The sequence below is a fragment of the Turicibacter sp. KK003 genome, assembly GCF_037014675.1.
GTDB lineage: Bacteria > Bacillota_I > Bacilli_A > MOL361 > Turicibacteraceae > Turicibacter > Turicibacter faecis.
Genome location: NZ_CP142738.1, coordinates 1,895,687 through 1,953,357, shown reverse-complemented (window position 1 = coordinate 1,953,357; position 57,671 = coordinate 1,895,687). Strand labels below are relative to the sequence as shown.

51 protein-coding genes and 1 pseudogene (2 of these 52 running past the window's edge) are annotated in these 57,671 nt (G+C 36.6%); 40 read left to right on the top strand and 12 right to left on the bottom strand.

The annotated features are described in order from the left end of the window. The 6 genes and pseudogenes from VXM77_RS09500 to tnpA form a co-directional block, all read left to right on the top strand. Nucleotides 1-319, top strand: the end of a protein-coding gene (locus tag VXM77_RS09500; RefSeq protein WP_161832803.1) for a carbohydrate kinase. 650 nt of this gene lie to the left of the window's left edge; the window shows 319 of its 969 coding nt (coding positions 651-969); its start codon lies off the left edge, out of view; the stop codon is at nucleotides 317-319. An 18-nt stretch (nucleotides 320-337) separates the two neighbouring features. Then, nucleotides 338-1,768 (top strand): glycoside hydrolase family 32 protein, encoded by a 1,431-nt coding sequence (locus VXM77_RS09495; protein WP_338506166.1) that lies wholly within the window; start codon nucleotides 338-340, stop codon nucleotides 1,766-1,768. Between the two features lie 488 nt (nucleotides 1,769-2,256). Beyond that, nucleotides 2,257-2,991 (top strand): Fic family protein, encoded by a 735-nt coding sequence (locus VXM77_RS09490; protein ID WP_161832805.1) that lies wholly within the window; start codon nucleotides 2,257-2,259, stop codon nucleotides 2,989-2,991. A gap of 1,147 nt (nucleotides 2,992-4,138) precedes the next feature. Further along, nucleotides 4,139-5,023, top strand: a complete 885-nt coding sequence (locus tag VXM77_RS09485) for a GIY-YIG nuclease family protein (RefSeq protein ID WP_262953785.1) — start codon at nucleotides 4,139-4,141, stop codon at nucleotides 5,021-5,023. A gap of 107 nt (nucleotides 5,024-5,130) precedes the next feature. Continuing rightward, nucleotides 5,131-5,397, top strand: a complete 267-nt coding sequence (locus VXM77_RS09480; protein ID WP_262953784.1) for a hypothetical protein — start codon at nucleotides 5,131-5,133, stop codon at nucleotides 5,395-5,397. A 163-nt stretch (nucleotides 5,398-5,560) separates the two neighbouring features. After that, nucleotides 5,561-6,003: pseudogene (tnpA, locus tag VXM77_RS09475) on the top strand (IS200/IS605 family transposase). Between the two features lie 147 nt (nucleotides 6,004-6,150). On the opposite strand, the gene VXM77_RS09470 reads toward tnpA, so the two are convergent. Continuing rightward, on the bottom strand, nucleotides 6,151-6,378 hold the full coding sequence (locus tag VXM77_RS09470; RefSeq protein WP_161832788.1) for a DUF3892 domain-containing protein: 228 nt from the start codon (nucleotides 6,376-6,378) through the stop codon (nucleotides 6,151-6,153). A 221-nt stretch (nucleotides 6,379-6,599) separates the two neighbouring features. Here VXM77_RS09470 and VXM77_RS09465 point away from each other — a divergent pair, with 221 nt between their 5' ends. From VXM77_RS09465 to VXM77_RS09440, 6 genes are all read left to right on the top strand, one after another. Further along, nucleotides 6,600-8,321, top strand: coding sequence for a phospho-sugar mutase (locus tag VXM77_RS09465; RefSeq protein WP_161832787.1), 1,722 nt, complete (start codon nucleotides 6,600-6,602; stop codon nucleotides 8,319-8,321). Nucleotides 8,322-8,467: 146 nt separating this feature from the next. Beyond that, a complete protein-coding gene (locus VXM77_RS09460) occupies nucleotides 8,468-9,031 on the top strand; it encodes a hypothetical protein (RefSeq protein ID WP_262951053.1) in 564 nt (187 codons plus the stop codon). A 734-nt stretch (nucleotides 9,032-9,765) separates the two neighbouring features. Then, complete coding sequence (locus VXM77_RS09455) at nucleotides 9,766-10,770, top strand: nucleoid-associated protein (protein ID WP_161832785.1); 1,005 nt, start codon at nucleotides 9,766-9,768, stop codon at nucleotides 10,768-10,770. 455 nt (nucleotides 10,771-11,225) lie between these two features. Continuing rightward, a complete protein-coding gene (locus VXM77_RS09450; RefSeq protein WP_161832784.1) occupies nucleotides 11,226-11,669 on the top strand; it encodes a hypothetical protein in 444 nt (147 codons plus the stop codon). Between the two features lie 221 nt (nucleotides 11,670-11,890). Continuing rightward, on the top strand, nucleotides 11,891-12,994 hold the full coding sequence (locus tag VXM77_RS09445) for a type II toxin-antitoxin system antitoxin SocA domain-containing protein (RefSeq protein ID WP_161832783.1): 1,104 nt from the start codon (nucleotides 11,891-11,893) through the stop codon (nucleotides 12,992-12,994). Nucleotides 12,995-13,222: 228 nt separating this feature from the next. Continuing rightward, nucleotides 13,223-13,435 (top strand): hypothetical protein, encoded by a 213-nt coding sequence (locus tag VXM77_RS09440; RefSeq protein WP_161832782.1) that lies wholly within the window; start codon nucleotides 13,223-13,225, stop codon nucleotides 13,433-13,435. A 109-nt stretch (nucleotides 13,436-13,544) separates the two neighbouring features. Here VXM77_RS09440 and VXM77_RS09435 read toward each other — a convergent pair whose 3' ends face one another. Then, nucleotides 13,545-15,200, bottom strand: a complete 1,656-nt coding sequence (locus VXM77_RS09435; RefSeq protein WP_161832781.1) for a polysaccharide biosynthesis protein — start codon at nucleotides 15,198-15,200, stop codon at nucleotides 13,545-13,547. 188 nt (nucleotides 15,201-15,388) lie between these two features. On the opposite strand from VXM77_RS09435, the gene VXM77_RS09430 reads away from it, so the two are divergent. Further along, complete coding sequence (locus VXM77_RS09430; RefSeq protein WP_161832780.1) at nucleotides 15,389-16,462, top strand: PAS domain-containing protein; 1,074 nt, start codon at nucleotides 15,389-15,391, stop codon at nucleotides 16,460-16,462. A 45-nt stretch (nucleotides 16,463-16,507) separates the two neighbouring features. Next, complete coding sequence (locus VXM77_RS09425) at nucleotides 16,508-17,356, top strand: PAS domain-containing protein (protein WP_161832779.1); 849 nt, start codon at nucleotides 16,508-16,510, stop codon at nucleotides 17,354-17,356. Nucleotides 17,357-17,649: 293 nt separating this feature from the next. Here VXM77_RS09425 and bsh read toward each other — a convergent pair whose 3' ends face one another. Continuing rightward, a complete protein-coding gene (gene bsh, locus VXM77_RS09420; RefSeq protein ID WP_338506163.1) occupies nucleotides 17,650-18,639 on the bottom strand; it encodes a choloylglycine hydrolase in 990 nt (329 codons plus the stop codon). A gap of 78 nt (nucleotides 18,640-18,717) precedes the next feature. Then, a complete protein-coding gene (locus tag VXM77_RS09415; RefSeq protein ID WP_338506161.1) occupies nucleotides 18,718-20,349 on the bottom strand; it encodes a potassium/proton antiporter in 1,632 nt (543 codons plus the stop codon). 213 nt (nucleotides 20,350-20,562) lie between these two features. On the opposite strand from VXM77_RS09415, the gene VXM77_RS09410 reads away from it, so the two are divergent. The 6 genes from VXM77_RS09410 (at nucleotide 20,563) to VXM77_RS09385 (ending at nucleotide 26,320) form a co-directional block, all read left to right on the top strand. Next, complete coding sequence (locus VXM77_RS09410) at nucleotides 20,563-21,606, top strand: AAA family ATPase (protein WP_338506159.1); 1,044 nt, start codon at nucleotides 20,563-20,565, stop codon at nucleotides 21,604-21,606. 18 nt (nucleotides 21,607-21,624) lie between these two features. Next, on the top strand, nucleotides 21,625-22,158 hold the full coding sequence (locus tag VXM77_RS09405; RefSeq protein WP_161831239.1) for a hypothetical protein: 534 nt from the start codon (nucleotides 21,625-21,627) through the stop codon (nucleotides 22,156-22,158). Between the two features lie 24 nt (nucleotides 22,159-22,182). Beyond that, entirely contained in the window at nucleotides 22,183-22,554 is a 372-nt protein-coding gene (locus VXM77_RS09400) for a hypothetical protein (RefSeq protein WP_161831237.1), read from the top strand. A 46-nt stretch (nucleotides 22,555-22,600) separates the two neighbouring features. Further along, on the top strand, nucleotides 22,601-23,380 hold the full coding sequence (locus VXM77_RS09395; RefSeq protein ID WP_262951061.1) for a CPBP family intramembrane glutamic endopeptidase: 780 nt from the start codon (nucleotides 22,601-22,603) through the stop codon (nucleotides 23,378-23,380). 129 nt (nucleotides 23,381-23,509) lie between these two features. Then, nucleotides 23,510-24,840, top strand: a protein-coding gene (locus tag VXM77_RS09390; protein WP_262951243.1) for an IS3 family transposase whose coding sequence is annotated in 2 segments (ribosomal slippage) — nucleotides 23,510-23,891 and nucleotides 23,891-24,840 — 1,332 coding nt in all. Because the reading frame shifts where the segments join, the coding sequence is not laid out codon by codon here. Nucleotides 24,841-25,129: 289 nt separating this feature from the next. Continuing rightward, on the top strand, nucleotides 25,130-26,320 hold the full coding sequence (locus VXM77_RS09385; RefSeq protein ID WP_161832744.1) for a transposase: 1,191 nt from the start codon (nucleotides 25,130-25,132) through the stop codon (nucleotides 26,318-26,320). A gap of 151 nt (nucleotides 26,321-26,471) precedes the next feature. Here the strand turns inward: VXM77_RS09385 and VXM77_RS09380 are convergent, their stop codons facing one another. Beyond that, nucleotides 26,472-26,828 carry a hypothetical protein gene (locus tag VXM77_RS09380; RefSeq protein WP_161831233.1) on the bottom strand — a complete coding sequence of 119 codons (357 nt, stop codon included), beginning with the start codon at nucleotides 26,826-26,828 and terminating at the stop codon, nucleotides 26,472-26,474. Between the two features lie 132 nt (nucleotides 26,829-26,960). Between VXM77_RS09380 and VXM77_RS09375 the strand changes: the two genes are divergently transcribed. The 9 genes from VXM77_RS09375 (at nucleotide 26,961) to VXM77_RS09335 (ending at nucleotide 32,471) form a co-directional block, all read left to right on the top strand. Continuing rightward, complete coding sequence (locus VXM77_RS09375; protein ID WP_161831231.1) at nucleotides 26,961-27,776, top strand: DUF3658 domain-containing protein; 816 nt, start codon at nucleotides 26,961-26,963, stop codon at nucleotides 27,774-27,776. A gap of 125 nt (nucleotides 27,777-27,901) precedes the next feature. Beyond that, a complete protein-coding gene (locus tag VXM77_RS09370; protein WP_161831229.1) occupies nucleotides 27,902-28,990 on the top strand; it encodes a helix-turn-helix transcriptional regulator in 1,089 nt (362 codons plus the stop codon). Between the two features lie 2 nt (nucleotides 28,991-28,992). Beyond that, a complete protein-coding gene (locus VXM77_RS09365; RefSeq protein WP_161831227.1) occupies nucleotides 28,993-29,310 on the top strand; it encodes a heavy metal-binding domain-containing protein in 318 nt (105 codons plus the stop codon). 31 nt (nucleotides 29,311-29,341) lie between these two features. After that, nucleotides 29,342-29,659 carry a heavy metal-binding domain-containing protein gene (locus tag VXM77_RS09360; protein WP_161831225.1) on the top strand — a complete coding sequence of 106 codons (318 nt, stop codon included), beginning with the start codon at nucleotides 29,342-29,344 and terminating at the stop codon, nucleotides 29,657-29,659. Then, complete coding sequence (locus tag VXM77_RS09355; RefSeq protein ID WP_255421463.1) at nucleotides 29,652-29,780, top strand: hypothetical protein; 129 nt, start codon at nucleotides 29,652-29,654, stop codon at nucleotides 29,778-29,780. Before VXM77_RS09360 ends, VXM77_RS09355 begins: the two co-directional genes overlap by 8 nt. Before the next feature lie 12 nt (nucleotides 29,781-29,792). Then, nucleotides 29,793-29,996 (top strand): PLD nuclease N-terminal domain-containing protein, encoded by a 204-nt coding sequence (locus VXM77_RS09350; RefSeq protein ID WP_262951065.1) that lies wholly within the window; start codon nucleotides 29,793-29,795, stop codon nucleotides 29,994-29,996. Continuing rightward, complete coding sequence (locus VXM77_RS09345) at nucleotides 29,993-30,931, top strand: ABC transporter ATP-binding protein (RefSeq protein WP_161831224.1); 939 nt, start codon at nucleotides 29,993-29,995, stop codon at nucleotides 30,929-30,931. The genes VXM77_RS09350 and VXM77_RS09345 overlap by 4 nt, the downstream gene beginning before the upstream one ends. Then, nucleotides 30,907-31,671, top strand: a complete 765-nt coding sequence (locus VXM77_RS09340) for an ABC transporter permease subunit (RefSeq protein WP_262953780.1) — start codon at nucleotides 30,907-30,909, stop codon at nucleotides 31,669-31,671. The genes VXM77_RS09345 and VXM77_RS09340 overlap by 25 nt, the downstream gene beginning before the upstream one ends. Before the next feature lie 131 nt (nucleotides 31,672-31,802). Then, the gene (locus VXM77_RS09335; protein WP_338506154.1) at nucleotides 31,803-32,471 is read left to right on the top strand and encodes a restriction endonuclease; all 669 of its coding nucleotides are present in this window, start codon (nucleotides 31,803-31,805) and stop codon (nucleotides 32,469-32,471) included. Here VXM77_RS09335 and VXM77_RS09330 read toward each other — a convergent pair. Beyond that, nucleotides 32,468-33,637 carry an AraC family transcriptional regulator gene (locus VXM77_RS09330; protein WP_338506152.1) on the bottom strand — a complete coding sequence of 390 codons (1,170 nt, stop codon included), beginning with the start codon at nucleotides 33,635-33,637 and terminating at the stop codon, nucleotides 32,468-32,470. The two genes, VXM77_RS09335 and VXM77_RS09330, sit on opposite strands and share 4 nt — an antisense overlap. 140 nt (nucleotides 33,638-33,777) lie before the next feature. Here VXM77_RS09330 and VXM77_RS09325 point away from each other — a divergent pair, with 140 nt between their 5' ends. Further along, a complete protein-coding gene (locus VXM77_RS09325) occupies nucleotides 33,778-35,124 on the top strand; it encodes an MATE family efflux transporter (RefSeq protein ID WP_161831217.1) in 1,347 nt (448 codons plus the stop codon). Between the two features lie 72 nt (nucleotides 35,125-35,196). Here the strand turns inward: VXM77_RS09325 and VXM77_RS09320 are convergent, their stop codons facing one another. Continuing rightward, on the bottom strand, nucleotides 35,197-36,489 hold the full coding sequence (locus VXM77_RS09320) for an ISL3 family transposase (protein WP_338506149.1): 1,293 nt from the start codon (nucleotides 36,487-36,489) through the stop codon (nucleotides 35,197-35,199). 1,055 nt (nucleotides 36,490-37,544) lie between these two features. On the opposite strand from VXM77_RS09320, the gene VXM77_RS09315 reads away from it, so the two are divergent. From VXM77_RS09315 to VXM77_RS09290, 6 genes are all read left to right on the top strand, one after another. Beyond that, nucleotides 37,545-39,608, top strand: coding sequence for an alpha-galactosidase (locus tag VXM77_RS09315; protein WP_338506147.1), 2,064 nt, complete (start codon nucleotides 37,545-37,547; stop codon nucleotides 39,606-39,608). A gap of 736 nt (nucleotides 39,609-40,344) precedes the next feature. Further along, entirely contained in the window at nucleotides 40,345-41,754 is a 1,410-nt protein-coding gene (melB, locus tag VXM77_RS09310) for a melibiose:sodium transporter MelB (RefSeq protein WP_161831214.1), read from the top strand. A gap of 549 nt (nucleotides 41,755-42,303) precedes the next feature. After that, nucleotides 42,304-43,464: a translation initiation factor IF-2 N-terminal domain-containing protein gene (locus VXM77_RS09305; protein WP_338506144.1), complete on the top strand. Its 1,161-nt coding sequence runs from the start codon at nucleotides 42,304-42,306 to the stop codon at nucleotides 43,462-43,464. 223 nt (nucleotides 43,465-43,687) lie between these two features. Further along, a complete protein-coding gene (locus VXM77_RS09300) occupies nucleotides 43,688-44,560 on the top strand; it encodes a methionyl aminopeptidase (RefSeq protein WP_262951076.1) in 873 nt (290 codons plus the stop codon). 187 nt (nucleotides 44,561-44,747) lie between these two features. Further along, nucleotides 44,748-47,777, top strand: a complete 3,030-nt coding sequence (locus VXM77_RS09295) for a glycoside hydrolase family 2 TIM barrel-domain containing protein (RefSeq protein ID WP_338507435.1) — start codon at nucleotides 44,748-44,750, stop codon at nucleotides 47,775-47,777. 463 nt (nucleotides 47,778-48,240) lie between these two features. Beyond that, the gene (locus VXM77_RS09290) at nucleotides 48,241-49,443 is read left to right on the top strand and encodes an MFS transporter (RefSeq protein WP_338506142.1); all 1,203 of its coding nucleotides are present in this window, start codon (nucleotides 48,241-48,243) and stop codon (nucleotides 49,441-49,443) included. A gap of 205 nt (nucleotides 49,444-49,648) precedes the next feature. On the opposite strand, the gene VXM77_RS09285 is transcribed toward VXM77_RS09290, so the two are convergent. Further along, nucleotides 49,649-50,539, bottom strand: coding sequence for an IS3 family transposase (locus VXM77_RS09285; RefSeq protein WP_161832944.1), 891 nt, complete (start codon nucleotides 50,537-50,539; stop codon nucleotides 49,649-49,651). After that, complete coding sequence (locus tag VXM77_RS09280) at nucleotides 50,494-51,027, bottom strand: helix-turn-helix domain-containing protein (protein ID WP_161832943.1); 534 nt, start codon at nucleotides 51,025-51,027, stop codon at nucleotides 50,494-50,496. Before VXM77_RS09280 ends, VXM77_RS09285 begins: the two co-directional genes overlap by 46 nt. Before the next feature lie 467 nt (nucleotides 51,028-51,494). On the opposite strand from VXM77_RS09280, the gene VXM77_RS09275 reads away from it, so the two are divergent. Beyond that, nucleotides 51,495-52,061, top strand: coding sequence for a hypothetical protein (locus tag VXM77_RS09275; RefSeq protein ID WP_161831208.1), 567 nt, complete (start codon nucleotides 51,495-51,497; stop codon nucleotides 52,059-52,061). 77 nt (nucleotides 52,062-52,138) lie between these two features. Beyond that, nucleotides 52,139-52,423, top strand: a complete 285-nt coding sequence (locus tag VXM77_RS09270) for a hypothetical protein (RefSeq protein WP_161831207.1) — start codon at nucleotides 52,139-52,141, stop codon at nucleotides 52,421-52,423. A 436-nt stretch (nucleotides 52,424-52,859) separates the two neighbouring features. Here the strand turns inward: VXM77_RS09270 and VXM77_RS09265 are convergent, their stop codons facing one another. The 3 genes from VXM77_RS09265 to VXM77_RS09255 all read right to left on the bottom strand — a co-directional run bounded on the left by VXM77_RS09265 (nucleotide 52,860) and on the right by VXM77_RS09255 (nucleotide 55,715). Next, a complete protein-coding gene (locus VXM77_RS09265; protein WP_161831205.1) occupies nucleotides 52,860-53,309 on the bottom strand; it encodes a GNAT family N-acetyltransferase in 450 nt (149 codons plus the stop codon). A gap of 142 nt (nucleotides 53,310-53,451) precedes the next feature. Continuing rightward, the gene (locus tag VXM77_RS09260) at nucleotides 53,452-54,459 is read right to left on the bottom strand and encodes an aldose epimerase family protein (RefSeq protein WP_161831203.1); all 1,008 of its coding nucleotides are present in this window, start codon (nucleotides 54,457-54,459) and stop codon (nucleotides 53,452-53,454) included. 242 nt (nucleotides 54,460-54,701) lie between these two features. Then, entirely contained in the window at nucleotides 54,702-55,715 is a 1,014-nt protein-coding gene (locus tag VXM77_RS09255; protein ID WP_161831201.1) for a LacI family DNA-binding transcriptional regulator, read from the bottom strand. A gap of 469 nt (nucleotides 55,716-56,184) precedes the next feature. Between VXM77_RS09255 and VXM77_RS09250 the strand changes: the two genes are divergently transcribed. After that, entirely contained in the window at nucleotides 56,185-56,547 is a 363-nt protein-coding gene (locus tag VXM77_RS09250; RefSeq protein WP_262951126.1) for a PH domain-containing protein, read from the top strand. Between the two features lie 366 nt (nucleotides 56,548-56,913). Next, nucleotides 56,914-57,671, top strand: the 5' portion of a protein-coding gene (locus VXM77_RS09245; protein ID WP_161831197.1) for a galactokinase. The gene runs 412 nt beyond the window's last position; the window shows 758 of its 1,170 coding nt (coding positions 1-758); its start codon is at nucleotides 56,914-56,916; the stop codon falls past the right edge of the window.

The following is a 57,671-nucleotide window of genomic DNA, read 5'->3' as shown; positions in this document are numbered from 1 at the left end:
TGGAAATGTAGAGGTTGTCATTTATACAAAAGGAACGAATGGATCAGAGTTTATCACCAAGGGCCGTACGATTCATGTTCCGTCATTTAGAGTAAAAGTTGAGGATACAACAGGAGCTGGGGATTCATATATCGGATCATTCTTATACCAGGTTGCCCAAACGGTTGATACGCTAGAGGCATTCATCCAACTTGATGAGGAGAAGGTGATGGACATGATGACATTTAGTGCAGCCACTGCCGCATTAACAGTGTCTAAAAAGGGGGCTATTGCCGCGTTGCCTACAAAAGAAGCCGTTATTGAAATGATGAGTCGATAGGTTTAGGAGGAATAGAGGATGATGACAAAACAACAGTTTGTGAACCAAATTACTTTAGAAAAAGAAAGAAAATTACCGCATATTAATCAAGATAAATGGCGTAATAAATTTCATCTGATGGCCCCTATTGGGTGGATTAACGATCCAAATGGGTTATGTTATTTTAAGGGATTATATCATGTGTTTTATCAGTATTCACCATTAGACGCTAAAGGCGGATTAAAGTTTTGGGGACATTATACATCCCCAGATATGGTAAATTGGACTGAACATGAGATAGCATTATTCCCAGATATTTCAGAAGATATCGACGGTGTTTATTCAGGATCAGCGCTTGTTTATAACGATGAAATGTATTTATTTTATACAGGAAACGTTAAATACAAAGGAGACCATGATTACGTTTTAACAGGACGGGAGCAAAATGTCATTATGGTTAAATCAACAGATGGATTTAACTTTACAGAAAAGCAGGTTTTATTAACGAACCAAGATTATCCTCAAAATATGGGATTGCATGTCCGTGACCCTAAAGTATGGGAGGAAAATGGCATTTTCTACATGGTTTTAGGGGCACGTTCAATTGATGATAAAGGGTATGTCCTTTTATATAAATCATTAAATTTAACGGAGTGGGAACTTGTTAGTGTACCGGCTGGCGGATTAGATGAGATGGGATATATGTGGGAGTGCCCAGATATGTTTAAATTAGATGGTAAAGATGTCTTTATGTTCTCACCACAGGGAATGGAGGCTAAAGGGTTAAAGTATCATAATGTTTATCAAAGTGGTTATGCGATTGGGTCATTTAATGAATCAAAGCAACAATTATCATTAGGTAAATTTGACGAATTAGATCGTGGTTTTGATTTTTATGCTCCCCAAACATTTAAAAACCATGATGGTCGTGTCATAATGTATGGATGGGCTGGTGTCCCGGATGCGATTGAACATCGTAATCCGACAGTAGAAATAGGGTGGCAACATTGTTTAACATTGCCACGACAACTGGTCTTAAAGGGGGAAAAACTTTATCAATTCCCTGTTGAAGAGTTAAAAGCGATGCGCAAAGACGAGACGGTCATTCCCAACGTTCCATTAGGTGAAAAAAGAATCTTTGAATTATTTGACACTAATACGTATGAACTGGATTTAGCCTTTAAGGAGACGACATCTTTTGAACTGGCATTTCGTGAAGATTGTAGGTTAGCGTGGAAAGAAGGGATCTTTACGTTAACTTTAGGAGAGAGTGGTTATGGGCGCGATGAGCGTTCAGTTAAAATTGAATCCATTTCAAACCTCCACATTTACTCTGATCATTCAATTTTAGAAGTGTATTTGAATGGGGGGGAAGATGTGTTTACCTCACGTATTTATAACAAAGGTGTAGATCAAACGTTAGAATTGATGGGAACGGGAGAAGTAACGTTAACTAAATGGACGTTATAAAATGTATAATCCCTTAAAAGGGTAATTTTATCTCGATTATTGGAGAGGAATGAAGCTATTAAAAGAAATAGCTTCATTCTTTTTTATATAAACGAAAACCACCTGCTATGCGGGTGGTTCTTTAATGCCTTTAGCGAGGTATTAGAAGAAAAAAACTCCTTATGTCTAAAATAGAAAAGGTTTCCCGACCACTTTCAAATTGACATACCGGTCTCCTCCATTGCCAGATCTGTGAATGAAATGAACTCTTAGATATCCTCCGACAGTAGGGTATGGGCTTTCCGATTAGTATCCAAGTCCAGATATAAATCGAATACGATAGTGACTAGACCTTTATATGATGAATGCATAGTTACACTTATGCTATAATAGTCTTAGTATTGCTATTTAAAGTGATTAAGGTTAGAAAGAGATATTAGATCATTGAAATAAACGATTTTAACAATCTACAATAAAATAAATGAATTTATAAAGAGAGGAGAGTATTTATGGTTACGTTATTAGGTGAAAAGAAACAATTGTTAGATAGTAAGCGTCCTTTAAGTAGAGAAGTTCTAATGAATTTAAAGAAATATTTTGATGTTGAATTTACCTATAATTCAAATGCTATTGAAGGAAATACATTAACGATTACTGAAACAAAAGTAATCTTAGAAGACGGTCTAACAATAGGTGGTGGTAAAAGTTTAAGAGAACATCTTGAAGTTTTAAATCATAAAGAAGCTATTGATTATGTACAAGATGTGGTTAGTAAAGAGTTTGATTTATCAGAAAGAGTTATTCGGGATCTTCATCACATCATTTTAAAGAGCATTGATAATTCAAATGCTGGTGTTTATCGGAAAGCAAACGTATTAATCAGTGGTAGTATGCATCGACCACCAGAATATTTTCTTGTAGAAGATAAAATGAAGGAATTATTGGATTGGTATCATGAAAACAAAGAAACTATGCATCCTGTAAAATTAGCAGCATTATTTCATTTTAAATATGTTTATATCCATCCTTTTTTAGATGGTAATGGAAGAAGTGCACGCTTATTAATGAATTTAATCTTGCTAAGGAATGGATATCCACTAACCATTATTAGAAATAGTGATCGTGTAGATTATATGAGTGCATTAGAAAAAGCGAGTACGACCGGTAATACGGATGATTTTGTTGAATTTATTGCAAAAGCAGTAGATAGAAGCTTTGATACTTATTTATATTTAATTGGATAAAAAGCCCAGTTGAATATCATAAAGCGTTAAATCGAATGATTAGAATCGTAAATCTAATATAATGATCATTCTAGTGAATCATAAGGAAAGAAGCTAGCCATAAATAGTGATTAGCTTCTTTTTAATTCCATGTAGCTTGATTTAATTGTAGGGAGATTTTGTTAATTGACGTTTCATTGGTGAAGATTTCGAGGAATTGGGTTATATCAAAATAGCGAGTTCCTTGTGGAGTATCTTTAGTGTTTTTGGAAATTCACACAGGGTAAATTGTTTTAGTAAAAAGAATCGGTGAAGATCACTGCCTAAGTCTTTTTTTCAGTTTCTAAAGCTTCTTTGATAATATCAATTATATTTTTTTGGTTATGGTGTTAGATGCCCCCGTAAGGTATTAATGAAATCAAGTTCCTGTGAATCATGATTAAAATAGACCACAATGATACAACTACTTTCATCAATTCCTCGCAGCTTCTTTTGCTCCATATAGACTGATATATTTGTGTAATCGGTAATTACGTGTATGAGGTGTGTAGTATAGATTATATTTAAAGGTGATTGCATCAAACTTTCATGATATGGAACTAAATTAGTGTCACAATAGAATGCTTCAAAGTCATTAATGAGATCAATCATGGCCACTTCATAAGGATTAAGAACTTCTTTGAATTTCTTACCAATATCTATAAATGTTGTAAAGGCAAACTAAATCGAAGTTTTGTTTTAACCACGATTTTAGAATTTTCTTGTTTAACAACAGCATCAGGCATAATAATGGTCCCTTTTAAGTATTGAGAAAATTTCACCGTTTAAATAATACGTTAGTATTATTTGTTACTATATTCTCTTTTTGAGATTACCTTAGAAAATAATGAATTTCAGCCATATCTATACCCTTAAGTTTATAAGGTGAATTCATCATATCAAGGTATTTGACTTTAGTCTTATAAAAAAATTTTATTATATCAATAAAAGGAAGTACTTTGTTTAAATTATTATTTAGATTAAATAGGTGAGTCATGTACTAATATAATTTTTAGTAATGCAGTGTTAAGTTTTTTTCCGTGCATTGAGGTAACTATATTAAACGAAATATTTACGGTTAGCAACATTGAGTCATAAAATTTTAAAGGTGTTAAGGGAGTGAAAATAGATGAGTATTGCTTTGCAGATTTTGTTAAATGATGGAGAAATAGATGGAAAGAAAACAGTATATGTATCTAATCGTGATATTCGTTGCGAGTATGTTCCTAGAAAGAAAGTTTCAAGTTTTTCAAGTGATGAAGTAGCCGTTTATTTATTAATCGGAACAGATGATGAACAGAGGGAATTAATTTATGTAGGTGAAACTGAGGGGGCCTCAACACGCTTATGGGATCATCACAAACAAAAACGTTTTTGGGATTGTGCCTTTTTCTTTGTTAGTAATACACAACATTTAAATAAAGCAGATGTGAAGTTTTTAGAATCTAAGATTTATCAAACGATTAAAGAAGCGGGACGTTATCAGTTAATTAATGCGAGTATACCAAAAGAAAGTCATGTTCATGCGATTCGAAAAACTGAGCTATTGGATATCTTAAAAACAATTGAATTTATTTTGGGGGGAGCATTCAATTTTTTTCCGTTCAAAAAGATTGATATTGAAGAAGCTGTGTCAAGGACCCAAGCACAAATTAATGAGCTTAAGCAACAACTAGATGAATTAGAATTGTTTTATATAACACAAAAACAAGCATCTGCTAAAGGGTATTTATTAGGTGAAGGTAAAAAGTTTGTTGTCTTAAAGGGTTCGAAGACAGCGCCAATTGAAAAGGCAGCTAATACCTTTAAAAGCTTAAGTGCTGCAAATTACCTTAAAAAATTACAAAAACAAGGAATTATTGAACAAATCAATGGACAGTATGAATTCAAAGAAACTCATGTCTTTAACAGTCCATCTGGTGCATCGGATCTTATTTATCTTGGGGCAACAAATGGATGGAAAGAATGGAAAAATGAAGCGGGAGAATGCTTAGAAAAACTACGGGAGTACTAGTAAAAAAATTCTATCCACTTGAATATTAAGTGGATAGAATTTTTTTATATAAACGAAAACCACCTGCTATGCGGATGGTTATTTAAATTTTTTAGTGAGGTTTATCCATGAAGGATAATAATAGTTTAGCGCATCCGACATGGGATGGTAGATATCATATCTTGTTTGCCCCAGAAGACAGAAGGAAGATAATCTATGGAAAATATAGATATGGAAATAGAAAGTTTTGGTGTCGAGGGTATTATGTAAATACAGTAGGGAGAAGATTCAACAATATACGTGAACAATTAAGAGGGGACTACGTAGCAGATCAGTTAAGTTTATTTGAAGAATATGATCCGTTTACCGGACAAAAGAATTTGAAGAAAAAATAAGAGATTCTTTTAGGATCAGTGTGTAAAACTGATACAAAAGGGAAACCGTTCAGAGGGCCTTTGGCCCTGGCCAGCAATAGAGGCTTTTGCCCCCATAAAAAAATCACCTTTTTTCTATAATAGAGTTGTTCAAGCTACTATTTTAGAAGAGAAGGTGATTTTTATGGCGAATCAAACAAATAGTTTATCGCACACAAAATGGATGTGCAAATACCATATTGTGTTTACTCCTAAGTATAGACGAAAAATAATATATAATCAATATAAAACAAGTATAAGAGATATTTTAAAACAACTTTGTGCCTATAAAGGAGTTGAAATTATTGAAGGGCATTTAATGCCAGATCATGTACATATGTTAGTAAGTATTCCACCTAAAATGAGTGTATCCAGTTTTATGGGATATTTGAAAGGAAAGAGTGTGCTGATGGTGTTTGATAAACATGCAAATTTGGAAATCGGCATTTTTGGGCAGAAGGATATTACGTAAATATGGTTGGCCTAAATGAGGCAACGATAAGGAAATATATTCGGGATTAGGAACAGCATGATATTGTGATGGATAAATTAAGTGTAAAAGAATATGAAGCCCTCTTTAAGGGGTAGCCAGTAGAACGAGCCCTCCTTTAGGGGTGAGCAAAGGTGGCAATGGCAATTAGCCCAAACAAAGTGAAAGCTAACGCCCCAGGACGCTAGCCGGTAATCAGGGCGTATAGCCCTGGAGAAAACTACTCGGTTGACGGGTAGTTTTTGTTAGAATGTTGGTAAATTTGAAAGATTATTTCCTTTATCACCATCGACAATTCCGCGAATATAGGTTCCTCCGCCTTTCCCTTTAAAGGTTTGGGCATTGGCGATGAGCCCTTTGGCGCAAAGTTCTTTAGCTGTTTCATAGTCATATTCTTTTCCGGTATTCGATTTAAAGGCGATAAGATCGCCATCACTATTGTGACGAACGGCAACGAATGTTTCTTTTTCCATTGTTAACAGCCTCCTTTTCATTAGATAGTGTACCCGATATGTCTAAAATAAATCAGAGAGTTAAATTAAGTTTTAACAAATAATCAAGAAAAAAATGAAATAGGTAACCGGTGTCGGATAGATTATCCTTTTGTCAGTATTTTTTGATAAGCAATTGTTATTTTTAGTTTTCTAGTGTGATATAATAGGAATTAGATTTATTGAGATATGGAGGGTATTATATGTCGTTTGAAACAAAGTACCAACAATGGTTAGAGCAAGAGGGGTTAGAATCATATTTAAAAGAGCAATTAGAAAATATGAATGAAACAGAAAAAGAAGATGCATTTTATCGTAACTTAGAGTTCGGTACTGGGGGAATGCGAGGAGTTGTTGGTCCAGGAACAAATCGCATGAATGTTTATACAATTCGTAAAGCAAATGAAGGATTTGCTCAATATTTATTAAAAAATGTTGAAAATGCTAAAGAGCGCGGAATTGTAATTGCGTATGATTGCCGTCATTTCTCACCAGAATTTGCAATGGAATCAGCGAAAGTAATGGCAACTCACGGAATTAAAGCGTATGTTTTTGAATCATTACGTCCAACACCTGAGTTATCATTTGCCGTTCGTTATTTAAATGCAGCGGGTGGAATTGTTGTCACTGCATCACATAATCCACCTGAATATAATGGATACAAAATTTATGATGAAACAGGGTGCCAATTAGTTCCTGCGGAAGCTGACCAAGTGATTGAACTTGTTGATTCGATTGAGGATGTATTCAACATCTCTGTTAAATCGGAGGAAGAATTAAAAGAGGCTGGATTGATTCAAATCATTGGATCAGAGATTGATGATGTTTATACAGAACGTGTAAAAGCATTAGAGATTAATCCAGATTGCAACAAAAAGGATTTAAAAATTGTGTTCTCACCATTACATGGAACAGCGAATATTCCAGTACGTCGCGTGTTAACGGAGTGTGGATATGAGCAATTACATGTTGTTGAAGAGCAATGTGTGGCGGATCCAAACTTTACAACTGTTAAATCGCCAAATCCTGAGGAGGCATCTGCATTTGAAATGTCAATTGCATTAGGAAAAGAGATTGATGCCGATATTTTAATTGCAACTGATCCGGATGCAGACCGAGTAGGTTTAGCTGTTAAAAATCCAGAAGGGGAATATGTTTTATTAACTGGAAATCAAACAGGTGCTATTTTAATTCATTATATTTTATCTCAAAAGAAAGCACACGGAACATTACCAGCGAAAGGGAAAGTGTTCAATACGATTGTAACATCTGATATGGGGGCAACAATTGCTCGTTCGTATGGATTTGATGTGGTGTCAACGTTAACTGGATTCAAGTTTATCGGAGAGCAAGCGCGTTTAATCGAAAATACGGATTATGAGTATGTTTTCGGGTATGAGGAGTCTTATGGATATTTAATCGGTGACTTCGTTCGCGATAAGGATTCTGTTCAATCTGTATTAATGTGTGCAGAGGCAGCTGCTTATTATAAAGAACACGGAAAAACGTTATATGACGTATTAATGGAGTTATATGAAACATATGGTTTCTACCGCGAAGCGTTAGTCAATATTACGTTAAAAGGAAAAGAAGGGGCAGATAAAATTCAAGCCATTTTATCTGATTTCCGCGAGTTTACACCAGTAACAGTTGCAGGAAAAGAAGTCGTGTCTGTTGAGGATTACAAAGAAAGCGTTCATACAGACTTAACAAATGATTCAACATCGGTGATTGATTTACCGAAGTCAAATGTTTTAAAATACACGTTAGCAGACGGTTCTTGGTTTGTATTACGTCCATCTGGAACTGAGCCAAAGGCAAAGGTATACATCGGTGTTATTTCAGATGTATTAGAGAAAGCTGATGCTCAAGTCGCTAAAATTAAAGAAGACGTATTAGCGCGTGTAAATGAAATTATTGCTTAATTTATTTTAATTAATTGTCGCACACACTGACTTAAAAACTTCTATGATACATTTATCATAGAAGTTTTTTTTATGATAAGGAATTTAGCACATCAGTTAATTTTTGTGCATATAATGAAAGGACTACATACGAGGGGAGGGCTGTTATGAATGTGACAGTAGACCATCGTAATGTCGAAAATAAGACAGATTTAATTAAGTTAGTGACGGAAGAGGTAGCAGCATTTTGTTTAAAATGGAAACAAGGATTGGATCAGTTGTTGTGTAGCGACGTGGTATTAATTATTAATCGAAAACGATACGGCTATGAGGTAAAGTATCACTATTCAAGTGGGCCATGGAATTGGTTATTTCAATTAGAATTATATTATCCTAATAAGATGAGTGAATTGCGTCAGATAGCTTATATGAAGATTAATAAGTTTATGACATTGCCGATGGGGTGTGGATTTGGAAGGAAGGTGTTTGAACACCTGTTAGATTGTTCGACATCGCTAAAAGAGTTAGATATGATTCGGTTGCGTTCTGTTCGAAGAGCCATAGGTTTTTGGGAACGTATGTCGTTTGTAAATACAAAGCAAGTTGATGGGGTGATCCAAGACGAGGTCTGTGTTAAGATTCCATCGACATTAACAGGATACGAATATGTTTATAGCCTCCGTCCGTGTGATTGTGAGGCCTGTCAACAGGCGAAAAAGCAGGGGAAATAGCCCCTGCTTTTTCTTTTAGCAGATAAACGTCAAATTTTGATTTAATTTTAGTCTTCATGTGTTGTATACTTGTAGTTATGCGATAAAGTTAAACGATATTCCACACGCCAGGTTTTTTTCGTGACAAGGGGCACAAATACGTGTTAATGAGTGTGAGAAGTTGTTTCCTACACGAATATGAAGGGTTTTGGAACAATGCCCTTTTTCTACAAGGCGAAATGGATTTCACCTTCGAAGGAACGATTACGTTTTCGTGATTGATATACTTATGGGCGCATATAGAGACGATAGAATGGGTTACAATCGTTATGTGGTGTATAGGTGACACGGAATGAGACCATTAGTTGTACATGCTACATCACATTGTTTGGAGGAAAGATGCCCATAAAGTGATTGGATGCGCCTGAGGGTGCTACCTTATTCAACGAGGCAGGGACCTCTTTTTGAATGGAGTCAAGGTGATCATTTAATCAACTCGTTGATTGTCAGTTCGAACAAGTGGGAGGCTCGGAGTTAAAAAATCGGGGATGAGGAGGAATCTTTCATTTGCAACGGATTGTCATTCTTGGGGGTAGCAAATTCTTCGAATGTGTAGGTGAACGGGTGAAAGAGAAGGTGCCATGTATTGGACATCATCGGGATGAATTGAATAGCGACTAGTTATACGTTTGAACGGAAACGTTAATTATTCGTTTAGAAGATATCGTTTGTTTAATGATTAAGGAGGTTTTGAGATGGCTGTTAATGTGAAGAGTTGTTATTTATTTTTACTGGATAATGTTCATCAGATGTTTATGCCGACGGATCGTCCATTAGATGAGACGGTGGATGGGGCGTATCATTTTTTGGAAAAGAATATTGAAAAGTGTGTCAAAAATGCGGCGGGACGTCCGGCTGTTTTTCGTGAGGATAGTGAGGTGCGACAGTTATTTTTAGAGTACCGTAATCGTACGATTCCATTTCTTGAATTTGCGAATCATGTGGCGGCAAAGCGCTATGATTTTAAGGAGCGTTATGAGATTTTAACGGCGAGCGATTTATTTTTATGTGAGATTGAAATGGCCGAGGTAGAGTATGTTGTTGGACTTGAGTTAACGTGTAAAGAGGGGATGGTTCATCATGTGAATCAAAGTGAGACGGGAATTCAAAATAATCTATTGGTTCATCAGTCTATTATACCGATTGCAAGTTTAAAAAGTGCTAACTTTTTTATGATTGATTTAGATAAAATGACGTTGACTATTCTTGAGGGGATGACGTCAACGGAAGACGATGATACGCACCTTTATGCTGATAAAATCTTGGAGTGTAAAACGGAAATTTCAGTTAAAGAAGCAGTTAAAAAGGCCCGACATGTGGCAGCAGAGGTTATTGAACATCATGAATTAGATAAACTTGAAATGGTACCGGCTTTTGAACGGGTGATTAAGGAAACGATTAATGAAGGAAAAGATATTGATATGAAGGAGATTGCCGAGGAGGTCTTTTATCAGGCTCCCGAGGCTAAAATGGCCTATGTTGCAGAAATAGAAAATCAAGGGATTGAAAAACCAGTTCAAAATACAAATTGGGTAAAGATGCCGCTTAAGAAGACACAGAAATTAAAAACTGATACAGGAATTGAAATCACTATCCCGCTGGATTATTATAATAATAAAGATTATATTGAGGTATTAAATATGCCAGATGGACGTCTAGCCATTCAAATAAAAAACATTGGGAATATTGAAAACAAATAGGAAAAAGAAGGCCGTAGCCTTCTTTTTTTTATGATTAAAAGGTTGATCGTTGTATCACATAGGGGATGTTCCCCTAAGCTTTTTCAACAAATTTTAAAAATTAATGTATCTTTTTGTCGAATAAAACAGAATAAAGTGTAACATTTTATCGAAAAATGTATCATTTCATGAACAGGGCAGGGGAGAGTTATTTTTTTAAGAAGGGTAAAAAGTTGCATGTTGGAAGTTCTGAGGGGGTGGTGTAGCCGATCCCAATTTTTAATTTAGCGACTTGCTATTGAGGGGGCGATTAGTTTTATCTCAGAGGGGGGAGATTAATTATTGTGTGGTGAAGGGGAGAGTGGGGGGATTATATAAGGCGAATCTTGTCATAGAACGGGAGGTAGAGCTCACTTTTTAGAAAATTTGGCGTATAAATATAAGAGGGGGGAATCTAAAGAGAAGAGGTCTTAGATGTGGAGATGGTGCTAGAAGTTATTTTGCGTGTTTTGTTAATCGGGTATTATTTAATGATGGCAGTGTTTGTCATCAGGCAAATCAGAATCAGATTTTTAGCTGATGAAAAGTATGCTCTTTATGCTAATTATGTAAATGATCAGAATCGAAAGCGCTATGGGTGTCAGGTGAATTATTATAAAGCATTAGTGAGAGGTACGCTGGTGCAATTGGGTGCAATCCTACTTGGGATGGCACTGATAGATTACGCTTGGTTTATGTGGATGAGCATCGTTGCTATAGTGTGCACGGTGCTAGAGCCTTTATTCGTCATGGTTTCGTTTCCAAAGTTGGTTGATTTTAAATATAGGACGTGGTTGTTATTATACTTAAAACGATTGGTAGGCATTGTTTTAGACGGTTATATAATATTTGCACTCGCTGTGGTATGTTTTATTTATTAAAGGGAATAGATAAAAGTGCGGAGATTTCATAAGGAGATGACCGCACTTTTATGGTGTGATACGCATTTTTTAGCAAAATTTAAAATAAAAATGATACATTTTATTGAGAAAAGTGTATCATTTTTGTATAATAAAACCATAACATTTGTTAATTAAAAATGTATCATTTTAACGCACAATTCATCAAGTTATGATCGTGTTTTTTTAGAGGAGATTGAGTTATGAGTGTGTTTTGTATGAAATGTCAATGTGAGGTGGGATATCGGGTTGTTGAGGAAATAGGGAAAACAATTATAAAGGGTTATGATGTCAACTATAAAAAAAAGAGCGCCATCTGTGAAAGATGCGCGCAACCCGTTTTTGTTGAGCAGATTCATGATGAGAATAAGGAACAGTCAAAAAAGAGTTATCAAGAGCTAGTTTCGCGAGAAGCCATCGACATTATTACGTCAATTATGGAACGCTATAATATTGGTAAACGCCCATTGTCTTTAATATTAGATTGGGGCGAGTTGACGATTACTCGCTATTTAAAAGGAATGGCTCCCAAAAAAGAGTATTTGGATACGCTTAAGTTAATTAACGAGAAGCCATCGGCATTTGCCCAGATATTAAATCAGAATCAGGAAAAAATTACTCGTAAGGCCTATGAGAAATGTTTAAAAAAAATCACCGATTTAACGACTACCGATGAGCAACTAATAGATGAAGATGTTACGCCAACAGTGAGTATGGATGATTCAGTTCAAGAGACGGAATCGTTTTGGGAAGATTCCTCTTCAATAGTACCGATGTTGGAGGATAACGATCAACAACAGGGGGATAAAGCACAAGATAAAATTTATCATGTCGTGCAATATATCCTAGGTGTCAGTGAGGATGTGACTCCGCATGCTCTTCAAAAAATACTTTATTATGCGCAAGCCTTTTTCAAGGTGTTTTATGGGTATCATTTATTTGAGGATGATTGTGAGGCATGGGCTCAGGGGCCTGTTTATCCTAATATTTATTATCAACTAAAGGATTCTTATGATCATCCATTAATGAAAAATAGTTGTTCGTTAGATGATAAGGAACAATTTTTTATTGACTTAATTATGCGATACTTTGGTTGTTATAGTGGAAAATCACTTGAACGAATGACTCACTGTGAGAAACCGTGGCGAGATGCCCGATCTGGCATGATGTCGGTTCAGGTAGAGGGGCGCGTGATTGAAAAATCATCGATTGAGAAGTACTTTATGGATGTTTACAAAAAGTATAATATGTTGAGTATGACGGATATTATTGATTATTCAACGTCACTATTTAGTCGAATTTTATAGCGATTATGTCGAAATAAAGCGCGATAAGGAGAAAAGCTTGAACCTGAGCGACAAAAGACGACAAAAGGTGATGATAAAGTGTTTATAATGTACAAATCCGCCTATAAAAGCGTTTAAATTTTATAATTTTCGTTAAAAATAGGCTAAAATATGACAAAAGATATTATTTTATGTACGGCTTTATGTTATAATGATATCACTTAAAATTAAGGGAAAGTAGTGAGATTTATGGTCCTCCAAGTTTATGAAATGACAAATCAAGCAATTACAGGCTATAAGTTGTACGACGAGGGCGTACAGGTCGCTACGTTAGAGCAGCGATCAAATCAGTGGATTGCTGGAATTTTTTATAATTTCAAAATAAAAACAATGACAACAGATAATTTTCAATCGGCTTACCATTGGATTGAGTCAACCTTACAAGAGAGCAAGTCTGCTTAACTAGTGACGCACACCGTAAGGTACAATTTAATGATAATCGGGATAAGCTATATATAAGGATGATTTTCTGTCGACTATCGATTTCATCCTTTTTTTATGCCCTTTATCTTTAACGAGCTACCTTCGTTTTATTGCTTTTTATATTTTTACGAACTGTTTTACTTAAAAGCATGAAAAGATAATAAGTTGCAAAGTAGATAATTGCTCCTAGTAATGCACAGCTCCCTAATTCAATCAGCGCTTGAATTTTTTGGCCGAGTGACAGTGTCTTTAGAAGGTGCTTCAAATAGGAAACGGCAATTCCCATGACTAAACTTGAGCATAAAATGGGAAAGCAGTCGCAAAGTATTTGATTAAATTGAAGAAGGGAATGCTTCTTAATTTGAAGGAGGCTTAAAATAATCCAACTCAGATAAGCTAGGATGGTAGAGTAAATAAAGCCGTTTATTCCGAATAAGGGAACGAAGAGGAAATTACTAATATATTTAATGATGAGGGAAAATACTAAGTAATAGATTCCTTTTCGTTGAAGGTTTAATCCTTGTAAAATAGAGCAAATAATGCTGTAAAGTGCATAAAAAATTCCGAGCCACGCACCGATAGCAAAAAGGTTTCCACCGAGTTGATTAATTGATTTTGTTGAAGGATAAAGAAGAAGATAAACATCATCTGCAAGAAGGCTAATTCCAATTACGGCGGGAAGTGTAATGACTAAGGTGAGCCGAAGTGCTAAGCGGATGGTTCGTTCAACCGCCCGATTCTTTTTTTGTTGATGATAGTTTGTGAGCTCAGGTACAAGAGGTTGGCCAAAGGCCAATGCAAAAGAAACGGGAATCATAATCATTTTTGCGAGTTCGGTTATATACATTCCATAATAGACTTTTTGAGTTTTGACGGCTAAACCAGATTTAGTTAATAGCTGGTGGAAGTGTAGGGTATCAATATTTTGATAAAGTGAGGTCGCTAACCCGAGTAGAGCAAAGGGAATCGAACATCCTAAAATCTCGATGAATAGTCTACTAGGTTTCCGTTTGGGATGAGGCGGACATTCGGCGAGCTTTTGATCATAACCTGGGACCTCCCGATACCAAAAATATAAGAGTACGATTAAAGAAGCAATCCCAGCTAAAAAAGCGGCGAATACAGAGATAGAGACTGCTTCTTGGTAACTATGATGTTGGACTTTAATAATAAAGAAGGATCCCCCGAGGATGATAAGTATTCTTACGATCTGCTCAACAAGTTGTGAAATAGAAGTCGGTGCCATGTTTCTATTTCCTTGGAAGAAGCCGCGGATAATAGACATAACGGGAATGACAGTTAATGCGATACTACAAACCTGAATCATATGTATAATGTCTGGTCCATCGTTAAGGAGCGCCTCTTGCTCTGCCTTTGTTTTTAAAAGGGAGGCGGCATTGTTTAAAATGTGATGAACGTAAATCGGGGCTAGGTGATACATAGCTAGAAATCCTAGAAAACCGAAGATAATCATTCCAATGACACTGTATTTAAAAGCTCGTCTAGCGGTGTCATATTCATGTTGGGCTTGATATTTAGAAACAAACTTTGCCATTCCAACAGGAATGCCAAGTGTCGATAAGCTAATAAAAAGACTGTAAATCGTATAGGCATAACTATAAAGGGTTTGTCCTTGACTGCCTACAAGTGCCTTAAATGGGATCACATAAATAATTCCAAGAATTTTAGTGAGAAACATACTAAGGCTTAGAATCATTGCTCCTTTAAGAAAACGTTGGTTCATTCTTGCTTCTCTCCCTCCGTGAATGAATCTTAATCCTAAAATTATTATGACGATTTTTACCAAGTATAAACGGGAGAGTATAAAATACTAAAAAAGAATTTTTTTAGAGGGGAACTCAAGTGAACAGGAGATTTGGAATGGGGAAATAAAATCCCAGTCTTTAATCCATTAGAAAAGGAGGAATAGTAATGGTCAATCCCTATCAACTTTATGAATTTTTATCGCACGCGTTGCTCGTTGTCTCTCCTGACGGAAGGTGTGACTATCTAAATCGGGAGGCAAAGCGACTTTTACCGACGATTCATGATTTTAGTCAATTAACTTTCGATGAGATTATTGGTCACTTCGGTTTTTCGGCGGATCGCGAACATCTAACGAAATTAATTGCCATTACGTTTCACACACAACAAAGAAAAGAGTTAACATTAAAGGATAGAAATGGACAGTTCGCTACGGTTAATACCATTCCATTAGAGGGGGCTGTTTTAGTCGAGTTCGGAGTTAATACGCAATTAAGTCGTTGGCGTGATATTTTTAAGTTTGTCGTTGAAGATTCTGAGGATATGATTTTTTATAAGGGGAAAGATTTAACGTATGAGTATGTGAATAAGGCGTATACGGATTACTATAATCTTTCACCTCGAGAAATTTTATCGAGTAGTGATGTAGACCTCGTGAATATGGGGGTTTTATCTCCTGTCCTTCAATATCAATGTCAACAAAGTGATGAAGAGGCGTTGAAAAACGGATGCTTTTCTGGAATTGAAGTTTGTGGTGATCGGTATTACCAGGCGGTTAAACGTCGAATAAATGACGGGGTATTTTGTATCTCGCGTGATATTACTGAAGATATTCGCCTTCGTCAAGAAACAGAGAGGGATCTAGTCACGGGCTTACAAAATGAACAATCACTCGCAAAAGTGATAAAGTCGCTATCAAAAGAAAAAGAGCATCATTTTATCGTGATTTATCTTGAAAATTTGGGTCAAATAAGTAAAAGTAAAGGAATTACTTATTCCCGCCAGTGTATTCAACAAGTGTCCCATTTTGTAAGGGAATACTCAGAACTTTTATTCTTTTATGTTGAGGGGATTGGTTTTATAGGATTATTTGATAAAATGCCTAAAAATCCAGATCACTTTTATCATCACTTTATGGAGAAACTTCATCAACAACATGTCCCATCTCAATTAGAAATATCAGTGATGTTGAAATCAACTCAATCAGATCCTGAGTTTTTTCAATTTATAAAAAAACATTAACTCGTATAGTTAGGATGTAATATTTGATAGTAAGGAGATTACACGATGACCACCAACCACCTATTTGAACATCTCTCAACCCCTATGATCCTCATTGATTTAAGTGGTAAAATACAAGCTTTAAACAAGCAAGCCAGAGAACTTTTAAATGATGTTGATTTAGCGATATCAACGGATTTATTCGCCCTTTTGGAAAAAGAAGGTTTTAAATGTCAACCCGACGCCTTTCAACCGTTATTAACACGTGTTCAGTGTGGTGAAAATCAGAAGTTGAGTATTGAACGCAGAAATGGTCAATGTTTTACACTCCATTTCATTTCAAATGAGTCATCGATTATCGTGGAAATATTACAAGAAAACGCCGATTCATTAAAAATGAAATTATTTGATTATATGATTGATAGAATTCCAACAAAGATGATCTTTTATAAAGATCAACAAAATATTTATCGCTACGCTAACCTTGCCTATGTCAAATCATTTCATCTGACCCATCAAGATGAACTGATCGGGTTGACAGATGAGGATCTCTTCAATAGAAAAATTATTTCTCCTATTGTTTACTATCAATGTATTCGTGGAGATGAAGAAGCTCATAGTGAGGGAGAGTATTTAGAGGTCGAATACATTGAGGGTGCTTATTATCAAATTTTCAAGAAAAAAGTGGGCGATGGTATATTTGGGATCGTCAAAGATGTAACAGAAGAAATTATCGGGAAGCAAGAGGCAGAATGTGATGTTATCACCATGCTTCAAAATCGGAAGGCTTTATTAAAGGTATTAAATGCGGTCCCGAAGGATACAGAATATTATGCGATTGGAATTTTACTTGATAATTTAGGTGAAGTAGCAAGGCATAAAGGGGTTGAATATGCTCATCAATGTTTGGGGTAAGTCTCGTATTTTGTTAAAGAGTATCAAGAAATTTTATTTTTCTATTTAGAAGGAATTGGATTTATTGGGCTATTAGATAAAATAAAAGGTGATTTAGAACAATTTAGACAATCCATTGAGGCTGATATTTCAAAACAAAACTTCCCAACGGATTTAAAATTGTCGACAATTGCCACAAAAGTAGATCAGGATTCGGCCAAGAAGTTTCCCTTACCCAATAGGCACAAGTAATGGCATGAACCAATTTTTCAAAAAAAACATCATCTCATAAACGAGATGATGTTTTTTTTGCGTTAATTTTGATAACAAATATCTTGTTTTCCTAGGTAAGGGAACGTTGTAATGTGGTCAGCATTCATTGTATCAGGTGTTAATTTAACCGCGTTGATTCGACGGTTATAGTAATCTGTGTAGTAATAAGTTTGAGATTCTTGACACATGGCTGATTTATAAACGGTAAAGTTCATGGATCCATCGGGGTCAATTTCAGATCCTTTCATCACGGTTACTTCTGATAGGACGTTAAAGAAGGCAGTGACTCCACTTAATTCATCATCAGCCTCTACGACAGCATCACGGAAAAAGACAGTACGAACAAATCGAGCAGCCGGAGAACCGTCACCTGGAATCCCACACATTCCAAGTCCATGCCCGAATGGTTTAAAGACTTTGCTTCCCATTTTTTTCGGTTGAGGTGTTTCACGACAAAGGGTGACGTATTGACTTAAGTTTGTTAATTGCCAATCAAACGTTGGATCATTGGTTAAGACACCGACCGGATTATCGTGGACGTGCATCCCATCTTCCATATATTCAATCACGATACTTTCGCCTGTTTTATCCGTAAAAATCCAGTGTAACCCTGCAACGGGTAAATCGGGTTTAAAGGGGATACTTGTTAAGATAACAGAAGGCAAGGCTTCTTTTAACTCGCTTAAAGATGAGAACGTACTAAGCACCCAATAGACAAAATCAGAAGCAGATAATGAATTTTTATCTTTTACAGCCGTTGGAGAGAACTTCGCGAATTGTGTGAAATTTAACCCTCCCCCCGCTAGTCCTTTTTCATTTACCCCATCAAAGAGCAGCGGGTGATTATCCATGACAATGCCCATCGCAATACAGGCATATTTAGCAGTGACAGTTTCTTGGGTCGCTACGTTTAGCCATTTAAAGTTTTTAGGAACAATTTGAACGGATTGGTTGTAAGAAGCGGGAACATCAAGGTTTCGTCCAAAGAAATGTTTTCCATCCTTTGTGGATAGGCATAATCCTGTGCACATTTTATTTTCCTCCTTAAGATATATAATAACCTTATTAAGATTTGTGAGATGGGGAGTTTTATACCCCTAGGTTAATCATTAATTTTGCATACAAGAGATAATCCCTTCATGAATTTTTTGAAAAGTTAGAACGAGGATATCGCCTTGTTCAATGAGTGTATCCCCTTTAGGGGTGATATTCGTTCCATCTTGTCGCTTAATGAGAATGACAAGTGTTTTGTTAGGCAGTTCAAGGTCTTTTATCTGTTTATGAAACCAGGGATGGGATTTATCAACCTGAACTTCGGTTAGTGGAAGGTCCATGTATTCTTGAAAGTAAGTGCCACTCACAACGAGTTGGTCTCCAGCTAATATTTGTGTATCTCCATTAGGAATTAGCGTCTGATCTTCTCGTCGAATCATTAAGATAAGTGTGTCTGTGATTTTTAAATTGCGAATGAGCCGATTCGCCCAAGGGTGTTGGGGAGTAATGGTGACCTTTAATAAAGGAAGGTGTGTTTCTTCTTGATAATCAGTAAAGGTTTTAAAGACGTTAGCATGGCGGTCAATCATGGATAGTTTTTTGGCGATGGTTGGTAGTAACGTGCCTTGTAGGGCAACGGATAGGAGACAGATACAAAAGCTAATGTGGAAAATATCGTAGGTGAGTGGCTGTCCTTCAAGAAAAGTTAGGATAGCGAAAACGATGGAGGTAGCCCCTCGTAGACCAGACCAGGACAAGAGGACTTTTTGCTGCCAAGAAGCCTTAAAGGGCAACATTAAAAGAAAGACGGTTAAAGGGCGAGCGCATAGCGTCAGCCATAAAAAGATGAGGATGGCGGGTAGAAAAATAGAGGGAATTTTTGAAGGAAAGGCAAGTAAACCGAGTAGGAAGAAAATTAGAATTTGGGCAAGACCTGTGAGACCGTCAAAGAAATTGACGAGAATGACTTTATTAGGAATGGTGCTATTCCCAATAATGATGCCACAAAGATAGGTTGCAAGATAGCCATTTCCCCCTAAAAGGGTGGGTAACGTATACGATAGAAGAGCGAGGGATAGGGCAAAAATAGTCTCAAATCCATCAATCATAAAATTGACTCGTTTTAAAATTTGGGTGCCGAGTACGCCAATTAAGATGCCGAATAAAGTTCCGACCCCTAATTGATTCATTAAAAGAAAGGGAACGTCGCTGATAACGGCTGTTTGATTCATTAACCCAATTAAAATCATTGTTAGCATATAGGCCATCGGATCATTACTTCCACTCTCTAATTCTAGGATAGAAGCCGTTCCCTCTTTTAAGTTTAGTTTTTTTGAACGGAGGATAGAAAAAACAGAGGCAGCATCGGTTGAGCCGATGACGGCCCCCATTAAAAAACTTTCAATTAATTTCATGTGTAAAAAGAAATAACAAAAGAGTCCCGTCAAAAAGGTCGTTAATAAAACTCCTAATGTAGATAATAGAATAGCTGGTTTCATCACGGGACGTGCCACTTTCCAACTCGTTCCAAATCCTCCGTAAAAAATAATAAAAATAAGGGCGATGGTGCAAAGTTGTTCAGTTAAATAATAGTTATTAAAGGAGATTTTAAAAAGTCCGTCTGTTCCAACAATCATTCCAAGAAGAATAAAAAAAAGAAGTGAGGGAAGTCCGAGTTTATGAGTAACCTTACTTAGAAAAATACAAGAAATTAAAATAATGACACAAATTAAGAGAGAAATCTCCATATAATCCCACCTTTCCTTTTTAAGTCTAAGTTAAAGGTCGTATCTCTTCATTTTATGTAAGGATATGCTATTTCGCGATTTATTTTTTTAGTAGGGGGAATCAGATTAGATATTAAGAGCGGATGGGGGAAGAGATCTTTTGTTTTCTATGATTAGGGATACATGAATAAAGGGGATCCTTAATATACTGATACTATTGAGGAGGGGGAAGGTGTGAAAAAAGCAAAAATTATCTCAGTTATCAATTATAAAGGTGGAGTTGGAAAGACGGTGACCTCTTTTAACCTTGCAGCGGGACTAAATTTTTTAAATGGGCATTCTGTGTTACTAATTGATTTAGATCCACAATGTTCATTAAGTACGATTTGCATGAAGGCCTACTCGAGGACGTATGGGAATGAGGATAAGTATAAATTTAGTCATCTTCAAGAAGATGAATGTATTAATCACGTGTTCCGCACGGCTTTGAATCAAGATATTTTAGATTTTGAGATGCCAATTGACTTAGAGCGGCTCATTAAAAGAGATTTTTATAAAACAGAACGGCTTCATCTGAAGGGATTTGATTTCATTCCCGCCACGATGCTTGTGAGTGCAAGACAAGGTGCGATAACAGGGCTTGAAGATATTGATGGAGATATTCGACGAAGTTACGGAGATAGTTCCAATAGCCAGTTAATGCGCCTTAGTATTTTAGCGAAGTTTTTTAAGCAATCTAAACTGGATGAACAATATGATTTCATTATTTTTGATTGTCCGCCAACGAATAACTATGTGACCCAAAATGCTTTATTTGTGTCGGACTATTATTTAATTCCAACGATTATGGATAATATGGGATTACAAGGGGTGACGCATATTAGAAATATCGTGGAGAAAAAGGAAATTTTAGAGTTTTGTCGGGCGTATGAGACGATCATTCGTTTGGCACCGGATTCATCCTATTTAGCGTATTTAAAGCCAGGAGTTCCTAAAATGCTTGGGATTGTCGAGACATTAAAGAAAGCAGGGACAGACACGAAAACGTTAAGAACACAGGTTGATCTTAAATTTCCACGCATGCTATTTGAATCAGTCATTGAAAATCAGGTGAAAATTTCTCGTTTAACCGGGGATGGGGAGTGTTGCTTCGTTAAACCAGAGGTGATGACGAAAGTTAAACCTAATCAAATGTACGGGAATTTAGTGTTTGAGGTGTTGGACCGACTTCACATTGAAAAAAACAAATCTACCCGCAAAGTAACAGATTATTTATAAGAAATTGGAGGGAGTTTAGTGGCAAAAATTAAAGATATTATCGGCGTTCTCACAACCTATGAAAAGATTACTCAGCTCGTCGGTGGGGAAGAATTAGAGGGAATTAAAGAGTTTACGGCAGTATTAAAAAACTATCGCCAATTAGAGATCTCAGCTTTTGAACAAAAACTTGTGGAAGGTCAGAAGAAAAAAGATCCGACGCTTTCACCAAAAAATCAGGCGATTCGTTTAGGGCAACTTTATTTTAAAGAGGTTTATCATGGGGGGATTGATGAATCTCAACGAGAATCATTAACGATTTATTTATCTTTACCAGAAAATAACGGATTAAAAGCCATTTTAGATTTACCGAGTCATGAACGTTGTTCGTACATAAGTCAGCTATCCGATAAGGAGCTAACAACCAATCATCTTGCCTTTTTAGGGATGGCCTTATTCAATGCTAAATTAAAGGGACGCACCAAGGCGGACCAAAAAAAGAATTTACTTGATATTTTATGGACCGTTAGTGAAAATCAAGCGATGAATGATATTTACGATAGCGCCATCTAATCAGGCTTTTAGGGAGGCGATAAAATGAGAGGGATCATCATTTTTTTATCGTGTATTTGTTTAGTGGGGTGTCGCCCGATTCATCAGGCCGTGTCTTCTTATGACATGAGTTTGTTACCCAGTGATTTTGGTGGTCATTCTGCTTATGCGGTTGGAATGAGCGAGGAAGGAAAACCTGTTTTCATCGATCCCAATCGAGCTTTTGAAACAATCGTTGAACAATATAAAGAGGGGTTTCAGGCTATTAAAGAGGAGTATTATTTATTTCCCATTACGAAATGGAATTGGCGCTCGTATGGGTATTATGGGTGGCAGATTACCCATGAGGATGAAGACGTTGTGAATCAAGCGTATGAAATTTCGCGATTTTTTCAAATTTACCAAAATAGTTTTTAACTTTTTGAATCAAGATTGATGAAATAAGAGATAGGGGGGAGAGTGGATGAAAATGAAAAATGCGGTAAATTCAATTCCGGTCGTTAAACACCCCATGCCATATTTAATGGTCGTTATCGGGTTTTTAGTCTTGTTAAGAACGCCACTATTAGCAGGAGTTTCGAATCCGGAACTATTTTTAATGGGGTACTTAGGATTCTTTTTAATTTTCTCCGTGACTGTTGGGAAAAAGGAAATGGGGCCTTTTTATAATAAAGGTGGAAGTTTGATTAATCTCATCGCTATGACGGGAATGGTCTATTTCTTCGGAATTTTGGCGGAAAGTGTAGCGGGAAGTTTTTTATCAGCTAACGATCCTCAATTATTGGATCAATTGACCTATCCGTTAACAGCGACACACGTCGTGCATGAATTGGCACGTTACTCACTCGTTGGTATTGGAGAAGAAATTTTTAAGTTTTGTCTCTTTTTAATTCTTTATGGGGTTTTGGTTCGGGTGATGAAGAACCGGATGATTTCTTGTATCGTTAGCGTTTTGGTGACGAGTTTCTTCTTTGGACTGTTGCACATGAACTATAACTTTGATCAGTGGCTTAACATTACGTTGATTATTGGATCGGGTACGGTTGTTTATTTTTACTTTTTATTTAAGTATCGGACGATTGTCCCATTGATGCTGGCTCATGCGCTACAAGATTTTTTAGTGACGATGGAGCACACCGAGGGGCTATCTGGAATTTATATGTTATTTTTAACAGGAATTGTTCTATGTTGGTTTATTGCTCGATTCGGTTTAGGCTATAAATTAAAAGTCTTAGATGAGTGAGACCATGACCGAACAAAAAAAGCGAAGCTATCTTTAAAATGTACCCTAGAGAGTAGACAAATAAAAAAAGTCTACCTTCTAGGGCCTTTTTGTTATAATATTAACTATTAGATTTTAGGAGGATTTTAAATGAGCAAGAAGTTATTTACACCACAAGAGATTGAACAACTCAAACAAAACGAATATGTTAAGTCAGTATCTGAAAAAGGGATTACTTATACGAAAGAATTTAAGGAGAACTTTATTATGATGAGCGAGAAAGGAAAGTTTCCGCGAGAGATATTCGAATACTATGGATTTAATGTTACGGTGCTTGGCATGCAGCGTGTGAATTCTGCAGCTAAACGTTGGAAACAAGCCTTTAAAACCCAGGGCCCATTAGGATTGGATGATAGTCGTACTAAGAATTCTGGAAGGTCCCTAAAACGAGAGTTAACGCTAGAAGAACAATTATTACGCACGCAGGCTGAATTAGAAGTTTTAAAGATTGAGAACGAATTATTAAAAAAGTTGAGACTCATGAGAAAAATGCTCGAATAGTCTCTAAAGAAGTAAAGTTTCAAATGATTCATCAAGTAGTGAATCAGACATCAACTAAATTTAAATCTTTAATTTCTCATTTATGCGATAGTCTTGGTGTTTCAAGATCAGGTTATTATCGTTATTTTTCGTTATGTGCTGAAGAAGCTCGTTTAAAGCGATTAAAGGAGGAACAACATCGTTTAGAAGTTATTCAAAAGGCCATTTGTTTTAAGGGACGAAAAAACAAGGGAATTCGCCAAGTAGCGATGGTTCTTAAAGGGGAATTCAACATTATCTTTAACCTAAAATCTATTCATCGAATCATGAAAAAGTATGGACTATTGAGTCAAGTTCGTCGAAGCAATCCCTATCGTAAACTCGCTAAAGCGACACAAGCACATCGTGTCTGTCCAAATCTTGTTAATCGTCAATTTAGGCCATTAGAACCTTATAAAGTTCTATTAACCGATATCACTTATTTAAAATATGGAAAGGGTCAGACTGCCTATCTCTCGACCATCTTAGATAGTGCAACAAATGAAGTTTTAGCTTTTCAATTAAGTGAGCATTTAAAGATAGATTTTGTTCTCCAAACACTGAACCAACTTCAAGAAAATCCGACTGTCCAATTAACGAAGGAAACGATTATTCACTCCGATCAGGGCGTGCATTATACGAGTCCGCAATTTTCGAATCAATTAAAGGAATTAGGAATTCAACAATCAATGTCTAGGAAGGGGAATTGTTGGGATAACGCTCCACAAGAATCATTTTTTGGGCATCTAAAAGATGAAGCAGATATAACCAATCAACTGACATTTGATGATTTACTCATTGAAATTGAAGAATATATAGATTATCATAACAACTTTAGATATCAATGGAATTTAAAAAAGCTGACTCCTGTAGGATACAGAAATCAGCTTCAAGTTGCTTAGGTTTTTTTCTTTGTCCTTGACAAAGGGTACAGATTACTTTGAATCGGATGACTTTTTAATAAGGGCGATAATAAGGAAGGGCCTATTTAGGAATCGAGGTTAAGACACGTTTTGTATTTATTCGGCAATAATGCCTTTTAACTTGCTTTATGAGGGATACTATTAATGTGCAAAACTACTTCCAATTAATTTCCAGCTATAAAATACCAGTAAAAAAAGAAAAAACATTAACTTAAATCCCTGTATAATTAAGTCTCCTACAACCAATTAACGAGGGGGAATTAAGTTAATGTTCATGGATAGTATTATATCAGATTCAAATTCAATTTTCAAATTTTTAAAACAACTTGATTTAGATTTATTCTTATCTAAACCTCAGTTTAATCATGTTAACCAGTTTCTAAACTTGATGATTCAGGAAAATTATCAGGGGAAAATCTCTGCCGTTAAACACTGTCATCGGACAAGTTTTGGACGATTTTTAACGGATAGTCCTTGGGATGAGGAGGCGATCAGTCACCAGATTCAAACCTATGTTTTATCCTGTATCTATCAGCGTTCTTATCAAACTCAACAACCTATTTACGTGATGGTTGATGATACGACTTGTGTTAAAACTAAACCTTCGTCACGGGCAACACATCCTATTCAAGGATGTAGCTGGCACTTTTCTCATCTTCATCATCAACACGTTTATGGTCATCAATTTGTCGCCTTGATGCTTCAATGTGAGGATTTAATTCTTCCTTATCAAATCATTCCCTATGAAAAAGAGAAACAGAGTAAAATCGAACTCGTTCGAAGAGCTCTGATGGAATTACCCAAACCTCCCTATAAAGGCTATGTCTTAGCGGATAGTTGGTATACGTGTGAAGCTCTCCTTCAAACGGCTAAGCAAGTCGGGTTTCATTATTTAGGAGCGATTAAAACGAATCGAATCATTCTTCCTAAAGGTTACCGTCCCAACGGAATTCAACTGAAACAATTTGCGAAAACATTATCCCTTCATGATCTCGACTTAGTGACCGTCGGATCTGAGCGTTATTATACATATCTATATAAGGGACGAATAAGAGGGGGACATGTCGTCCAAATCATTTTAAGTTGGCCCCAAACGGCTCCTTTGGAAGAAAAAGCTTTACGTTGTTTTATGAGTCATGATTTGAAAATGTCTGCCAAACAACTACTTAAACACTATACTAAACGTTGGCCTATTGAAATTTTCTTCCGAGAAGTGAAGCAAAATTTCGGAATGGGGAACTATCAAATTCGAACTTTACAAGGGATTAAACGATTGATGTTAATGATTCAATTCGTTTACCTTTATTTAAAACGAATAACGTTAAATAATCGTTGTTTGGGTGACAGTTTACGCCAGTGTCAACGAAAGCAAAAACAAGAATTAGTGAAATTAATTTATCATAAAGCTCAAAAAGGTGTGGAATTAAAAACCATTTTTGAAGAGTTGAAAATTGCATAGGGTAAGTGTATTTTCATTCCTTGGAAAATTTTTCTTAAAAATTGCACATTAATAGAGGGATAGTCAAACGAGCGGATGATTGATGGATGAAAAAAAGCATTGACCCTGTAGGGCTCAATGCTTTTTTTATATGGAGGCGGAAGGTTTTCCTTTATTTTTTAAAAGACAGGCGTGATTTTTGAAGGAGTCGAATAAGAACATAGCCGATTGCTAGTGTTAAGTTAAAAAGCCCAATAGCAAGGCTCGCCATTAAAAGGTGTGTGGCAGTGAGGGTTGGGAGCTCTCTTGTTTGGGTGGATGGGTTTTCCCTCGTTAAAACATCTGATTTTAAAGGGGGATCGTCAATTGAGTCAACTGATGATGAGGGGATGCTTTTGGCTTCAATCACAATCGGTTTAAAGTAATGAGGGTCTGATTCTTGCTCATAGGTCATGTTACAGGTTGTGAATACGAGGCTTGATAATAAAAGAATCAAGATCATACAGATTAATTTTTGTCTCTTTTGCATTTTAAAGGCTCCTTTTTGACAAGTTGCCTATACTTTATCATGGAAATATTAAGAAAAGTGTGGTAAAACTATTAAGATTTTATGAAGATGAACGGGCAAGGCAGGAAAGAAAGGGCAATAGGAGGTTTTACGATGATCGATGTGTTTTTTAGTGAAGGGGCGGCTTATACGTGGTATTTGTCAACGATTCCGGTTGAGGAGCGAACGGATGAACCGATACAGGAATTTGAATCCATTATTTATTTACCGTTTCTATTTGACTTAGGGGATTTTTCAGATGGAATCAGTTCTACTTCAAGGGAGAATCTTTTTTGTGAGATACATCGGAGCAAGTTCTCGAGTGAGGCCGAATTAAGATCCCGATTTCGTTCGCTCACTAAGCAGTGGCAACGGTTAGAGAAAGAGGCTCAGCGTGGAGCGACCTTTCGAATTTGGGTTGGTCCATCGGCGAATGATGGGTGTGGCCTTTATTTTCTTTGTTCCATTTTAAAGGATATTGAGGTGAGTTTATCGGTTGTTCACCGTCCCCCTTATCAGCTGACTCCGTTTAAAAGCCTTGTCTTTTTTCGAAATTGGGACGAGATGACAGAAAATTATTTTCAGATGCTTGTTCAAGGTGAGACCGTTTTATCGGAGATAGAGAAAAAGGTGTTTGCGATGATGTGGGAGAATCAGTTAAAAACCTCTCCCTTACGGGTGATGCTAGAAGGAAAGGTGCTTGGAGTTTCTGAAGACTTTTATGATTCCTTTATTCGATGGCAACTGCTTAAAGGATCGACCTCCGTAACTGATTTAATAAGAAACCTTGTCTTAGAAAATGAACTGTCTTTAAATGAAGGATGGTATACTAAACGAATTAAAGCGATGCTTGAAACGGGGATCTGTCAAGTGGTGGTCCCTTCTGATGAGTTTGATGATCAGGTTATCAAATGGGGAGGGGAATCTTAGAGTGGAGCGAGCGTTATCTAAAAAAAATCAACGCATGGTTGATTTTATAAACTAAAGTCGATTATTATTCCATTGAGATTGGCCCATACTAATCCTATAATAGGCTTAGGAAGTTAGGTGATAAGGTGTCAGAACTAAAGATTGCAAAAATGATTATGAAACGAAGAAAAGAACGGAAAATGACGCAAGAAGACCTGGCTAACTATTTAGGGGTCTCTAAGGCAGCCATTTCGAAGTGGGAGACAGGTCAAAGTTATCCTGATTTAGCGTTGCTCCCGATTATTGCCGCTTATTTTAATCTAAGTGTGGATGAACTCATCGGGTATGAACCACAGATGGATAAAAATGAGATTCGCTCGTTGTATCAACGGTTATGTCATGATTTTACGACGCAACCTTTTGATGAAGTCATCACGACTTGTCGAGATATTGTTCGTCGCTACTATTCTTGTTATCCGTTGTTATTTCAAATAGGCGTTTTAATGATTAATCACAGCATGTTAGACCCAAACCAAACACAGGCTATTAATGAGTGGGCACGGTCTTTATTTGAGCGTGTAAAAGTAAATAGTGAAGATGTTGATCTTGCGAAACAAGCTCAAACGTTTGAGGCACTTAGTTACATCTTATTAAATCAACCGTTAGAAGCGCTTCGCCTCCTTGAGGGATGTCAAAAACCGATGGCAACGGGAGAACTTTTACAAGCTCAAGCCTATCAAATGATGGGGGAGTGGGAGGAAGCGCAAAAGTCAACGCAGATTGCTTTATATAAAGGACTGATGTTGATGATGGAGGCCTTTCCAATGATGCTCTCATTAAATGACGGGGCAAAGTTTGAAACAGTGTTGCAAAAGCTGTTAGAGGTGGTTCAAACATTTGAGTTAGAAGGATTAAATCCGTATTGCTTAATGCCTATTTATTTGTTGGTGGCTAAGAAATGGATGGGGCTTCAAGAAGAGGAACGGGCACTTGATTACTTAGAGCAATATACGAAATTAGCGACATCCATCGGGTCTTCCTTTTATTTAAGAGCCTCGACTTTCTTTAATCAGTTAGATCAGTGGTATGAGACGTTTGATCTTGGAAAAATGGCGCCGCGAAATGAGGTCATTATTAAACAATCCATGATAGACGCTGTGGTGATGGAACCTTTATTTATGTCTTTACAAACAAATGAACGCTTTATCCAATTAGTGAAACGGCTAGGAGAATGAAAATGTTAATTGTTACGACACAGGAAATACCCGGGAAAGAAATTTTAGAAGTGAAAGGATTAGTTCGAGGAAGTACGGTGCGTTCTAAAAATATCGGAAAAGATATTGGTGCCGCCTTAAAAGGAGTCGTTGGTGGTGAATTAGCTGGCTATAATGAAATGTTAACGGAGGCGCGCCAAATTGCGATTGGACGAATGGTTGAGGATGCAAAGTCAAAAGGAGCCAACGCGATTGTTGGCATGCACCTCATGTCTTCATCTGTCATGAGCGGAGCAGCGGAAATGGTCGTCTATGGGACAGCAGTGCTTATTAAAGAATAGGTACATTGAGAAAAAAAGGAGTTGAGTATGGATGCTAATTGTAACAACGGATCAGATTGTTGGGAAAGAAATTGTAGAAGTGAAGGGGCTTGTTCGAGGAAGTACGGTACGTTCTAAAAATATCGGAAAAGATATTGGCGCCGCCCTAAAGGGAGTCGTCGGTGGTGAATTAACGGGCTATAACGAAATGCTAACAGAGGCGCGCCAAATTGCGATTGGACGAATGGTTGAGGATGCAAAATCAAAGGGAGCTAATGCGATTGTCGGGATGCGTCTGATGTCATCGGCTGTGATGAGTGGTGCCGCGGAAATGGTCGCTTACGGAACGGCGGTCGTTATTCATGATTAAACTCATTATTGGGTGTTATGTGGTGAATTTAATCATTGGAGGAGGGCTCATTCTTTATAAATTCATCGAGCGTCAAAAAGAGAAAAAAGAGGAGCGTCAACATGATTACAAAGATTATTAGGGGGGGATTTTTATGACTCAATGGTCTGACTATTTACCATTTTTAATTCCGTTAGGGGTGGCTCAGTTCGCCCTAGCTATTTTTTCGGTGATTCATGTGGTGAAGCACCCATCTTATCGTTTTGGAAATAAAGCGTTATGGATTGTTGTAGTCCTTGTGTTTCAGTTTATTGGACCGGCTGTTTACTTCTTATTTGGAAGAGGGGACGAAGAATGAGAGTCCTAGAGGTCAAAGGGTTACGTAAACAGTTTGGGGACCAAACGGTGCTTGAAGACGTTTCTTTTACGATTCCTAGTCAGTGTATCTTTGGGTTTTTAGGACAAAATGGGGCCGGGAAGACGACGACCATGAAATTAATTTTAGGACTTTTAAAAGCAACGTCAGGAGAAATCTTTGTGTGTGGTGAGCCGGTTGTTTACGGAAATACTAAAACGAATCGGCTGATTGGGTATCTTCCTGATGTCCCAGAGTTTTATGCTTATATGACGCCTCGTGAGTATCTATTGTTATGCGCAGAGGTTACGGGACTTCCAAAACACGTGATAAAAGATAGATGTGACGAACTTTTAGATCTTGTTGGACTGTCTAACGTTAATCGGCGAATTGGCGGATTTTCACGGGGAATGAAACAACGATTAGGGATTGCCCAAGCTTTACTCAATAATCCTACATTACTCATTTGTGATGAACCTACTTCCGCGTTAGATCCTGTTGGACGAAAGGAAATTTTAGACGTTTTATTAAAGGTGAAAGAACAAACAACAGTTTTATTTTCGACGCATATTTTATCAGATGTGGAACAAATTTGTGATCAGATTGCGATTTTGCATGAAGGAAAACTCGTCCTAACGGGCGATCTGTTGACGTTAAAAAAACAATTTGCTCCTCGTCAAATCCAACTTGAATTTAAGGATGCCGCGCATGCGAATGAGGTGCATTCATTATTACTGAATGAGGCACGTATTCAAAAGATTAACCAACAAGCAACGATGCTAAATGTTGAGGTGAACGATTTAGAGGGGGACGGGCAGCATCTGTTGAAATTAATCCTTGAAGCAAGGATCCCGATTTATCAGTTCAAAGTTGTAGAGCCAAGTCTTGAATCGTTATTTATGGAGGTGATTGGATGCGAGCCTATGTTGCCTTTATAAAAAAAGAAGGACTGGAATTAGTCAGAACGTATAAATTATTATTAATGATTCTTATCTTTTTTGCTTTTGGTGTCATGAGTCCGTTGATGGCTAAGCTTATGCCGGATTTAATGAGCCAACTTGTGACGGAAGGAATCGAAATCTCTTTACCCGAACCGTCAGCCATCGATTCGTATGCGCAATTTTTCAAAAATTTGACGCAGATGGGGTTAATGGTAATCGTGTTAATGTTTAGTGGGACGTTGACGCAAGAATTAGGCAAGGGGACGCTGGTGCACTTAGTGACGAAGGGACTTGCCAAATCAACGGTGCTTTTGGCTAAATATACGGTTTCAGGGCTGAGTTGGACAGGTTGTTTGTTGTTGACGTTTGTCGTGACGTATGGATATACGGTTTATTTGTTTCCGGGTGATGAGATGTCGCATTTAGTTTATTCAGTGGGGGCGTTGTGGTTATTCGGGCTATTTTTATTAGCTTTATCACTCTTTTTCCAAACGCTTGTCAAGAGTCAGACGACCTCACTCATGTTCGTTGCCTTATGTACTGGAGGATTATTTTTTGTCAATTTATTTCCTCGCATCCAGGAAGTGAGTCCATTAAAATTGGTGACAGATAATGTTGCCATGCTGAATCAGGCGTATGACTTAAGTTCACTAATAACCCCGGTTTTGATAACGCTTGGATGGACGGTTATTTTATTAATAGGATCGCTTGTGATTTTTAGAAAAAAACAATTATAACTTTTTTTTATCCGACAAAGGACCTACTGGTAGTAGGTCCTTTGTCGGATTTTGTATTTCAATCCTTTTTATATCGCTGAATAGGAGGAGGAAATTTTTCCAAAATAGAGGTATTGAAAGGATGTGTTTGTATGAATGATTTAAACGAGGGGAAAGTTTTAAAGTTAATGAGTTATATCATGTTGGGGCTATTTGCTTGGGTGACCTATTTTAATTTCCAAGGGGTATTTATTCGAATGGTTGAATTATTTGAGAGTCTGCCGATGTGGTGGTACCTTCTTGTATTGGTGCTGTTTGCTGTTTCGGTTGTGTGGTCTATTAGTAGAGGAGAGGAAGAGATTCACCAAATTGAAGAAGAGATGAATCAGGCGAAACAGTCATTAGTTCGTTCAGAGCGCTGTTTACGATTACTGCAATATGAGGTAAAAGATATTCCAACGTTTCAATTTAGTTTTTATTGTGCAGATTTGTTAAGGATGCTTGATTATCAAGAAGTAAGAGTCAAAAATTATAAGTTCATTCGAGCCATTAATGAGGTCGGTGAAAAGGTTTATATTGGGTGCTTCGTAAAGGAAGCGGGCGAGTCCGTCAATAAAGACGATTTATCCCCCCTTCTTCATACGATGAAGCGAGATGATGTATTCAGAGGATTAATCATGACCATAGCTCCTTTATCACCGGAAGTGCGGGAACTGGCGAAAAAGTATCATATTCTTTGTTTAGATGATCAAGCCATTCAAGAGATTATTTCATTTGTGACCCGTGAGGGTGCCGAAATGTTGGAGATGGACTTTGTTTAATTTAATACTTTATAGTGCTGTCGATATTGTTTAGGCGTTTGGCCCGTGAATTTTTTAAAGTTTTTTGTAAAATGGCTTTGATCAGTAAAATGTAGAAGGCTACAAATTTCAAGGATAGAATGATTCGTCATGGCGAGGAGTTGTTTGGCTTCCTTAATTTTTTCTTGCATCATATATTCACTAATGGTCATGTTCATTTCTTTTTTAAATAACCGGGCTAGATAGCTAGGATTAAAGTGTAGTGCCTGACAGACATCGTGGACGGAAGGATTTTGATAAAGATTTTTTCTTATATAAAAGGTGACCTCTTTAACTGTTTGCGAGTTTTTCGTTCGCCTTAAGGCGTGCACCCGATGGGTCAAGTCAATTAACGCACTGATTTTTAATTGATTTAAAGTTGTTAAGTCGGTTGTTTTATTGATTTCTTGTAAATAGAAGGTATTGATTTTGTAACTGATGGCAATTGGAAGTCCACTCTCCCTCGCGGTTTTTGAAGCAACAATAATCATGGAAGCAACCATTGTTTTCATCGTTTGAAGTGGAGTTTCTTTAAGGTGGTCGGAAAGAAGTGGAAAAGGGTTTATGCGATCGAGGATTGGCAGAAGTTCTTTCACCCGTCCATGGCTAACACAGGCAAGGATTTGGTTTTCATATTGGATGTCACCAGGAATGTGTGTTTGAACATGGTCGTCAATTCGGATAAAGGTGAAGTCCTGTCGAAGTTTATCTTCTAATTGAGAAATCATAGCCTCGTTATAGAAGTTTTCCTTTAAAATGTCCTCACCGGTAAGGCGTTGCTGATTGATGAGCAAATGAACTAAGGCGGCTTGATGTAAAATCTGATTTAGACATGATGATGTTGTTTCAGCTTCTAACGGTATAGATGGTTTGTTAAGGCAGGGCCCCATGACGTAGGTTATGGGGTTCATTTTTGTTTTTAAGTCACTAACAAAAATAAATGCCTCATTGGCTGGAGAAAATTTAATTTGCGGATAGGGGTGAAGATTTGAAAAGTCATAAATAGATGTCATCCATTCGGAAGGGGGAGTCTCAGAACCTATCTGTTGATGTTTATCAGTGATGACTTGAACAGGCCATCCAAATCCCTGTTCAAGCAATGCTTTCATGTAAGCGATGTCGTGTATAAAATGGGAAAATGTCGTCATATCACACCTCATTTTAGTCAAATTCATTATAAAAAGGTCAAATTTATACTTAAAATATTTAAAATTCCATGATAATATTATTCAGGCTTAAAAACAAGTCTTTTAGTTAAATAAAAAAGGAGTTAAGGAGGTTGTCGGGAATGATGCAAGAAAATATATTAGGAACCGAAAAGATTTCAAAATTATTTATAAAGTTTTCAATTCCTGCTATTTTATCGTTAACGATAGCAGGGGTTCAAACAATGGTAGATGGAATCTTTTTAGGAAACTTTGTTGGAACGAATGCGATGGCGAGTGTCAATATTGCCGCTCCGTTTATGCAATTGATGATCGGGATGAATATGATTGTCGGAATTGGGGGAGCCAGTTATATTGGGCGCAGTTTAGGTGAAAAAGATTTTAAACGAGCGCAAGATATTTTTAAATCAGCCTGTCTTTTTATGCTAGGGTTATCTTTAATTGTTGCTTGTTTGGGGTTTACTTTTAATCAGCAATTAGCGACTTTTTTAGGAGCGAATGAGGTTTTACTTGCGGATTCAGCAACGTATATTAAAATCTTAGCGTTATTTGCTCCATTTATTAGTTTCTCATTTATTTTAGGAATTTTCGTTCGTTGTATCGGAAAACCAAATGTCTTTTTATTTAGTTCAATCGCTAGCTTTTTTGCAAATATTATTTTAAATTATGTGTTAATTAAACAGTTAAAGTTAGGGATTGTAGGGGCTCCAATCGCAACTGGGTTATCATTTACCACTTCTTTTTTAATTGCAGCGATTCCGTTTATTAAAAAGAGTTCGGTTTTAAACTTTTTTACTGGAACGTTTAATTTAAAGTTTACGGGGCAATTGTTATATAACGGCTCATCGGAAGGGATTTCTTCGTTAGCAACAGCCATTTCAACGTTTGTGTTTAACATGGCATTTATGGAAATTGCCGGTGAAGATGGTGTTTCGGCCTTTACGGCAATTGGATACATTTCCTTGTTTGCGTCATTAATTGTTTGTGGGATTTCGGCAGGAATTGGGCCCGTCATTTCTTATAATTATGGTGCAAAGTTAGACTCTCGTGTGAAGCAGATGATGAGTTTATCATGCAAGGTCGCCATCGTGATGGGAACGATACTCGTCTTCACTATTTTCTTATTTGGAAAGTATTTAATTCTTTTATTTGTGAGTGATAATCAGGCGGTTCTTGACCTAGCGTTACATGGCTCTAAAATTTATGCCTTTACGTTCTTCTTTAACGGTCTTAATATTTTATTCTCAGGATACTTTACGTCAATTGGCGATGCTTTAGCTTCTATTATTATCGCAATTTGTCGCGGAATTATTTTCATCCTAGCGGGAATTAGTATTTTACCTCAGTTTATGGGGATTAGTGGGGTTTGGATGACAGTCCCTGTGGCTGAAATTTTAACCTTGCTTGTTGTCTTCTTCTTATTTAAACAAAGAAACTTAAAAAATACATCTTCATTAATTGAAGATTAAATTCTGGCTCTTTGTCAAATCGTGTGGGTGAATAAAATCTATACATGTAATCAAGAGGAATTAGGCCATTCTTTAGACGGCTTGGTTCCTCTTCTTTTTTTGTTCAAAAGTGTATTTATGAATAATCAAAATTCTTGCTTTGAAATGGTAGAAACTACGGTATCCGAAGGCAATACGTTTAATGACTTTAATGTTATTGTTAATTCCTTCGAGTACTCCATTTGTATAAGGAGTTTCGATAGTATTTTTGACATAATCTTGATAATGAGTGAGTGTTTTTAAAGCTGTTTTCATTTCGTGTGAAAGCAGGTCAGAGGGGTGTTGAATGGCATGATGAAATATTTCAAGGTTACGAAGTTTAATAGCCTGTTGGACAGTTTGGTAGAAATCATAAGTCTCCTTTAGTTCAGGGTCTAGGGCTAATAAAAAGTCAATAATTTCTTGTTGAGAGATCATCTTTTTGAAGCAGTTGGAATAGAAGTAATGAGTGGCATTAAGATCTTCTTGGGCTTTTAAGAGAAGTCGCCAATAATATTTGAATTTATTATAAAACTCTTTATTTTGATTCATGAAACGAATGCGTGTTTTATTAAGAGCACGAGAGACTAGTTGAACGATATGAAATTTATCTAAAACAATCTTAGCCTTAGGGAATACCTCTTTAATGAGTGTCATATAAGGGGCGTACATGTCAATGACGACGTGGGTTACACCTTCACGAGCTGCTTTAGAAAATCGCATAAAATAAGTCCTTAGTGTACTTAAGCGACGGTCTTCAACGATATCAATTAGCTTTCCATTGGACGCATCACAAAAAATGAAGGACATTGCTCCCTCGGCCGATTTAACCGACTTAAACTCGTCAAAACAAAGAACTTTTGGGAGAGAATTAAAGGGAAGCGGCTGTTCTTCATAGGAAGAATGAATGACGCGGTTAACGGTTGAATGAGAAACGTTAAGCTCACGTGCAATATCTGTTTCGGATTTCTTATGACTAGCTTCTAAAAAGATGGCTTGTTTTACGGGAGTGGAAATAAAACAATTAGGGTTAACAAGAGATGTTTCTAGGGTAAATGTTCGGTCGCAATGACGGCATTTATAACGTTGTTTTTTTAAGTCTAGATAAGCATCAAATCCGGAAATTTTGACTAGCTTAATACGTGAAGTTTTGAAGCCGTGTTTAATGATATTTGAGTCAAAAGAATGACCACAGTGGTAGCAACGAGTCGGTTGAAAAGAAAGAGTTCCCAAAATAAGTTTAGAACGAACATTCTTAATCTGAGTTTCTTGGATACAATTTTTTGAAAAAGTAATATTTTTATCTTTTAAATCAAGTAAAGTTGAGATACAATTAGTGTGAGACATAAACCCAATCCTTTCGTGTTTTTTTGGTCGATTACATTGTATAGAATTTGGGACGTTATGTCTCTTTTTTTGTACTTATTTTTTAATTCCAATAAAAGAGGTGTGGGCATCACCCACACCCAATATTATAGAACCTAAATTCTAGAGTGGCTGCGATTGACTCTCCCCTTAAAGGGAATCAATCGTAGCCTATTTTTTTATAAGATAGAATAGGAAGCTCTTAATTAGATAGGGAGTTTAGTTTCTTTTAACTGAAACCTTAAAGGCATTTTATCATGCAAAACCTTTAACTACCCGGTCATAAATTTACTGATGAATTTAAACAACGAAGGGCTCAACTCTATCTAAGCGGAAAAACGCGAAGAGAAATTATTGCTAATCAGCTTTACCACCTTTTGATTATTGAATTAAACAATTACGACAAGCCGGTTCTTTTAGTAAAGCTGGGAGTTGCATCTCTGAGGGAAACTGAATGAACAAGTAGTACTTTCATGGTAGATAAAAAAAATAAAAGCAGCACGTCAATTATGATTCAATCGCTTTAGGGCCTACTCAGGAGGTACTTTTTCTTATGTGCGCGAATGGTTAATCCCAACATGCCTTATGCTCAAGAATTAAAACCATATCTAAGGGGGCATCTATTTTTGAACTACTTAAGATTTAAGATTTCAGACTGGGAAATAGCTGATCAAGGTAAAGGTGAACATGCCTTTATAAAGCAAGTGTTAAAAAAGTTAACAAATGATGTGGAATAAAATTGATGTGTCTACAACTGATGGAGGAATATGAATGTAGTTAATATATAGTAAGGAAATTATTAAAGCTTCTTAGTTCATCATGCGTGTTGATTCTACTCATCCATTAGAAGTGTCAAAAGATGATGCCAAGTTATAAGTTTGGTTTTTTCTTGTTTCTTTTATTCTTCCGAAGAATCATTGATGAAGAGTTGAAGTAAAACTTTACTAAAATAATAGTTGAATAAACTTAAGGAGTATATTATAATCTTTTTAGAAAGCGTTATCCTAACAAAGGATAACAGGTTGGAGGAGAAGAAGATGGGATTTTTAATTGATGCGAAGCGATTAGTATTCGGGATTGAAACAAAAAAAACAACGTATGCATTTGCGATTGATAATTTAGGACTTGTTCGTCATCTTTACTGGGGAGAGAAGATCGACTCATTGGATGATTTTGATGTTCCACCATTATCTGAGATTTCAAGTAATGATCCAATTCTCGATTTAACGGACGAGGAATATCCGGTATATGGGGGAATGCGTTATAAGGAAAATTGCTTAAAGGTCATTTTTGCAGATGGAACGCGTGATATTGAGTATAAGTATGATGGATATACGCAAACAGATGAGGAGTTAGTGATCCATTTAAAAGATGCTCATTATGATTTTGCGTTTAATTTACACTATAAAGTGTACGAAGAACTAGATTTAATTGAGCGTTTTGTGTCGTTAGAGAATAAGATGAACGAATCGGTGACGGTTGAAAAGATCCATAGTGCACAGCTACATATTCCGTATCAAGATTTAACATTAACGTCAAGCCATGGACATTGGTTAGCAGAATTTCAAGAGTTTAAGCAGCCTCTTGGACAAGGAAAAATTGTCTTAGAAAATCGCCGTGGAATTTCGACACACAACCATAATCCATTTTTTATTTTAGATCGTCAGGCGACAGAAACAAGTGGAGAAGTGTATTACGGAATTTTAAAATTAAGTGGGAATTTTTCGACAATTATTGAGCCACGTCCTTATGGAGGAACATTAGTGCAAATGGGAATTAATCCGCACGACTGCTTATTAACGTTAAATGCAGGGGAAACATTTGTTGCACCGGCGATGCTATTTGGTTATACAACAGAAGGATTTGAAGCGATGAGTCACCACATGCATGATTATGCGAAGCAACATGTTTTACGCGAAGGGGTTCGTCCGGTTCTTTATAATTCATGGGAAGCAACGGAATTTGATGTTCAATGTGATGAACAAATTGCGTTAGCGCGTAAGGCAAAAGAGATGGGTGTTGAGCTATTCGTGATTGATGATGGATGGTTTGGACAACGTCATAGCGATGCAGACGGACTTGGGGATTGGTATGTGAATGAAGAAAAATTCCCTGAGGGATTAACACCGTTAATCGATGCGGTTAAAGGAATGGATATGATGTTTGGAATTTGGATTGAGCCAGAGATGGTGAACCCGCCAACTCAGTTATTAAAAGATCATCCAGATTGGATTTACCATGTAGAAAACCGCGTGAATGATACGTCGCGTAATCAAATGGTTTTAAATGTGACGTTACCAGAGGTTCAAACGTTTATTTTCAATATGATTGATGACTTACTATCAAAATATGACATTGATTATATTAAATGGGATGCGAATCGTCCAATCTCGCAAACAGGACTTTCACGCGAGATGTGGGTTCGCCATATCGAGGCTGTTTATGACATTGCGCGTCGCGTGAAAGAACGTTATCCTCATGTTTTACTTGAGGCTTGTGCATCAGGAGGAGGACGTGTTGATTATGGAATGTTGGAAAACGGATTTGATGATTTCTGGACAAGCGATAATACCGATGCGTATGACCGTTTAACGATTCAAAATACGTATTCTTACGTGTATCCAATTAAAGCCATGCGTGCTTGGGTGACGGATGCGAATAACCGTGTGACAATTCCACTTCGCTTTAAATTCCATAGCGCCATGATGGGAACGCTCGGAATGGGATGTAATATTTTAAAATTCACAGATGAGGAAATGAAGTTATCTGCGGAATTAATCGAGGAATACAAAGAAATCCGTGAAGTGGTTCAAAACGGGGACTTCTACCGCTTAAATCATACGTCTCGTAACAATTACTACTGTTATGAATATGCGAATGAATCAGAAGCAGCATTATTTGTCTTCTTACCGCAGACACAAATCGCCCGTACAGGCGTGCGTATTAAATTACGTGGTTTAGATGAAACAGCGACTTATACTTTTATGTTAGCAGGAGCAGAGGTAAGAAAGACCGGGGCTTACTTAATGAATCACGGGATTGATGTCAAATTGAGTGGCGATTACGCGAGCACTATCATTAAATTTAAAAAGAGTGAGTAGTTTTTATAAAGCTATAATAAGTGATGACCAGGGCTGACCCCCTTAACGGGGGCAGTCCTTTTTTATATAAATGAAAACCATCAGTTTAATTGGTGGTTTAAATCAAAAAGAGTGTCTTGTAAAAAGTGAGGATAAAGCGTCAATCGGTTTAAAATCTCAGACACGATAGGTGGTGAATCAGGGACTTTGTTTGTGAAGTGCAGATAAATGGGAATGGATCGTTGGTTTAGTTTTAGGGGGGGGATAGGATCAACGATGATGAAGTACGCTGAAAAAGCAATAAAATAGCTCTAGCTAGCAGTCAGCGTTCGGGATACCTACTAGCCAGCTGATAGGATGTCTAAAGGGTGCTAGTTAGTTGAAAAAATTGATTGGAAGAATAAATAGATGATGTTAAGAATTTCAAAAATGAAAATTTTATGATGAATGAAACAAATAGTTATTAAATTTAAAGCGTTTTTTTCACATTATATGAGTAGTTATTTTAGTATAAAAGTAAGCGTGTTTTAAGGAATCCCTCACAAGAAATGTGAGAAATTTATGTGGAATAAGGTCTAAAAATTAATGAAAAAAGTCGAGCTAAAATCCTTTAGTAAAAAAAGTTATTTTTTTACTATAAAACGCTTGCAAAAACGGTTTCACTATAGTATATTAGAGACATAAAGGAAATAAAAACGATTACGGTTTATGAGAGGGATAAATCGTAACGAATCTGTTAAAAAAGGGAGAGGTAAAAATGCAATTAACGGCAAGAGCAAAATACTCTTATGGAATAGGGGCATTAGGAAAGGATTTAGTTTACGGAATTGTTGGAACGTATTTAATGTTTTATTTTACGGATGTAATCGGACTGGCTCCAGCATTTGTCGGAACATTATTTTTAATTGCTCGTATTTGGGATACAGTAAACGACCCAATGATGGGAATGGTTGTAGATAATACGAGAACAAAGTGGGGGAAATTTAGACCTTGGATTTTAATCGGAACCATTATTAATGCAGTTGTTTTATTCTTCTTATTTAAAAAACCTGATTTAGATGGATTACCATTATATGCTTACTTCTCAGTGATGTACATCTTATGGGGAATGACTTATACGATTATGGACATCCCTTATTGGTCAATGATTCCATCGTTAACAAAAGATAAAGCAGAACGTGAAAAAGTCGCTGTTATTCCTCGTATTTTTGCAAGTATCGGTGGTTTAACAATCGGGACATTCGGATTAACATTTGTTGCTAAGTTAGGACAAGGGGATCAAGTTAAAGGGTTCGAATCATTAGCGTTTATCATTGCCGTTGTCTTCATCGTTTCTTCTTTAATTACATGCTTTAATGTTAAAGAACCATCAACAAAAACAGATAAAGCTTCAACTAAAAAAGCAGAACGTGTGACGTTAAAACAAACATTTAAAATTATTGCTCAAAATGATCAATTAAAAGTATTTATCGGTATCGTTTTATGTATGAACTTAATGTTACAACTTTTAGGTGGGATGGCACTTTACTACTTTAAATATGCGAACGGATATGTTCCAGGTGATGAAGTACCAATGTTCACGATCTATAACGGATTTGCTGGATTTGCTGAAATCGGAGGGTTATTATTATTCCCAATCTTAGCTCAAAAAATTGGACGTCAAAAATTATTTAAAGTAGGATGCTTCGTACCAGTTGTCGGATTAATCGGATTATTATTAACAGGAATTTTTGCTCCAAATAATGCATTATTCGTTGTGATTTCAGCGTTATTAGTTCGTGGTGGTGGAGGATTCGTCCTAGCTTCAACAACAGTTATGTTAGCAGACGTTGTTGACTATGGAGAATTTAAACTTGGAACTCGTAATGAAAGTATTATCTTCTCTTGCCAAACGTTATTAGTAAAATCAGCATCAGCATTCAGTGGATGGGCAATCGGTGTTGGATTACAAATGATGGGATTTGTGGCAAACCAAGAACAAAGTGCTGGAACTATTTTAGGAATGCGTGGATTAATGACAATTCTTCCAATTGCTTTCATCGTAACATGCTTTGTCATTTATAAAAAATACTACAAGTTAAATGGAGATTTCCATGAAGAAGTATTAATTGAATTAGAAAACCGTAACCAAGAAACAAATCCATTCGGATTAAAAAAAGCAATGTAATTGATAGAAAATCGACAGAATAATTTCTGTCGATTTTTGGATTATCCGTTGAAATAAATAAATAAGGTTATTAATGATTTTGGGAGGTAAAGATTTAGACTAAAATAAAATTTTACTAAATTAAATAGAAAGTCATGGTGAGGTAAGCAGCCTTTGTCTTCCTTCTATCGTTATAATAAAAGGTCCCTTGAGGGCATTTCTTTCAATAAGAAGGGTGTACCGTAGTATCAAAAGTATTCTTTGATGATATAGACCCTTTTTTACTGTTTTATTTATAGCAAGTTATATATTAGCCATATGGATAGAATCTTCTATCTGAATAGGGAGAGGAGTATTAGCAGAAAGTAAGGTACTTAATGTTTTTCTCTTTTTCCGACATTTTAAAGAGAAATGAGGAGAAGTGTGTCAAAAAGCGATGATTTTAAAGGTGTAAACGATTAACTTTTCCTTTATTTGAATAGTTTCGTCATAAGTTGAATGTTCAAAATGAAAGGATGATGTTAAAATGTTGTTATATGTTAAAGATTGTTTAATGGGGGGGAAGTTCCGGTGAGAGTATACGAATTTGCTAGAAATTATGAAATGACAAGCAAGGAGCTTGTAGGGATTTGTCAGGAGTTAGGAATTAGTGTTAAAGCACAATCAAAGTTAGATGAAAAACAATTATCAGCATTAAGCCAACATTTTAACCGTGAAGAAGGGCATGCTAAACCGATGGAGAATGTAAGTGAAGTGGAAGCGTGTTTAGTAGAAATGGATACAAACGATGAAGTGGAAGCGTGTTTAGTAGAGATGGATACGAATGATGAAGTAGAAGCGTGTTTGATTGAGATGGACACGAACGATGAAGTAGAAGAGTGTTTGCTTGAGACGGATGCGAACGATGAAGTAGAAGAGTGTTTGCTTGAGACGGATGCGAACGACGGGATGGAAGAGGTAGTGATCGCAGATCAACCAGAGGAAGGAATCATTGGACGTAAAATGGCGTATATCGTGACGGAATGTGAGCCGTTTACTTCGCTTGGGGAACTTGGAAAAATTTCAGCTGAGTTTGCGAAAAAGAGGGTTAGCGAGGGCCACTCATTAGTGGTTGCATTACCTAAATATCAATCAATTACGGATGCCTATGGAAAAGAAATGGATTGGCTAATGGACTTACCGGTTCGACTTGGAAATAAAACTGTTCGTGTTTCATTATTCAAATTAGTCATTGATTCGGTGACGTATTTATTTATTGGAAATGATGGATATTTCCATCGTGACGATATCTATGGATATGACGATGACGTTGAACGATTTGCTTTCTTCAACCGTGCAGTGCTTGAAGCATTACCGTACTTAGGGGACGCCGTGGAAGAAATTCACTTAAATGATTGGCACACAAGTATGATTCCATTAATGTTAGAGGTAGATTACAAATCACGACCATTCTACCAAGGAGTTAAAACGATCTTAACGATCCATAATTTAGAATACCAGGGATGGTGTGAAGCTGAGATTTTACCATCGATTCTTGGAATTAGTCGTCAATATTATGAAAATGGATTAACGCGTATGGGTGACGCGGTTAACCTATTAAAGAGTGGGATTGAAACGGCACATCAAATTCGATTACAAGGAATGAGCCAAAGCCAGCTAACACTCCCACAAATTCAACAAAGTGGAATGGTGGCATTAATTGAGAATAAATTAAATCATCAAGTAGCCTAAAGAACATCTAGTGTCTTTTAAGAAAAGACAAAGAGTATTAAATTTTAAGTGGGTAATTTTGATAATAAAAAGCGAGTGTGACATCCGATTAACGGTTCACCCTCGCTTTTTTATTCGTTTATCGACGGAGTTCTTGAGAATCTTATGCTTAAAGATAGGATTTTTTCCATAATAATAGTATAGTTATAAAGGAAAGTTATTTTAAACGAAAAGGTGATGACACATGCAAAAAATAGGACGTAATGATAAATGTTGGTGTGGAAGTGGAAAGAAATATAAACAATGCCACTTAAAAATAGAAGAAAAAATTTCAAAACATTATCATCAAGGAGATGAAGTCCCAACCCGTGAATTATTAAAAACAAATGAACAAATTGAAGGGATTCGTAAAGCGGGGCGTGTGAATACGATGGTGCTTGATAAAATTGCAGAGGTGATTAAAGAGGGAATGAGCACTGAGGAATTAAACCAAATTGCTCATCAATATACGATCGAATTAGGCGGAACGCCGGCTCCGTTAAATTATCATGGGTTCCCTAAAAGTATTTGTACCTCAATTAATGAAGTTGTTTGTCATGGGATTCCAAGCCCAGATGAAATTTTAAAATCAGGTGACATTGTCAATGTGGACGTCACAACGATTGTTGATGGCTACTATGCGGACGCTTCAAGAATGTTTATGATTGGGGAAGTGGACGAAGAAAAACAAAAACTCGTTCGTGTGGCCAAAGAATGTCTTGATTTAGGATTAAAAGCGGCACAGCCTTGGGGTTATATAGGGGATATTGGAGCGGTGATTTCCGAACATGCAGCACAATATGGCTATACGATTGTTCAAAACATTGGTGGACATGGGGTCGGTGTTGAATTCCATGAGGAGCCTTACGTGAGCCATGTCGGCGTACGTGGAACAGACTGTCTGATTGTTCCAGGAATGACGTTTACGATTGAACCGATGTTAAATATGGGAGTTGCTGAAGTCGTTGAACATGAATCAGATGGATGGACCATCTATACAGCTGATCGTAAACCATCAGCCCAATGGGAGTATACGATCTTAATTACCGAAGAAGGACCGGAAATTTTAACACATTAATCAAAAACACGGATAGAGTCTCTTTATCCGTGTTTTTTTTTGTCTCTTTGAATGTAGATAAAATTTGTAGATTTAAAAACGAACAAATAACCTAGAAATCGTTTACATATGGTTGGATGTATGGTAATATTTTAGTTGTAAACAAGAATAAATTTTACTAAAATGAGGGGGAAGTAACGTGCAAGAAATGAAAGACATTTATGGATTACTAACAGATCCAACCGTATTTGAAGTGAATCGTCTAAAGCCACACAGTGATCATCGCTATTACGAGACATTAGATGAGGCACGACGACAAGAATCAATGAAATGGCGTCATGATTTAAATGGAGAATGGTTATTTAATTATAGTGAAAATTTAGATTCACGTCCGATCGGATTTGAGACATTAGATGGGGATTGTTCTCAATTCGATAAAATCCAAGTACCGGGCCATATTCAACTTCAAGGGTATGATAAACCTCATTATGTGAATACACAATATCCGTGGGATGGACACGAAGAGTTAAAACCACCTTATATTCCAACAAAGTATAATCCAACCGCTTCTTACGTGACTTATTTCGAAGTTCCAAAAGAGTGGGATGGACAAAAGGTGTGCATTTCATTCCAAGGGGTTGAAACAGCGTTCAATGTTTGGTGTAACGGGACGTATGTTGGATATAGTGAAGATAGTTTTACGCCAAGCGAATTTGACTTAACGGAGGTTATTAACCGTGAAGGACAAAATAAACTAGCTGTTCAAGTTTATAAATGGTCAACAGGAAGCTGGCTTGAGGACCAAGATTTCTGGCGTCTATCAGGAATTTTCCGCGACGTATATTTATATACGACGCCAAAGACTCACATCGAAGATTTATTCGTCAAAACGCCGTTGCATCACAACTATCAAGATGCAACAGTTGAAGTAGATTTTACGGTGAGTGGGGAAGAGGCAACGATTACTGCAAATTTAATGGATGCTAATCATCAAGTGGCAGCCTCAGGAATGTGCCACGTGGTTGATGGAAGAGCAAGATTAACGCTACAAGTTGAAAATGCTCAGTTATGGAGTGCGGAGCATCCGTATTTATATCAATTAGAATTAGAAGTTAAAGTTAATAATCAAGTTGTTGAAGCGATTTGTCAGCGCGTTGGAATTCGAGAATTTAAAATGATTAACAAGATCATGCATATTAATGGAAAGCGTGTGGTCTTCCGTGGCGTGAATCGCCACGAATTTAGCGCAACCTACGGAAGAAGCGTGACGCGTGAAGAGATGGAATGGGATGTGAAGTTTTTAAAGGCGCATAATTTTAATTCGGTTCGAACGTCACATTATCCAAATGCAAGTTATTTTTATGAGTTATGTGATGAATATGGATTATATGTCATCGATGAGACAAATTTAGAGACACACGGGACTTGGCAGCGTATGGGGGCCGTTGAGTGTAAAGATGTGACGATTCCAAATGGTCGTCCTGAGTTTTTAGAGATTATTTTAGATCGTGCGAAGTCGATGCTTGAACGTGATAAAAATCATCCAAGTATTGTGATTTGGTCATGTGGAAATGAAAGTTACGGTGGTGAAAACTTGTATAAAATGTCTCAATACTTTAGAGAACGTGATGAGACGCGTCTTGTTCATTATGAAGGCGTGTTCTGGGATCGACGTTTTAATGAGACATCAGATATGGAAAGTCGAATGTATGCGAAGGTTGAGGAGATTAAAGAGTTTTTAGATAATCAACCAACGAAACCGTTTATTTTATGTGAGTATACGCATGCGATGGGGAACTCGAATGGGGGAATGGATCGCTATATTGCGTTAGAAGATGAGTATGACATGTACCAAGGAGGATTCATCTGGGATTATATTGATCAAGCTTTATGGTCAAAAGATCGTAATGGTAACCCTTATTTAGCGTTTGGTGGCGACTTTGGAGACCAACCAACGGACTATAACTTCTGCGTCAATGGAATTATTTATGCAGACCGTACGATTTCCCCTAAAATTCAAGCGATTAAAGGTGCTTATCAACCGTTTATGATTGAAGTAAAAGGTAGTGGGGCAGAGATTTATAATAAGCATTGTTTCACAGACTTAAATGAGTACGTGATTAAGTGGCAAGTAGAAGAAGGGGATGTTGTAGTTGCTAAGGGAGAAACAGAGGCCTCATTGGCTCCATTAACTCGAGGATTTATCGAGTTAGGAATCGACGTTTTACCATCAGCCCACGAGCAAGTTGTGACGGTTTCTATTCATCAAAAAGAGGCAACTCTTTATGCCGAGGCCGGTCATGAAGTTGCCTTCGGTCAACAAGTTATTGAACCGACGCAAAAAGAAAATATTTCTCGGGAAATTAAATCGTTTACGATTGCTGAAGGGGATGTCAATGTTGGAATAAATGGCGATGGATTTGAGGTCATTTTTGCGAAGAACCTGGGGCGCATCGTTTCATTAAAATACGATGGAGTCGAGTATATTCATCAACCTAATTTATCATTAATGCCAAGCTTCTGGCGAGCGTCAACAGATAACGATCGAGGAAATCAGGCGCCAATCCGTATGGCCCAATGGAAACTAGCAAGTTTATATGCCTTCCATGAGTCAATGGATATTCATCGCCATGAAGATGGTTTAGAAGTTATCTTTAATTATAACTTGAATACGATGCCGATTTCACATGCGATGGTTACTTATTTCATCAATTCTTATGGACAAATCCGTGTTACGATGAAATACGATGGAGTTAAAGGGTTACCGAATATGTTTAAGTTCGGAATGGATTTAGCGATACCAGCGGACTTTGATACGTTGACATGGCGTGGATTTGGACCTGATGAGACGTATGCCGATCGTGAATTTGGTGCACGTTTAGGAACATTTACGAATAAAGTGGCAGACAATGTTGCTCAATACGTGATTCCTCAAGCATGTGGGAACCATACGGGTGTTCGTTTCGCAACGGTAACGAATGAATTGGGACAAGGATTACGTATTAGCGGTGACGTCCCATTAAGCCTAAGCGCTCTTCCATATTCGGCACACGAATTAGAGGCTGCTTACCACCATTATGAATTACCACTGGTTCATAAAACAGTCCTATCGATTAATTTAAAAGAAATGGGAGTCGGAGGCGACGATTCTTGGGGCGCACGTCCTGAGCCGTGCTTTGAGATTCCGGCAGATCAATCTTACGAGTATAGCTTTACGATTGAAGCTGTCCGTCAATAATCAAAAGACACCTAAAAAGGAGACGAATGTCGTCTCCTTTTTTATATAAAGTTCAACCAACTTTCTAAAAATCCTCACTTGATGACACGCTAAAAGCAACAAAATTAGAAGCCCTCTGCTAATGCTTAGTGAAGGATAAATGATGATTCGATTGAAATGGGTAGATAAGATGAATAGGAGAATGGTATTGCTTTTAAAATTTATTATCACTAAATGACGGGGCGTTTAACTTATCTTTTATAAAGTTTATTTCAAAAAAATGTAAAAAATACATATGTTCAACTACAAGGGAATATACTTAATTTGAATGTTTTTAATTATTTATATAAGATGTTTAATGAAATGGGGATATAAAATGTTGTTTATAGTACAGGTTTAATACATGGGATTCTCAGTTGATGATATATATATTCTAAGTGTAATTATGAAAGATAGGATTACTTTTAAGTTAGGGGGGGGAGGAATGCATCGAGGGAATAAAAACTTCTTCTTATTGTGGCAGGGTCAATTAGTATCCTCATTTGGGGATGCCATATATTCGATTGCTTTAGGATTTTTTGTTTTACAGGAAACGGGATCAACTGCAATTATGGGGAGTATTATGGCATTAGTGACTATTCCTAGAATTGTGTTAGGCCCTATATCAGGAGTAATTGTAGATAGGTGGGATAGAAAGAGATTGATTGTTTTAAGTGATATCATATGTGGAATAGGGATAATGATGATAGCACTCCTTGCGTCTAACAATCTTTTAGAGATATGGATGATTATTGTAATGGCGATGATATTAGGAGTCTGCTCTTCGTTTTTCAATCCTGCTGTAGAATCTATTCTCCCAGATATTGTTTCGAAAGACAAACTTATTAAGGCGACATCTTCTTACCAAATGGCGACCATTGGGGCTGATATATTCGGCCAATCAATGGGTGGGGTTTTGTATCCTTTGTTAGGTGCCCCAATGATGTTTTTAATCAACGGGATTTCCTATATATTTTCATCAATCAGTGAACTATGGATTAACGTACCTCGCGTTCAGAGAAAAAAAGCAAAGGTGACATTTAAAGAGGATTTTATTGAAGGACTCAAGTTTATTCTTAAAGATGAGGGACTCGTGAGGTTACTCGGTATCTGCTTTTTCATCAATTTTTTGTTTGGGATGATTAGAGTATCAATGATTCCATGGTTTGTGAATAGTTCTCATTTAGGGATGGAGAGATATGGCATCCTAAATGCCTTTCAAAGTGTAGGGTTGATAATAGGAATGATTTCCTTATCAGTCGTTAAGATAAAATCTCAAGATAAGTATCGCTTATATTTGATTTCAGTATTCATCTTTATAATAGGAATAGGACTGGAAGCTGTCCTAAATAACTTTATTTTAATTTTGATTTTCGCAGTATTATCATTTGGATTTCAATTCGTATTTAATACATTGTTAAATTCGACCCTTATGTTAAAAACTCCGACAGACAAACGAGGAAAAGTTTCATCAACAAAAATTACGATTGGAATGGCTATTTCACCGGTTGGTAATTTTATAGGGGGAATTTTATGCGAATTTTTAAATCCTCGATTGTTAATTATTTTAAATAGTTTATTGGGTCTCCTAATTGTTTCTATTATCGTGCTCCACCCATCTGTTAAAAAGTTTTTTAATGATGAATAGGGGAGAATTAGATTTGTCAATTTTAGACAATGTTGCTCAATACGTGATTCCTCAAGCATGTGGAAACCATACAGGTGTTCGTTTCGCAACGGGAACGAATGAATTGGGACAAGAATTACGTATTGATTGAAGCTGTCCGTCAATAATCAAAAGACACCTAAAAAGGAGACGAATGTGTAGTGAACCCCAAAAGTTGAACTTAATATTATGCAGCTAATTGGCTGGTACGAATTCGGTATTTGACTGGACTCATACCAGCCAATTTTCTTTTAATTCGTTTATGATTATAGTAGTAGATATAGTTTTCAATGGCTTCTTTTAACTCCTCATAGGTTTTAAATGTCTTTCCATAGTACATTTCTTGTTTAAGGATTCCAAAGAAGTTTTCCATCGGTGAATTATCTAGACAATTTCCTTTTCGTGACATACTTTGAAAAATTTTATGTGTTTTTAATGCTTTAACCCATTTTTGATGTTGATACTGCCAACCTTGATCGGAATGAAGGGTTATTCTATATTTTGCTTGTTTGAGAATAGGTAGGACCTGATTCAGAGATTCCATGACAAAATTCAAGTCAGGTTTATGGCTCATTGAATAGGACAAAATTTCACCGGTTGCCATGTCCATGATTGGGCTTAAATATAATTTCTTTCCTTCCTGCGTTTTAAACTCAGTCACATCTGTTGTCAATTTCTGATACGGATAAGGGGTATTAAATCGGCGGTTAATTCGATTCTTAGCCACTGTTCCAACAGTTCCTTTATACGAACGATATTTACGTGATTTATGACTAAACTTAACGCAAATAATTCCACGCTTTTTCATCAGACGATAGACTTTCTTATGGTTAACCCGATGACCTCGATGATGAAGCTCATCTGTGATTCGACGATAACCATAATTCTCATCATTTTCTTTAAAAATGCTTAAAATAAGATTTTCAAGTTCTTGATCTGGATTCTCTTGCGCCATCTTTTTAACCCAATAATGATAGGTTGATTTAGGAAATTTTGTGACCTTTAAAATATCACTTAATTTAAAATTAGCCGTTAATTCTTGGATGATTCTTGTCTCGATTTGATTCTTTGGTTCCATGGCGTAATCCCATGGGCGTGACACTTTTTTAAGTATTCATTCTCAATTCTGAGTAATTTAATTTCTTCTTCTAATTGTTGTTCACGTGTTAAAGTTTTCGGTTGTTTAGATGCTTTTAATTTTGGCATAGGGCTTTGAGACCTTCCTTTCGGTTTAAGTAATGCCTCTACACCGCCTTTTAGAAACGTTGCATTCCAATTCGCAATCGTTCCTATATCTGATATTCCAAAATGAATAGCAGTTTGGCTATATGAAGCACCTGTTGTCTTGATATAGTTTAATACATTTAATTTAAATTCTCCAGTATATACTTGTTTTTCTTTTGGTTGTAATCCGTTTTTTCCTTCTTGTTTATACTGTCTAACCCATGTTTCAATTTGTGATTGACTTGGAATCTGATATTTCTTAGCAAGCGATCGATAACCTAAAGTCCCTTGTAAATATTCATTAACAATCCTTAATTTGAATTCTGGACTATATTTAGCCATAGAAAAAACACCCCTAACGTTAGATTTTTTAGTCTAACATTTGGGGTGCACATCAATGTCGTCTCCTTTTTTTGTTGGAATAGAAATATGTACCCTAGAAATCCATTTGTTGTGAAGCGTTAGAAGCAATCCCAAACTGCCCCTGATGGGTTTGCGAGCCTTCATTATTTGATTTAAATTGACAACTCTTAAACTGTTATTTTATACTTATATTGTATGAAAAAGGAAATTAAAACATAGCGTAGAGACTACTCAGTGATTTAAAAATCGAGTTGTGAATGTAGTTTTGATGCTTGTTAAGGCAGTAAGAGCTTTTAATAGAGTACCTTATTTTAATGAGGAGACTTTATAAAAGTCACGATTCTAATTCTTTCAGCCATTAGGTTATGTTGGGTGATACTTGTTTACCTTTTAATTTTATTGAATCGTTTATTAGATTTTGTTAGGGAAAATAGGGAGAGATAAAGATGAAAAAATTATGTTTTTTATTCCTGTTAGTCGGTGTTTTAATGGTAGTAGTTCCACGTTCCTCTGAAGACGCTAGGGGATCTGTCGATGATGATAATATGGTTGAGGATAGAGCATTGACTTATGATGAGCTAATTCAGGAAGTAATGAAAAATGAAAATCTAACGGAAACGGAAGCTAAACAATTTATAGGTGTTAGTGAAGAAAACTCTGGAAGAGCTACCTATAGAATATATAAAGCTTCAGTTACTGTGACATCAACTTATAAGCCACAGGTCGTATTTTATTGTGAAACAAGTGAGTCAGGAGACAACAGAGGAATTTTATCGTTATTAAATACCTCTCTGAGTTGCGATTATAATGGGAGTACAAAACAATTTTCTGGAACGCTTTATACAAACTTAGAAAGTGCCTCTTGTATATACTTTGAACTAAATGGGGATTTCTATCATAAAGGTACGACTACTAGGACTGAAGAAAAAAACACAGTGAATTTTTCCGTTTCTTATGCTAGCAACCATTTTGAATATATTTATAAAGCGGACAGATATAAATTAGGTCGTTAATTTAAGATCCCATACTTAATAGGCTATTTTTAATGGATCTCTATCTTAACTTCATAAATCCGGGGGAGGGCGTTTAAATGAGTGATAAAAGATTATTTGTTGTAGTGTTGATTGTCTTTTCTGTTGTCCATAAAGGGGTTTTATATTTATTAAGTAAAGTAGCGATTCATTTGAGTGAGAATTTTCTTTTAAAGACGGTTGTCGCCGGGTTAGAGTTTATCCTTATCGCTTATACAGTTTTGTTTTGTGCAAAGGAAGGTAAAGAAAATAAAGTCATTCGTTACATTGGATTTACTTTTAGTGGGATTTTGATGATTATTGCAATCATTGGTGTTTTTCATTATTATGGGATGTTAAAATAACTTCGTTTGAAAAGAAAATTTAGGAGGGATGGCGCGGCTGAATCCCTCTTTTATTTTAGATTTTATCGTTATCTTGAATGCATCGCGTGCATTGACGCATGATAAGTAAAGAGTTAGGAGGTGACGCATGAAGAAAAAAGAGGTCTATTCTTCGAAAAGACAAATTAAATCTTTCTTCATCGCCTAAATGGATGGATTAGCGAGAATCTTAAAATTACTGAGTATCCTTATCCGGTCAGCATTTGACTTGTTTATCTTGTTTGTATTGCTTTATATGGTCTATATTGTCTTTATCAACTGATGAGCTAAAGACTAGGGGGAGAAAAAGAAAAAGACTTCTGCCACCTGTCAGAAGTCTTTGCACGAGTAGGATGCAAGGCTATAAATGGGAATCATAAGAAAGAGCTTAAGAAGACTAAGCTTTTTTTTTATGATTCTATTCAGCGATTGATTCGACCCCTTTGTACATAAAGTAAATTTCATGATCGTGAAATTTATTTTTGTGATAGAAGTCAGCGACAATTAAATTATTTGTCGTTAACGTTAATCCCGCTAATTTTTGTTCCTTTGTATACTTGGTCATGTAGTTGAGAAGTTTTGATCCGTATCCACGTTGACGAGCGCTCGGTGCAATGAAAAATTCATCAATGAAGAGTTCATCTTTGTACCACCATGTTCGCTCATGACAAAGCGCAGCCCCAATTAATTCTTCTTCATCTGTTAAAAGAAGGAAACCGACAAAGCGTGGATTTTGGCTTAACTCTTCAATGTATTTTTGGGCTTTGATGTCTGACCAATTACATCCCCATTGTTCATTGTTATAAACGTTTTGCAGTAACGCGGCACACTCTTCTAAGTATTCGTTTTCATAATAGGCGATTCTCATGCCTCTTCCTCCCTTCTTTATCTACTGCTAGCATATGAGAAGGAAGGGAATTTTATTAACGGTTTTATCGGGGAAAGAGGGGACAAAAAAAGCACCCAATCAAGGATGCTTTTTTTGATAAAGTGGCTAAATATCTTCCTAACTATTTGGTGAAAGTAAAGGTCGTGCTAGCACGATAAGTTTCACCTGATTTTAAGACTTGTGATTCAATATCAAAGGGGACGAGGTGAGTTTCGAAACAGACCCCTAGACGCGGTTCACCTTGACGATTATTTTCAAATAGGAGCTCATTCGTTAAGAAGTTTCCTGTATAAAACTGCATCGCTGGCGCTGTTGTTGAAACCGTTAGTGTTCGCCCAGAATTTAAATCTTTGAAGGTGACAACGTCTTTTGTATCAGAGAGTAAATACAAATGATCATAGCCTGATGCAAGGTTAAAAAGTTCTGTTTTTTCTTTGTTCGTTGGATCAATAAGTGTTGGTTGATTAAAGTCAAAGAGTGTATGTTCAACAGGCACCCAAGTTGTTGTAAAGGCTTGGGTTTTATCAATTTCGGCAACATGGCTTGCTTTTATTTGGAGTTCATGTTTGTCAACGGTTGTGCTGCCGTTTCCAGCTAGATTAAAGTAAGCATGTTGTGTGAAGTTTGCGAGGGTGTCTTGGTCTGTTATCGCCGAATAAGCGACGATAAATTGATTGCCCTTAAGAATATAATCAATGGTTGCCGTCAGGTTTCCTGGAAATCCAGCTTCCTGATGTGGAAGGGTCGCTGTGAGTCGATAACCTGAGTCGATGGTTTCGATGGCAAAGTTGGCATCACTGAGGCACTCGGCACCTCCATGAAGGTTATTTGGCCCGTTGTTAATGTCTAGTTGATAAGTTTTATTGTTTAAGGTGAAAGTGCCATTTTTAATGCGGTTAGCCGTTCGTCCAATGATGGCATTAAGGTAACACCCATTTTCAAGATAACTTTCCACGTTTTGATAGTTTAGCACGAGGTTTTGTGCGTAATCGTCAGCTGCCAATGCCACTTTTGTTAAACACCCCCCGATGTTTAAGAAGCGGACTTCTAATTCTTGGTTTTTCATTCCATATTCAATGATTTGTATTCCATTGAACGTACCTTTTACTGTTTGATTATATTGAATCATGTGATTTCCCCCCAGAAATTAAGATAAGATTGTTGTTTAGATCATTATTCCCTTAGCGCAGGGAACTTAAGCCCTGGCAGTTGAGGATAGCCACGAGCTTCGCTACGTGGCGCAGGAAACCCTCAACCTTTTAATCAATCTAGTTTCATCGAGCAAAGGCCCTATAAAGTTTCCTTTCGGCTCAGTTCTTCTTCGAAGAAATGGCCGAAAGTTCAACCCTTACGGTCCTTTAAACGCTCGCTTCAACTTTTTGTTTTTGTGCTGGCTCGTTTGATGAGTTGGGTTGGGATGGTGACTTTTTTGGCGATGGTGCGGTCGTTGGTGATGCGTTCGATGATAAGGTCAAGTGCTGTTTCTCCCATGTGTTTAGTGTTCATGTCAATGGTAGTGAGGGATGGGATAGTATATTGTGAAAGTGAGATGTTGTCGTAACTAATGATTGAGACGGTTTCAGGAACTTTAATATTATTCTCGTTCAGGGCTTTGAGGCATCCGATAGCGAGAGCGTCTGATGCAACGATGTAAGCATCGAGTAGTTTTCCTTTTTTAATAATATCCGACATAATTTCATATCCGGAATCAGCGGTAAAGGACCCAAGATAAATGTTATTTTGTTGGAATGCTTTTAACTTTGTCATTTGATTAATGTAAGTTGTGAGTCGAACATCGAGTAATTCCTGTCCATCTAGCGTTTTTTCGACTCCACAAATGAACCCAATTTTCGTGAGTTTTAGATCCACGAGGTAATCGATAATATCTTTTGTTGCTTCCTTTAGATCGGCAATAACGACGTCGATATTATAGTGTTTACTGTAACAATCGACGAGGACGAGGTGTGGGTGAGTCGCGTGAAGACTTTGGATTTCTTCTTCGCTATATTTCCCTAATGCAATTAATCCATCGAGGTTCATTGCCGAAATTTCATCATACGACGTTGAGGGTAAATAAATCTTTTGCAGTTGAATATTACGAGATTGACAGTGGTTTTCGATAGCCAGTCGAATCGACATATAATAAGGATCTGTGATTTCCTCAGCGACAGAGTACCAATAAATCAAACCAATAGTAATGGCAGTATTTCTTTTAGCGGTTTTATTCCGTTTGCTTAACGGAACATAGTTCAATTTTTCTGCCGCTGTCATAATCTTTAGTCGCGTATCATCAGAAACATTAAAATTTTTATCTTGGTTTAAGACACGTGAAATGGTTGTAATAGAAAATCCGGTTAAATCAGCGATATCTTTTATTTTAGCCATAGCACGTCCTCCTTTCTATCTAAGAGATTGAGTTATATTTTTATCGTGAATGCTTTAGTGTTGCGTTTTTATTTTCTAATAAAGGAAAAAAATGAACCTTTAAAGAACTCCCCATTTCATAAAGGTTACTATTTTTGTTACATTTTCTATTTTATCATTAACTTTTAGGAAATAAAATAGTCTTTTTTAATAAAAAGAAAACGTTTTATAAATAAGTGGGTGATTGGTGTATATTTAATCCTTATATAGGGAATCCTATAAGAAAATAGAGACGTTTATTATTGTTCTTTATTGGCGATAGGGGCAAACGGTGATTAAATCTTTAAGGATAATTGATGGAAGGGAAGGTTCTCTCCTTTAAATGGAGGAATGAGGAGAATTTTAGAGGGGTTTAGCTTATAAATAGCAGGCGTATACGTCGTTAAAAAGTGTTATAAACTGAAAGAGTCTAGATGGTAGGAGTGATTTTATGGAAAGTAAGATTGCGGCGCTCATGTCAACGTCTTTGAATGATGGAAGAGATTTATTTGATTTTATCATGAATGAGGATGAAAAAGTTTTATTGTCCTTTCGATCAGTACGGGATCGTTTAGTCGTAACGAATAAGAAATTATTAATTATTGATATTCAAGGGATTACCGGACGAAAGAAAGAATACATGATTATCCCGTTTTCGAAAATTACAGCTTTCTCATGTGAAAGCTCCGGAACATTTGATTTAGATGCGGAGTTAAAGGTCTGGGCCTCTGGTATCAATCAGATGCAATTTGAATTTATCAAGGGAACGAATATTCGTCCCTTGATTCAAGTGTTAAATCAAGCAATCTGTTAGTCTTATTTGAATCGCCATAAAAAATAGGAGCGGAAGACAGCCTCTCCTGTTTTTTATGGCGATTAATGATTCAAAGAGAAGGGAACGGTGACATGGAATGGGGAGTAGCGATAAAAAGTACAAATAGTAGATGTTTGATTTTAGTGTGATTAAGTTAAAAAATAGTTCAAAAAGTCGCATAGGTAATAAGACGATCATGTCCAACTGTTTTTAACTGTGGATGAAACAGCGTATTTAGAATAAATTTTTAAAAAAATGTAAGGGTTTTTAAAATAACCTCTTGATTTTTTTACTAAAAAACATTAAAATTTTAGTAGAGCAGAGAGAGCTGAAATGAAATGAATGAGAATAGAGAGGAAGATCATAATGAATATTGAAAAATTAAAATCGGCGTTTACGAAAGTTTTTGGAGTTAAAGAAAACATCCAACTATTTTTCTCACCAGGACGTGTTAACTTAATTGGAGAACATATTGATTATAATGGAGGATGTGTGTTCCCATCAGCGATTACTTACGGAACATATGCTGTTGTGTCACCACGCGAGGATCGCTTAGTTCGTTTATATTCAGGTAATTTCGAAGAATGCGGAGTGATTGAATTTAATCTATCGGATTTATCACATACAGAAGATGAGCACTGGAGTGTTTATGTTAAAGGTGTGATGGAACAATTTGAAAAAATGGGATTTGAAATTAAGACAGGATTCGATGCCTATGTTTATGGAACCATTCCAAATGGTTCAGGATTATCTTCATCAGCATCTCTTGAATTACTAGTTTCACAAATTTTAAAAGAATTAAACGGTTATGAGATTACAATGATTGACATGGTGAAATTATCACAACGTGCTGAAAATGATTACGTGGGCGTAAATTGTGGAATTATGGACCAATTCGCGATTGGAATGGGGAAAAAAGACTATGCCATCAAATTAAATACAAATGATTTAAGTTATGAATATGCGGAAGCAGATTTAGGAGATAATTCTATTTTAATTATGAATACGAATAAAAAACGCGAATTAGCGGATTCAAAATATAATGAGCGTCGTGGAGAGTGTGATGAAGCATTGGCACTTCTTCAAACGGTAGCAGATATTAACTATTTATGTGATTTATCAGA

Coding starts and splice junctions, on each gene's coding strand:
- VXM77_RS09380 (WP_161831233.1), bottom strand. CDS start 26,828: ATGCAAAAGAGACAAAAATTAATCTGTATGATCTTGATTCTTTTATTA.
- VXM77_RS09490 (WP_161832805.1), top strand. CDS start 2,257: ATGGTTACGTTATTAGGTGAAAAGAAACAATTGTTAGATAGTAAGCGT.
- VXM77_RS09400 (WP_161831237.1), top strand. CDS start 22,183: ATGAGAGGGATCATCATTTTTTTATCGTGTATTTGTTTAGTGGGGTGT.
- VXM77_RS09385 (WP_161832744.1), top strand. CDS start 25,130: ATGTTCATGGATAGTATTATATCAGATTCAAATTCAATTTTCAAATTT.
- VXM77_RS09360 (WP_161831225.1), top strand. CDS start 29,342: ATGCTAATTGTAACAACGGATCAGATTGTTGGGAAAGAAATTGTAGAA.
- VXM77_RS09460 (WP_262951053.1), top strand. CDS start 8,468: ATGAATGTGACAGTAGACCATCGTAATGTCGAAAATAAGACAGATTTA.
- VXM77_RS09350 (WP_262951065.1), top strand. CDS start 29,793: ATGACTCAATGGTCTGACTATTTACCATTTTTAATTCCGTTAGGGGTG.
- VXM77_RS09445 (WP_161832783.1), top strand. CDS start 11,891: ATGAGTGTGTTTTGTATGAAATGTCAATGTGAGGTGGGATATCGGGTT.
- VXM77_RS09430 (WP_161832780.1), top strand. CDS start 15,389: ATGGTCAATCCCTATCAACTTTATGAATTTTTATCGCACGCGTTGCTC.
- VXM77_RS09415 (WP_338506161.1), bottom strand. CDS start 20,349: ATGGAGATTTCTCTCTTAATTTGTGTCATTATTTTAATTTCTTGTATT.
- VXM77_RS09275 (WP_161831208.1), top strand. CDS start 51,495: ATGAAAAAATTATGTTTTTTATTCCTGTTAGTCGGTGTTTTAATGGTA.
- VXM77_RS09290 (WP_338506142.1), top strand. CDS start 48,241: ATGCATCGAGGGAATAAAAACTTCTTCTTATTGTGGCAGGGTCAATTA.
- VXM77_RS09260 (WP_161831203.1), bottom strand. CDS start 54,459: ATGATTCAATATAATCAAACAGTAAAAGGTACGTTCAATGGAATACAA.
- VXM77_RS09470 (WP_161832788.1), bottom strand. CDS start 6,378: ATGGAAAAAGAAACATTCGTTGCCGTTCGTCACAATAGTGATGGCGAT.
- VXM77_RS09330 (WP_338506152.1), bottom strand. CDS start 33,637: ATGACGACATTTTCCCATTTTATACACGACATCGCTTACATGAAAGCA.
- VXM77_RS09325 (WP_161831217.1), top strand. CDS start 33,778: ATGATGCAAGAAAATATATTAGGAACCGAAAAGATTTCAAAATTATTT.
- VXM77_RS09455 (WP_161832785.1), top strand. CDS start 9,766: ATGGCTGTTAATGTGAAGAGTTGTTATTTATTTTTACTGGATAATGTT.
- VXM77_RS09280 (WP_161832943.1), bottom strand. CDS start 51,027: ATGGCTAAATATAGTCCAGAATTCAAATTAAGGATTGTTAATGAATAT.
- VXM77_RS09315 (WP_338506147.1), top strand. CDS start 37,545: ATGGGATTTTTAATTGATGCGAAGCGATTAGTATTCGGGATTGAAACA.
- VXM77_RS09375 (WP_161831231.1), top strand. CDS start 26,961: ATGATCGATGTGTTTTTTAGTGAAGGGGCGGCTTATACGTGGTATTTG.
- melB (WP_161831214.1), top strand. CDS start 40,345: ATGCAATTAACGGCAAGAGCAAAATACTCTTATGGAATAGGGGCATTA.
- VXM77_RS09395 (WP_262951061.1), top strand. CDS start 22,601: ATGAAAATGAAAAATGCGGTAAATTCAATTCCGGTCGTTAAACACCCC.
- VXM77_RS09435 (WP_161832781.1), bottom strand. CDS start 15,200: ATGAACCAACGTTTTCTTAAAGGAGCAATGATTCTAAGCCTTAGTATG.
- VXM77_RS09355 (WP_255421463.1), top strand. CDS start 29,652: ATGATTAAACTCATTATTGGGTGTTATGTGGTGAATTTAATCATTGGA.
- VXM77_RS09345 (WP_161831224.1), top strand. CDS start 29,993: ATGAGAGTCCTAGAGGTCAAAGGGTTACGTAAACAGTTTGGGGACCAA.
- VXM77_RS09335 (WP_338506154.1), top strand. CDS start 31,803: ATGAATGATTTAAACGAGGGGAAAGTTTTAAAGTTAATGAGTTATATC.
- VXM77_RS09265 (WP_161831205.1), bottom strand. CDS start 53,309: ATGAGAATCGCCTATTATGAAAACGAATACTTAGAAGAGTGTGCCGCG.
- VXM77_RS09340 (WP_262953780.1), top strand. CDS start 30,907: ATGCGAGCCTATGTTGCCTTTATAAAAAAAGAAGGACTGGAATTAGTC.
- VXM77_RS09465 (WP_161832787.1), top strand. CDS start 6,600: ATGTCGTTTGAAACAAAGTACCAACAATGGTTAGAGCAAGAGGGGTTA.
- VXM77_RS09300 (WP_262951076.1), top strand. CDS start 43,688: ATGCAAAAAATAGGACGTAATGATAAATGTTGGTGTGGAAGTGGAAAG.
- VXM77_RS09250 (WP_262951126.1), top strand. CDS start 56,185: ATGGAAAGTAAGATTGCGGCGCTCATGTCAACGTCTTTGAATGATGGA.
- VXM77_RS09270 (WP_161831207.1), top strand. CDS start 52,139: ATGAGTGATAAAAGATTATTTGTTGTAGTGTTGATTGTCTTTTCTGTT.
- VXM77_RS09365 (WP_161831227.1), top strand. CDS start 28,993: ATGTTAATTGTTACGACACAGGAAATACCCGGGAAAGAAATTTTAGAA.
- VXM77_RS09480 (WP_262953784.1), top strand. CDS start 5,131: ATGAAGGATAATAATAGTTTAGCGCATCCGACATGGGATGGTAGATAT.
- VXM77_RS09485 (WP_262953785.1), top strand. CDS start 4,139: ATGAGTATTGCTTTGCAGATTTTGTTAAATGATGGAGAAATAGATGGA.
- VXM77_RS09295 (WP_338507435.1), top strand. CDS start 44,748: ATGAAAGACATTTATGGATTACTAACAGATCCAACCGTATTTGAAGTG.
- VXM77_RS09440 (WP_161832782.1), top strand. CDS start 13,223: ATGGTCCTCCAAGTTTATGAAATGACAAATCAAGCAATTACAGGCTAT.
- VXM77_RS09285 (WP_161832944.1), bottom strand. CDS start 50,539: ATGGAACCAAAGAATCAAATCGAGACAAGAATCATCCAAGAATTAACG.
- VXM77_RS09255 (WP_161831201.1), bottom strand. CDS start 55,715: ATGGCTAAAATAAAAGATATCGCTGATTTAACCGGATTTTCTATTACA.
- VXM77_RS09425 (WP_161832779.1), top strand. CDS start 16,508: ATGACCACCAACCACCTATTTGAACATCTCTCAACCCCTATGATCCTC.
- VXM77_RS09320 (WP_338506149.1), bottom strand. CDS start 36,489: ATGTCTCACACTAATTGTATCTCAACTTTACTTGATTTAAAAGATAAA.
- bsh (WP_338506163.1), bottom strand. CDS start 18,639: ATGTGCACAGGATTATGCCTATCCACAAAGGATGGAAAACATTTCTTT.
- VXM77_RS09495 (WP_338506166.1), top strand. CDS start 338: ATGATGACAAAACAACAGTTTGTGAACCAAATTACTTTAGAAAAAGAA.